The sequence below is a fragment of the Cyanobium sp. ATX 6F1 genome (genome assembly GCF_024346315.1).
Classification (GTDB): Bacteria; Cyanobacteriota; Cyanobacteriia; order PCC-6307; family Cyanobiaceae; genus ATX-6F1.
In genome coordinates, this window is sequence record NZ_JAGQCS010000001.1 from 435,525 (window position 1) to 478,939 (window position 43,415).

Annotated in this window: 54 protein-coding genes and 3 tRNA genes (1 of these 57 only partly in view); 28 read left to right on the forward strand and 29 right to left on the reverse strand. The window is 67.5% G+C overall.

Annotated features, from left to right (window positions below):
* Positions 1–128 carry the 3' portion of a restriction endonuclease gene (locus KBZ13_RS02440; protein ID WP_255005636.1) on the forward strand. Its footprint begins 787 nt before the window's first position, so 128 of the gene's 915 nt are visible here — the last part of the coding sequence; the start codon falls outside the window, past its left edge; the stop codon is at positions 126–128.
* 95 nt (positions 129–223) lie between these two features.
* On the opposite strand, the gene KBZ13_RS02445 is transcribed toward KBZ13_RS02440, so the two are convergent.
* The 7 genes from KBZ13_RS02445 to KBZ13_RS02475 form a co-directional block, all read right to left on the reverse strand.
* Positions 224–808 (reverse strand): sigma factor, encoded by a 585-nt coding sequence (locus KBZ13_RS02445; RefSeq protein WP_255005638.1) that lies wholly within the window; start codon positions 806–808, stop codon positions 224–226.
* Between the two features lie 4 nt (positions 809–812).
* The gene (locus tag KBZ13_RS02450; protein WP_255005640.1) at positions 813–2,471 is read right to left on the reverse strand and encodes a terminase; all 1,659 of its coding nucleotides are present in this window, start codon (positions 2,469–2,471) and stop codon (positions 813–815) included.
* Positions 2,468–2,770 carry a hypothetical protein gene (locus KBZ13_RS02455; RefSeq protein WP_255005642.1) on the reverse strand — a complete coding sequence of 101 codons (303 nt, stop codon included), beginning with the start codon at positions 2,768–2,770 and terminating at the stop codon, positions 2,468–2,470. The genes KBZ13_RS02450 and KBZ13_RS02455 overlap by 4 nt, the downstream gene beginning before the upstream one ends.
* Before the next feature lie 224 nt (positions 2,771–2,994).
* The gene (locus tag KBZ13_RS02460; RefSeq protein ID WP_255005644.1) at positions 2,995–3,363 is read right to left on the reverse strand and encodes a hypothetical protein; all 369 of its coding nucleotides are present in this window, start codon (positions 3,361–3,363) and stop codon (positions 2,995–2,997) included.
* Positions 3,364–3,487: 124 nt separating this feature from the next.
* Positions 3,488–4,174, reverse strand: a complete 687-nt coding sequence (locus KBZ13_RS02465) for a hypothetical protein (RefSeq protein WP_255005646.1) — start codon at positions 4,172–4,174, stop codon at positions 3,488–3,490.
* A gap of 290 nt (positions 4,175–4,464) precedes the next feature.
* Positions 4,465–7,161 carry a primase-helicase zinc-binding domain-containing protein gene (locus KBZ13_RS02470; protein WP_255005647.1) on the reverse strand — a complete coding sequence of 899 codons (2,697 nt, stop codon included), beginning with the start codon at positions 7,159–7,161 and terminating at the stop codon, positions 4,465–4,467.
* A gap of 15 nt (positions 7,162–7,176) precedes the next feature.
* Positions 7,177–7,383 (reverse strand): hypothetical protein, encoded by a 207-nt coding sequence (locus tag KBZ13_RS02475; protein ID WP_255005649.1) that lies wholly within the window; start codon positions 7,381–7,383, stop codon positions 7,177–7,179.
* Positions 7,384–7,486: 103 nt separating this feature from the next.
* Here KBZ13_RS02475 and KBZ13_RS02480 point away from each other — a divergent pair, with 103 nt between their 5' ends.
* Positions 7,487–8,935, forward strand: a complete 1,449-nt coding sequence (locus tag KBZ13_RS02480) for a DEAD/DEAH box helicase (protein WP_255005651.1) — start codon at positions 7,487–7,489, stop codon at positions 8,933–8,935.
* Here KBZ13_RS02480 and KBZ13_RS02485 read toward each other — a convergent pair.
* Both KBZ13_RS02485 and KBZ13_RS02490 read right to left on the reverse strand, forming a co-directional pair.
* Entirely contained in the window at positions 8,926–9,372 is a 447-nt protein-coding gene (locus KBZ13_RS02485) for a type II toxin-antitoxin system VapC family toxin (protein ID WP_255005653.1), read from the reverse strand. The two genes, KBZ13_RS02480 and KBZ13_RS02485, sit on opposite strands and share 10 nt — an antisense overlap.
* A complete protein-coding gene (locus KBZ13_RS02490; RefSeq protein WP_255005655.1) occupies positions 9,372–9,620 on the reverse strand; it encodes a type II toxin-antitoxin system Phd/YefM family antitoxin in 249 nt (82 codons plus the stop codon). The genes KBZ13_RS02485 and KBZ13_RS02490 overlap by 1 nt, the downstream gene beginning before the upstream one ends.
* An 89-nt stretch (positions 9,621–9,709) precedes the next feature.
* Here KBZ13_RS02490 and KBZ13_RS02495 point away from each other — a divergent pair, with 89 nt between their 5' ends.
* The 8 genes from KBZ13_RS02495 (at position 9,710) to KBZ13_RS02530 (ending at position 14,021) form a co-directional block, all read left to right on the forward strand.
* The gene (locus KBZ13_RS02495) at positions 9,710–10,087 is read left to right on the forward strand and encodes a VRR-NUC domain-containing protein (protein WP_255005657.1); all 378 of its coding nucleotides are present in this window, start codon (positions 9,710–9,712) and stop codon (positions 10,085–10,087) included.
* Positions 10,088–10,328: 241 nt separating this feature from the next.
* Entirely contained in the window at positions 10,329–11,048 is a 720-nt protein-coding gene (locus KBZ13_RS02500) for a hypothetical protein (RefSeq protein WP_255005659.1), read from the forward strand.
* 90 nt (positions 11,049–11,138) lie between these two features.
* Entirely contained in the window at positions 11,139–11,885 is a 747-nt protein-coding gene (locus KBZ13_RS02505) for a hypothetical protein (RefSeq protein WP_255005661.1), read from the forward strand.
* Entirely contained in the window at positions 11,882–12,127 is a 246-nt protein-coding gene (locus tag KBZ13_RS02510) for a hypothetical protein (RefSeq protein ID WP_255005662.1), read from the forward strand. The genes KBZ13_RS02505 and KBZ13_RS02510 overlap by 4 nt, the downstream gene beginning before the upstream one ends.
* Positions 12,120–12,713 (forward strand): hypothetical protein, encoded by a 594-nt coding sequence (locus KBZ13_RS02515; protein ID WP_255005664.1) that lies wholly within the window; start codon positions 12,120–12,122, stop codon positions 12,711–12,713. The genes KBZ13_RS02510 and KBZ13_RS02515 overlap by 8 nt, the downstream gene beginning before the upstream one ends.
* Positions 12,713–13,009, forward strand: coding sequence for a hypothetical protein (locus tag KBZ13_RS02520; RefSeq protein WP_255005666.1), 297 nt, complete (start codon positions 12,713–12,715; stop codon positions 13,007–13,009). Before KBZ13_RS02515 ends, KBZ13_RS02520 begins: the two co-directional genes overlap by 1 nt.
* Before the next feature lie 35 nt (positions 13,010–13,044).
* Positions 13,045–13,785 (forward strand): KilA-N domain-containing protein, encoded by a 741-nt coding sequence (locus KBZ13_RS02525; protein ID WP_255005668.1) that lies wholly within the window; start codon positions 13,045–13,047, stop codon positions 13,783–13,785.
* Between the two features lie 71 nt (positions 13,786–13,856).
* Entirely contained in the window at positions 13,857–14,021 is a 165-nt protein-coding gene (locus KBZ13_RS02530) for a hypothetical protein (RefSeq protein ID WP_255005670.1), read from the forward strand.
* Between the two features lie 27 nt (positions 14,022–14,048).
* On the opposite strand, the gene KBZ13_RS02535 is transcribed toward KBZ13_RS02530, so the two are convergent.
* Both KBZ13_RS02535 and KBZ13_RS02540 read right to left on the reverse strand, forming a co-directional pair.
* Positions 14,049–14,453 carry a putative toxin-antitoxin system toxin component, PIN family gene (locus KBZ13_RS02535; protein WP_255005672.1) on the reverse strand — a complete coding sequence of 135 codons (405 nt, stop codon included), beginning with the start codon at positions 14,451–14,453 and terminating at the stop codon, positions 14,049–14,051.
* Positions 14,454–14,458: 5 nt separating this feature from the next.
* Positions 14,459–14,680 carry a ribbon-helix-helix protein, CopG family gene (locus tag KBZ13_RS02540; RefSeq protein WP_255005676.1) on the reverse strand — a complete coding sequence of 74 codons (222 nt, stop codon included), beginning with the start codon at positions 14,678–14,680 and terminating at the stop codon, positions 14,459–14,461.
* Positions 14,681–14,737: 57 nt separating this feature from the next.
* On the opposite strand from KBZ13_RS02540, the gene KBZ13_RS02545 reads away from it, so the two are divergent.
* The 3 genes from KBZ13_RS02545 (at position 14,738) to KBZ13_RS02555 (ending at position 16,133) form a co-directional block, all read left to right on the forward strand.
* Positions 14,738–14,878 carry a hypothetical protein gene (locus tag KBZ13_RS02545; RefSeq protein WP_255005677.1) on the forward strand — a complete coding sequence of 47 codons (141 nt, stop codon included), beginning with the start codon at positions 14,738–14,740 and terminating at the stop codon, positions 14,876–14,878.
* A gap of 93 nt (positions 14,879–14,971) precedes the next feature.
* Positions 14,972–15,685 (forward strand): flavin reductase family protein, encoded by a 714-nt coding sequence (locus tag KBZ13_RS02550; RefSeq protein WP_255005679.1) that lies wholly within the window; start codon positions 14,972–14,974, stop codon positions 15,683–15,685.
* A 208-nt stretch (positions 15,686–15,893) separates the two neighbouring features.
* Positions 15,894–16,133, forward strand: coding sequence for a hypothetical protein (locus KBZ13_RS02555; protein WP_255005681.1), 240 nt, complete (start codon positions 15,894–15,896; stop codon positions 16,131–16,133).
* Between the two features lie 60 nt (positions 16,134–16,193).
* On the opposite strand, the gene KBZ13_RS02560 is transcribed toward KBZ13_RS02555, so the two are convergent.
* From KBZ13_RS02560 to KBZ13_RS02580, 5 genes are all read right to left on the reverse strand, one after another.
* A complete protein-coding gene (locus KBZ13_RS02560; RefSeq protein WP_255005690.1) occupies positions 16,194–18,560 on the reverse strand; it encodes a TOTE conflict system archaeo-eukaryotic primase domain-containing protein in 2,367 nt (788 codons plus the stop codon).
* A gap of 12 nt (positions 18,561–18,572) precedes the next feature.
* The gene (locus tag KBZ13_RS02565; protein ID WP_255005692.1) at positions 18,573–18,854 is read right to left on the reverse strand and encodes a type II toxin-antitoxin system RelE family toxin; all 282 of its coding nucleotides are present in this window, start codon (positions 18,852–18,854) and stop codon (positions 18,573–18,575) included.
* A complete protein-coding gene (locus KBZ13_RS02570; protein ID WP_255005694.1) occupies positions 18,844–19,098 on the reverse strand; it encodes a type II toxin-antitoxin system Phd/YefM family antitoxin in 255 nt (84 codons plus the stop codon). Before KBZ13_RS02570 ends, KBZ13_RS02565 begins: the two co-directional genes overlap by 11 nt.
* 107 nt (positions 19,099–19,205) lie before the next feature.
* Positions 19,206–20,441, reverse strand: coding sequence for a hypothetical protein (locus KBZ13_RS02575; RefSeq protein WP_255005701.1), 1,236 nt, complete (start codon positions 20,439–20,441; stop codon positions 19,206–19,208).
* Between the two features lie 169 nt (positions 20,442–20,610).
* Positions 20,611–20,681, reverse strand: a tRNA-Gly gene (locus KBZ13_RS02580).
* Between the two features lie 104 nt (positions 20,682–20,785).
* Here KBZ13_RS02580 and KBZ13_RS02585 point away from each other — a divergent pair.
* Genes KBZ13_RS02585 through plsY form a run of 5 tightly spaced genes read left to right on the forward strand, consistent with a single transcriptional unit; the run spans position 20,786 to position 25,038 of the window.
* Positions 20,786–22,204, forward strand: a complete 1,419-nt coding sequence (locus KBZ13_RS02585) for an MFS transporter (protein ID WP_255005702.1) — start codon at positions 20,786–20,788, stop codon at positions 22,202–22,204.
* Positions 22,201–22,950 carry an MlaE family ABC transporter permease gene (locus KBZ13_RS02590; protein WP_255005703.1) on the forward strand — a complete coding sequence of 250 codons (750 nt, stop codon included), beginning with the start codon at positions 22,201–22,203 and terminating at the stop codon, positions 22,948–22,950. The genes KBZ13_RS02585 and KBZ13_RS02590 overlap by 4 nt, the downstream gene beginning before the upstream one ends.
* Positions 22,951–22,991: 41 nt before the next feature.
* The gene (locus KBZ13_RS02595) at positions 22,992–23,417 is read left to right on the forward strand and encodes a DUF3119 family protein (protein ID WP_255005705.1); all 426 of its coding nucleotides are present in this window, start codon (positions 22,992–22,994) and stop codon (positions 23,415–23,417) included.
* On the forward strand, positions 23,414–24,388 hold the full coding sequence (locus tag KBZ13_RS02600) for a DUF3086 domain-containing protein (protein ID WP_255005706.1): 975 nt from the start codon (positions 23,414–23,416) through the stop codon (positions 24,386–24,388). Before KBZ13_RS02595 ends, KBZ13_RS02600 begins: the two co-directional genes overlap by 4 nt.
* The gene (gene plsY / locus KBZ13_RS02605) at positions 24,385–25,038 is read left to right on the forward strand and encodes a glycerol-3-phosphate 1-O-acyltransferase PlsY (protein WP_255005712.1); all 654 of its coding nucleotides are present in this window, start codon (positions 24,385–24,387) and stop codon (positions 25,036–25,038) included. Before KBZ13_RS02600 ends, plsY begins: the two co-directional genes overlap by 4 nt.
* A gap of 25 nt (positions 25,039–25,063) precedes the next feature.
* Here plsY and proC read toward each other — a convergent pair whose 3' ends face one another.
* The 7 genes from proC to KBZ13_RS02640 all read right to left on the reverse strand — a co-directional run bounded on the left by proC (position 25,064) and on the right by KBZ13_RS02640 (position 30,311).
* Positions 25,064–25,894 carry a pyrroline-5-carboxylate reductase gene (proC, locus tag KBZ13_RS02610; protein ID WP_315859592.1) on the reverse strand — a complete coding sequence of 277 codons (831 nt, stop codon included), beginning with the start codon at positions 25,892–25,894 and terminating at the stop codon, positions 25,064–25,066.
* A complete protein-coding gene (locus tag KBZ13_RS02615) occupies positions 25,894–26,481 on the reverse strand; it encodes a cell division protein SepF (RefSeq protein ID WP_255005890.1) in 588 nt (195 codons plus the stop codon). Before KBZ13_RS02615 ends, proC begins: the two co-directional genes overlap by 1 nt.
* Positions 26,482–26,563: 82 nt before the next feature.
* Complete coding sequence (locus KBZ13_RS02620; protein ID WP_255005897.1) at positions 26,564–27,214, reverse strand: YggS family pyridoxal phosphate-dependent enzyme; 651 nt, start codon at positions 27,212–27,214, stop codon at positions 26,564–26,566.
* Between the two features lie 8 nt (positions 27,215–27,222).
* On the reverse strand, positions 27,223–27,489 hold the full coding sequence (locus KBZ13_RS02625) for a PipX family protein (RefSeq protein ID WP_255005721.1): 267 nt from the start codon (positions 27,487–27,489) through the stop codon (positions 27,223–27,225).
* Positions 27,490–27,513: 24 nt separating this feature from the next.
* Positions 27,514–28,446, reverse strand: a complete 933-nt coding sequence (locus KBZ13_RS02630) for a CbiQ family ECF transporter T component (RefSeq protein WP_255005723.1) — start codon at positions 28,444–28,446, stop codon at positions 27,514–27,516.
* Positions 28,446–29,816, reverse strand: coding sequence for a ribosome biogenesis GTPase Der (gene der, locus KBZ13_RS02635; protein WP_255005726.1), 1,371 nt, complete (start codon positions 29,814–29,816; stop codon positions 28,446–28,448). Before der ends, KBZ13_RS02630 begins: the two co-directional genes overlap by 1 nt.
* Before the next feature lie 36 nt (positions 29,817–29,852).
* Positions 29,853–30,311: a DUF1823 family protein gene (locus tag KBZ13_RS02640; RefSeq protein WP_255005727.1), complete on the reverse strand. Its 459-nt coding sequence runs from the start codon at positions 30,309–30,311 to the stop codon at positions 29,853–29,855.
* 26 nt (positions 30,312–30,337) lie between these two features.
* Here KBZ13_RS02640 and dusB point away from each other — a divergent pair, with 26 nt between their 5' ends.
* Positions 30,338–31,408 (forward strand): tRNA dihydrouridine synthase DusB, encoded by a 1,071-nt coding sequence (gene dusB / locus KBZ13_RS02645; RefSeq protein ID WP_255005735.1) that lies wholly within the window; start codon positions 30,338–30,340, stop codon positions 31,406–31,408.
* On the opposite strand, the gene KBZ13_RS02650 is transcribed toward dusB, so the two are convergent.
* Positions 31,405–32,130, reverse strand: coding sequence for a DUF4079 domain-containing protein (locus KBZ13_RS02650; protein ID WP_255005737.1), 726 nt, complete (start codon positions 32,128–32,130; stop codon positions 31,405–31,407). The two genes, dusB and KBZ13_RS02650, sit on opposite strands and share 4 nt — an antisense overlap.
* Positions 32,131–32,150: 20 nt before the next feature.
* Positions 32,151–32,861, reverse strand: a complete 711-nt coding sequence (cobI, locus tag KBZ13_RS02655; protein ID WP_255005899.1) for a precorrin-2 C(20)-methyltransferase — start codon at positions 32,859–32,861, stop codon at positions 32,151–32,153.
* Positions 32,862–32,974: 113 nt separating this feature from the next.
* Between cobI and KBZ13_RS02660 the strand changes: the two genes are divergently transcribed.
* On the forward strand, positions 32,975–33,529 hold the full coding sequence (locus tag KBZ13_RS02660) for a 1,2-dihydroxy-3-keto-5-methylthiopentene dioxygenase (protein ID WP_255005739.1): 555 nt from the start codon (positions 32,975–32,977) through the stop codon (positions 33,527–33,529).
* An 11-nt stretch (positions 33,530–33,540) separates the two neighbouring features.
* Here the strand turns inward: KBZ13_RS02660 and KBZ13_RS02665 are convergent, their stop codons facing one another.
* Together KBZ13_RS02665 and aroQ are read right to left on the reverse strand one after the other, a co-directional pair.
* Positions 33,541–34,152, reverse strand: coding sequence for a tRNA-(ms[2]io[6]A)-hydroxylase (locus KBZ13_RS02665; RefSeq protein ID WP_255005741.1), 612 nt, complete (start codon positions 34,150–34,152; stop codon positions 33,541–33,543).
* Positions 34,149–34,589, reverse strand: a complete 441-nt coding sequence (aroQ, locus tag KBZ13_RS02670) for a type II 3-dehydroquinate dehydratase (RefSeq protein ID WP_255005743.1) — start codon at positions 34,587–34,589, stop codon at positions 34,149–34,151. The genes KBZ13_RS02665 and aroQ overlap by 4 nt, the downstream gene beginning before the upstream one ends.
* Positions 34,590–34,626: 37 nt before the next feature.
* Here aroQ and KBZ13_RS02675 point away from each other — a divergent pair.
* The 4 genes from KBZ13_RS02675 to KBZ13_RS02690 all read left to right on the forward strand — a co-directional run bounded on the left by KBZ13_RS02675 (position 34,627) and on the right by KBZ13_RS02690 (position 37,785).
* Positions 34,627–34,708 (forward strand) — tRNA-Tyr (locus KBZ13_RS02675).
* Positions 34,709–34,719: 11 nt separating this feature from the next.
* Positions 34,720–34,791, forward strand: a tRNA-Thr gene (locus tag KBZ13_RS02680).
* A gap of 122 nt (positions 34,792–34,913) precedes the next feature.
* Positions 34,914–36,302 carry an aldehyde dehydrogenase family protein gene (locus tag KBZ13_RS02685; RefSeq protein WP_255005745.1) on the forward strand — a complete coding sequence of 463 codons (1,389 nt, stop codon included), beginning with the start codon at positions 34,914–34,916 and terminating at the stop codon, positions 36,300–36,302.
* Positions 36,303–36,393: 91 nt separating this feature from the next.
* Positions 36,394–37,785 (forward strand): LysM peptidoglycan-binding domain-containing protein, encoded by a 1,392-nt coding sequence (locus KBZ13_RS02690; protein ID WP_255005748.1) that lies wholly within the window; start codon positions 36,394–36,396, stop codon positions 37,783–37,785.
* Positions 37,786–37,791: 6 nt separating this feature from the next.
* On the opposite strand, the gene KBZ13_RS02695 is transcribed toward KBZ13_RS02690, so the two are convergent.
* Together KBZ13_RS02695 and KBZ13_RS02700 are read right to left on the reverse strand one after the other, a co-directional pair.
* Entirely contained in the window at positions 37,792–39,306 is a 1,515-nt protein-coding gene (locus KBZ13_RS02695; protein WP_409995593.1) for a RecQ family ATP-dependent DNA helicase, read from the reverse strand.
* Positions 39,307–39,400: 94 nt separating this feature from the next.
* On the reverse strand, positions 39,401–40,426 hold the full coding sequence (locus KBZ13_RS02700; protein ID WP_255005749.1) for a hypothetical protein: 1,026 nt from the start codon (positions 40,424–40,426) through the stop codon (positions 39,401–39,403).
* A gap of 158 nt (positions 40,427–40,584) precedes the next feature.
* Between KBZ13_RS02700 and KBZ13_RS02705 the strand changes: the two genes are divergently transcribed.
* From KBZ13_RS02705 to mtnC, 4 genes are all read left to right on the forward strand, one after another.
* Positions 40,585–40,794: a photosystem I reaction center subunit IV gene (locus tag KBZ13_RS02705; RefSeq protein WP_255005751.1), complete on the forward strand. Its 210-nt coding sequence runs from the start codon at positions 40,585–40,587 to the stop codon at positions 40,792–40,794.
* A 107-nt stretch (positions 40,795–40,901) separates the two neighbouring features.
* Positions 40,902–41,747 (forward strand): DNA-formamidopyrimidine glycosylase, encoded by an 846-nt coding sequence (locus KBZ13_RS02710; protein ID WP_255005752.1) that lies wholly within the window; start codon positions 40,902–40,904, stop codon positions 41,745–41,747.
* Between the two features lie 43 nt (positions 41,748–41,790).
* A complete protein-coding gene (mtnB, locus tag KBZ13_RS02715; protein ID WP_255005756.1) occupies positions 41,791–42,459 on the forward strand; it encodes a methylthioribulose 1-phosphate dehydratase in 669 nt (222 codons plus the stop codon).
* A gap of 20 nt (positions 42,460–42,479) precedes the next feature.
* Positions 42,480–43,196, forward strand: a complete 717-nt coding sequence (gene mtnC / locus KBZ13_RS02720) for an acireductone synthase (protein WP_255005765.1) — start codon at positions 42,480–42,482, stop codon at positions 43,194–43,196.
* The last annotated feature ends 219 nt before the right edge of the window (positions 43,197–43,415 follow it).

A 43,415-nucleotide genomic window follows, 5' to 3' on the forward strand; every position in this document is an offset into this window, starting at 1 on the left:
ATCGCAAGATCATCCTTATTGACGGAGAACGCCTCGCTAGACTGATGATTACAAACAACATAGGTGTCAACCCACGCGAAATCTTTGAATTGAAGAATGTGGACAACGACTATTTTGAAGAAACCTAAGGAGTCAAACCACCCGATACTCTGACTTCACCAGGTTGAAGATCTTTAAGACTGTCAGGAAAGGCCATGAATGGGCCACAACTGCTTTTCGATCCTCAGCTATCCGCCTGTAGCGCAATCACGGTGACCGAGCAGGCATCATGGATCTCCCGCCAGCGCTCGGCGGTGATCCCCAGCCGCTGCGGCACAGCATGGGGCGGCTGTCCTTCCCGCAGCAACTTCTGGCCACTGGCGTAGAGGTCACGCCAGGACGGCGGCACTTTGATCGCAAAGCCGTGGTCTCGTAAGTAGTGCGTGATCTCGCCGTTGGCGTAGGTGCGGGCGTAGGGCCGAAAGGAGCGCCCGCCCGTGCCATCGAAGCGGGCGGCTGCCTTGAGCAGACCGATCACAGCAAGCTGGCGCAGGTCATCAAAAGAATGAGTAGTGCGGCGGGCAAAATTACCGGCGATCTTGTCGGCCAGGTCCACGTGAGCCAGGGCGAGCCGATGCACAGCCGCATGAGGGTGCTCCGGCCGCTGCCGCCTGGTCTTGCGCGGCGTCTGGGGAGGCGGCTGGTAGGGGAAAGCAAAGACGAGTTGCTGATGAACACTGGGGAGCCGGCGGCGGCGCCGTAGGGGCCTGGGCGAGGAGACAACAACATCGGTGGCGGACGCGAGCAGCGGCAGGAGGAGCTGGGCCACGGCATCACCGGGAGAGAAGCATCGGCAGCGGATCGCGCTTGATGCCCAGGCCGCGCCAGTAGCGCGTCTCCAGCCACAGGGCCCCATGACCAAAGGCATCAACCAGATCCTTGGTGCCCTTGGGAAAGCGCGGCAGCTCCTCCATCAGCGGCGCAGCCCGGTGGTGGAAACGCACCTGGCCTGCTTCCAGCAGCGGGGCGACGGCATGAGCGCGCGATTCCTTGCTGCCCCGGGCGGGGATCGGCAACAGGCCTGGCACCTTGCGCTTGAGGGTCTGCTGCACCGCCGGACCGTTGGCGGCGTCCTCGATCAGCACCGCGTGGGGACGAAGACCCTGGGCGTCGAGGGCCGCGAGGGTGGAGAGCAGGAAGCGAAGCGTCTGCGGCAGATCGAAGTGGTGGCGGGCCGCCCAGATCACCTCCAGCTCCAGCTGCGCAGCCTGAGGCCGGGCCAGAGGACCCAGCTGTTGTGGCCCCGCCGAATCGGGAAGCAGCAGGCCCATCAGTACGAAGCCGCAGTGATCGTTGTGCTCCTCGCCCTTGAAGGAGAGGTCGCAGGAGAGCACCAAGGGCGAGAAGCGGCGCGGCTGTTCGCGAGGGAACGGCGGCTTGATCCAGGCCCGCTGGAAGATGGCGCCCTGCATCGGCGAGGGGCGCTGCTGAAAGAGCGCGTTCCACCAGAAGGAGCCGACCCGGGTGCGGATCTTGAGCAGCTCAGATAGCGGAAATCGTTCGGGGCAGAGCGCCTCGCCGGGTAAGCGCCAATCGGGCTCGACGGTGCAGGACGACGGGAAGCTCTGCCGATCGGCCCGGTGCTCAGCGATGGCCGGCAGGTTGAGCACATGCCACTCCTGCGGGGCATCTCCGCTTTCCTGGGCCATCAGCCACCCGATCACGTCCTCGTGATCCCAGCGGGTGAGCACGATCACCTGAGCCGAGAGATTGCGCTGCAGGGCGCCAGTGCCGGCGTCAATGAACTGCGGCTCAGCTCTGGTGAACCAGACGGCTTTCAGCCAGTCCTCGATGCGTGCTCGCACTCGGATCGAGCCAGCATCCGCAGGACCCTTGTAGGGGTCGTCGATGATGCCGAGGCTGTAGCCCTTGCCGGTGAACGGACCATCGACACCGGCGGCGATGCAGCCGCCACGCTGCGGGGTGAGCCAGTTGCCAACGGCCGCGGAATCCTTCGAGAGCGAGTTGCCGGTGACGCGGTAGAAGTGCCGGGCCTCGCGGGAGTGGGCATAGGCCAGCTCGCCCGAGTAGCTGGCGATGGCGGCGAACAGATGCGGGTGGCGGTAGATGAAATAGGCGGGGAAGAGCTTGGAGACCAGCAGTGATTTGCCCAGGCGCGGCGGGCAGGTGACGATCAGGCGCGAGAGCTCGCCATCAGCGATCGACTGCAGCAGGGCGATAAGCACCACTGCCCAGCGATGGAAGCCGTAGCGGGGATAGGCCTGGGCGATGAACTCCCGGAAGCTCAGTGGCTCGGTGCTGGCAGAGGCGAGGGAGGGATCAGAAACACCGAGCACGCCGCCATCACGCCAGCAGTCCAGGTGGTGCGGAGAGTGGAGCAGGCCGCCATCGAGCAGCGGCCCGACTGTGACGAGAGCAGGAGCTCGGGCCTGGGCGTGGGCCTGGTCGGTCTGCAGCAAGCCTCTGGTCATGAGCTGGCCTCGCTGGGCGGCTTGACCGGGGCACGCAACATCCCGGCGATCTCTGCGATCACCCGATGGGCACCCACGGCGGCGGAAAACTGCTCGGCGTCCGCTGCCCGACGGGCGCAATCCATCAGGGCGTAGATCTGCTCGGCCTGGTGACGCTTGCGATCCGAGATCAGCTCCTCAACCATGCGTTCGCGCGCGAGGTTGAGATACCTGTTGATCGTCTGGCTGTTGTTCACCCCCCAGCTTTCACGACCTTTTTCGTAGATCAACACCAGCGGTATCCGCTGGGCAATCCACAACTGCGCCTCGGCGATGCGACGTTCGACCTCAAGCCTTGAGGGCCTGGGCGGCTGATGGGAGGCGAGGCCTCTGGGCCGGCGGGGAGGATTGGCGTGCCCGATCGGCCTGGCGGGGTCAGTCGGTTCATACAGCGGTTGGCCGTTTTCATCCTCTGCGCTGGCAGCTGAGCGCAATTCCTCGATCGGATCTGGCGTCGGTGGGGCGGACCGGGGCGGCATGGGGCTCAGATCGGCAGTGCCGCTGCTTTCGGGGGGCGGATGGTCCAGAACGGCTTGCCGCGCTTCTCCGTTGCGCTGCCCTGCTGGATTGCCGCATCGCGAGCAGCCTTGAGCTGCTGCTCGATCTGCTGCACGGCCAGCGGGAACTCGTAGTTCAGGCGGCCGGCGTTGTGGCAGAAGGCCCAGTCGTTGTGGGAGAAGGAGGGATCCAGCTCGCCGGCGTCCATCGCCGCGCTGAGCGACTCCAACAGGGGTTCGAGCTCCTGCTCCAGCTGCTTCTGCTGGGCCTTGAGCGCGGTGAGGGCATCCAGCACGGCGTCGATCGCCTCTGGGCCCGGTGCAGAGGCAGAAGCAGCGGCAGGGGCGGTGGTCATGGCAGCCAGCACAGCAACAAGCAAGCCAGGGGAGTGGAGCCTGGCGATCAGTTCAGTGTATTAGCTCTGTTCTTAGAGCCGCAAGCACAGCGGCTGCTAATTCCTATGGTGTTTTCGTTGCTGCTCAGAACGGCCGGCACGCCAGGCAGTAGCGGCTCCAGGCGGCGGCCCAGGCCGCCAGGCACTGCTCACGGCTGTAGAAGGTGCTCGGAGTTGCCTCTCCGGGCCTGCTCCAGAGCGTCTGGCCCAGCTCGTAGTGGTTTCCCTGAGCGGCCTCCAGCACCATGTAGCCCCCCAGCTGGGCGGCGGTGGAATAGGGGCGGCCATGGGCCGAGAGGGTCTTGAGGTCGTAGAGCACCCGGACCTCGCGGCCCCGACGGTCACTGAGAGCCGGTGACGCATAGGCCCCATCGAAGCCACCGGCCAGATTGCGGGTGAGGCAGCAGCTGAGCCGTTCACTGGCGATCACCTGCACCTCGTCCCAGAGCGGCAGCTGCAGCAGCGGCAGGATCCAGTCCCGGTACCGGTGGTGCCCAGGCAGCTGCTCGACTGCCAGTAAGGCCTGTTCTGCGTTGCGGCCGCCCGAGAAGCGGGCCTGGCTGTAGCGCTCCAGGGCGGCGTGCACGGTGTTGCCGCGTGGTTCCCAGACCGGCCGCTTGGCTTCGATCGCTCTGCGGGCCGTGGCGCTGAGGCCATGGGCCAGGACGCCGGTGATCGACACCGGAAACAGGTGCTCGCCCAGCCAGTAGCGGTGGGCGGCCTCATCCCGCCACAGGCCGGGGATGGGATCAAGCCAGGTGCTCTTCAGCATCGCTGTTTCGGTTGCAACGGCGGGTGACGGTGGACGTCACAACCGAGATCCCTGGCTGGAAGAGGGGTTAGAGCCCCTTGTAACGAGGTAACCATCTGTAAAGGCATAGAAGCTTTAGCAAGCAGCAGAAGAGGGATCACTAGAGAGGGGGATAGCTCTTGATCTCTGTAAGGGGGGCTCTGCCCCGCCGGAACCGTCACACCGTTACGCATGCCGCAAACCCAGATGCCGCAATCGTTCTCGGCGTGACCGGCGGTGTTCCAGGAGCTCATGTCGTGACGCATGGTCTGTCACAGGGAGGTGAGGGGGATCGCAACGGCGCGCGTGACCATCCCTGCGCCGCGGAAGCGCACGGGGCCGAAGCGCATGGCTCCAGGCAGCCGTGAGAGCACCACCGGCCAGCTGTTCACCCAGGCGGTATCGGCCAGAAATTGCTCGATCGCCTTGGCGGTGTTGCTCACCAGCAGGCGCTCTGGTTCGGCCCGCAGGCCATGGCGGGCCAGGGTCTGATCGGCCAGGTCCGGTGGGATCTCGATGCAGCTGTCGCGGCTGGTGGCCAGATCCACCAGCTCGCCGATCGTGCGAGTCAGCGGCTTGTCATTGGTCTCCACCCGTATCGGCCGCTGCAGGATCGTCTGAATGCAGCGCCGCTCGTCGGGGATCTCGGTGCTCTGGCTATAGCTGTCCCACTCGTGGGCCGCGATGCAGAGCTCGGCCTCGGCTTCTGTGGGGGCCACATCGCTGAGCAGCGACCAGGCACCTGCCAGCAGCGTGCCGTACTGATCGCCCAGCCGCTGAGAGTCGAAGTGTCGCGCCGCCGCGCGGGTGAAAACCCCGGCGGCCTGACGGATCATCGGGATCAGGCTTGCCGTGCGTGCGATCAGGCGCCGGCTCAGCTCCGGGGTGATGTGGCGCTCCAGATCACGGTCCAGGGCCGTCCAGTGAGCTTCCCGTTCCTGCTTGGGGATGTCGCTCGGGCTGCGCAGGGTGAGCTGGGCAAAGCGGCTCTTGTCGGCACCCTGTTTGAGGGCGGTGGCGATCGAGCTGAGCAGGAACATCGAGCGCACCCGGTAGCGGCTCACCTCGCCGCTCGGTGAACCCTTGAGCATGGCGGCGCTGCTCTCGCTGCTGGCCACCCGCGCCAGCGAGAGGATGGCCTGCATGCGCTGCTGGTCGCCCTTCTCGTTGCTCTCCGCCTCATCGAAGACCACTGGCACGGCATCGCAGCAGATCGTCTGGCGCAGGCCTGCTTCCGTTGTCGCGCCGCTCACCACCAGGGCGAAGTCCCCGAGCAGCGGCACCACGAAGCGATCGAGGATCGCGCTCTTGCCCGTCCCCGCACCGGCGGTGAGCCAGAGGTGGGGGCGCCAGGGAAGGGCACCGCAGATCGGGCCCAGCACCACCCAGCCAACCAGCAGGGTGCCGGAGGCGGGCACCTCCCAGCGGAAGCGGTTGGCGATGCTCACGACCACGGCGGCTTCCTCCACCGTCAGGGGCCCCACGCCACCGGGCCCATGGAGGCGCTTGAGGCGTTGGTAGATGTGCCGCGAGCGGAAGGGTTCGGTGATCGGCCGCTCCCCGTCCGGTGTGATCAAGCGATCGCCCAGGTGCAGCACGGTGCGGCCGTTATCCCACCAGGCGCCACGGCCGCGGATGCGCTCGGGGGCGAACATGCCGGTTGCGGCGGAACGCTCGTGCAGGTCGCTGGCCGCCGCCGCCCAGTTCACGCCTGTGCGGCTCGGGTAAAGGGTCTCCCAGTGGCGCAGCGGCGCCAGGGCCACCAATTGGGTGGCCGTGTGAGAGGAGCGGCCCAGCCGCAGGATCTGACCGGTGCTGCTGGGCTGGTAGTAGTTCGACTCGCTGTCGTAGCCGAGGCACTGAAACGGAGCGCCGCCGCCTGCGATGGGCGTGGTCTCGTTGCCGCCGGCGGTCTTCTCACCGGCCGCTTCTCCAGGACTCTCATCCGCCTCACCGGCCGGCGGGGGCGTCACCCACTCCTGCAGTCGCTCGGCAGCCTGGGCTGGCGTCCAGTCCGCATCGGCCAGATCCCAGCTCTCGGGAACCGTGGCCGGGGGCTCCACCAATTGCACCGGACAGCCCTGCTCAGCCATCAGTGAGGCGAGGCGTTGCATCGCCCTGCGGCCCGGTGCATCGGCGTCGGGCCAGAGCGTCAGCGATCGCCCTGCCAGCGGACTCCAGTCGGCCTTGGCGATGGCGTTGGTGCCGTTGGCCCAGCTGATCACCACGTGCTGCGGAAAGAGCAGCGCTGCTGCATCAGCTGTGGCTTCCCCTTCCACAACCAGCACCGGTGCCTCCGGGCGGGCGACCAGGTGATGGAGGCCGTAGAGGGACCGTGGCGCAGGCCACTCGCAGGAGAAGGCGTCGCGGCGGCTGGGCCGATGCCAGCCGCCATCCAGCCAGACGCGATGCAGAAAGGCCTTGCGGCCACTGCGGCCTGGGCAGAGTCGCTGGATCCAGAACAGCTGAGCGCCGGCCGGGTCGCGGTAGCACCACTGGGCGATGGCGCCCTCCTCCAGAGCAGGCGGCAAAGCCTCCGGCGGCGGCAGTTCGGGCTGCCGCCAGGGCCGGCCACCATGGCCCGGCAGTGCGGCAAGAGATGCAGCTACTGGTCTGCCGCATGATCCGTTGGAGGTCGCACACGGCAGAGGCCGGTGCCGTTGATCCGGTTCAGGCTCGAGGCCGAGATAGCGCTCCACTTCCTGGCAGGCCTGCCGAAAGCTCCAGCGGCGCACCCGCATCAGCAGGTCCATCCCGGAGCCGCCGCCGCCCATGTGATCCTTGCCGCCGCACTGGTTGCAGAACCAGGAGCCACCGCTATCGCGATCATCAAAGCGGTAGCGATCCCTGCCGCCGCAGCTGGGGCAGGGCTGATGGTGGTTGCTGAGCTGCTCCGGGCTCAGTCCGGCCAGGGCGCTGAGCAGCTCACTCCAGCGGCCCGTGGCCGCCGTGATCACGTCGGTTGCCATGGATGTCGCCGCGGATCAACGCCGAGCAGCAGGCGTTGCCAGAGCAGGCACGGGGAAAGGCTCCGGTTGGCTCAGGCTGCCCTGCTCCGCGGCGATGGCGGCGTCCAGCACCTGCCGCAGCGCTGCCGAGCGGCTCAGGGCACCGTGACGGCGGCGCAGATCAAGCCAAGCCAGCTGCTGCTCGGTGATCGAGAAGCTCAGCGGTGAAGCAAACGAGGCCATGCGGACTAGGAACTCTGAGCACAGCCTAAGCACACAGGGCAAGGCTTGGTAAGTTGAACATTGTCAGCCCGCGCCAATCAGCGCCAAGCATCCAGTCCTCTCCATGGCCCTGATCGTTCTGCGCGACTACCAGCTCCAGCTCCTGGACGATCTCCGCACAGCTCTCAAGAGCCATCGGCGGGTCTGTGCCGTGATGCCCACCGGTGCCGGCAAGGGCCAGACGATCGGCGCGATCGTGCGGGGCGCTGCCGACAAAGGCCGTCGGGTGCTGGTGCTGGCCCACCGGGCCGAGCTGATCGAGCAGCTCAGCGCCACCGTGCGGGCCTGGGGTCTGGAGCCCGACCTGATCGTCCCCGGTCACCAGCTCCAGGGTCAGCAAGTGGCCGTGGGCTCGGTGCAGACCGTGGCCAGGCGGCTGGAGGGGCATGGTCCCAAGCAGCTTCCGGCGCCGGATCTGATCATTCAGGACGAGGCCCACCACCTGGTGGCGGGAAACGTCTGGGGCCGGATCATCAACGCCTGGCCAGGCGCCCACTTGATCGGCAAGACCGCCACCCCCGAGCGACTCGACGGCAAGGGGCTTGGCGTCGAGGCGGGCGGCTTCTTTGAGGCCCTGGTGCTGGGGCCGCCTGCGGCCTGGCTGGTGGAGCAGGGCTGGCTGGCCCGGCCCAGGGTCTTCTCCTGGCCAGGTGCCAGAAAGAACAAGGGGCAAGGCGCCAAGTTGCGTCAGCGGATGGGTGAGTTCGATCTGGAGCAGGCAGCTCGCGCCTTCGGCGATCGGGCTGCCGTCGGCGATGCGGTGTCGCACTACCGCCGCCGGCTGCACCCGGCCACGGCGATCTGTTTCTGCTGCACGATCCAGCACGCCGAGCAACTGGCCGGCGCTTTCCGCACTGCGGGAATTCGCGCCGCCGCGGTCAGTGGCAGCACCCCAGCAGAGGAACGCAGGCGCCTGATTGCCGGACTGGGCACCGGCGAGGTGGAGGTGCTCACCAGCTGCATGATCATTTCCGAGGGCACCGACATCCCCTCGGTGGGCGGGGCGATCCTGATGCGCCCCACCGCCAGCCTGAGCTTGTACTTGCAGATGGTCGGCCGGGCCCTGCGGCCCGCACCAGGCAAGGGCGAGGCGGTGATCCTTGATCACGTCGGCAATGCCCATCGCCACGGGCTGCCCACCGACGAGCGCGAATGGAACCTGGCCGGCCGGAAGCGCCGGGAGGGAGTCTCGATTCCAATCAAGGACTGCCCGCTCTGTTTCTGCAGCTGCCCCAGCGCGGCCCAGCAGTGCCCTGACTGCGGCCACCTGTTCCTCAGTGAGGAGCGCGATGAGCAGCGCCGCGGTCTGCAGCAGATCGAGGGCGATCTGGTCGAAATCGTCGCCGGTGCCCACCGGCCCAAGCCCCGCCAACAGCAGCGGCCACGCCACAGATCGCCCTCGGCCGGCTGCCGCAGCCTCGAGCAGTTGCAGCAGCGGGAGCAGGAGCGGGGCTACAAACCCGGCTGGGCCAGGCATGTCTGGGCTGCCCGGCAGCGGGGTCTTCAGGCCTGAATGGAGGTTTCGTCAGCCCCAATCAACTGGGCATCGAGCCCCAGCTGTTGTGCCGCCAGCACAAACGGGGCATCCAGGCTGCAGAGGGTGGCGCCCCGTCCGGAGGCGATCGCCAGGTGCAGCGCATCGGCCGCCCGCAGGGCCGTGGTCCAGCCGAGCAGACAGGCATTGGCATTACGGAAGTCCTGCGGTTCCACCTCCAGCATCAGAAGACCTGGGGCCAGGCTGCGTTCAAAGCCCAGCAGCACCGCCTCGGCCTGCGAGCGGCTCAGGGCCTTGGTGCGCACCTTGAGCCCGAGAGCGGAATGGAGCTCGGTGGCACTCCAAGGGCTGATCGCCAGTGGTGCTGTGGCCTGCTCGAAAAATGCCGCTGCGGTATCGGAATGGGCCTCCGGTGTCAGAGCCGCCAACAGCACGCAGGTATCGACGTAAAGCATCAGGAGCCGACTTCATCCCGCAGCGCGCGCATGGTCTCCACGCCGCTGGTGGCCTGATGGGGCAGGGAGTTCCGCAGAGCCTGCAGCTGGGGCAGGAGATCGCGCACGGCATGCCTGGGGACCAGCTCAGCGATGGCCTTGCCGCGTCGGGTGATCACCACCGGCTGGCCGCTCTCCACCACGTCGAGCAGGCTCGAAAGCTGGGCCTTGGCTTCCGCCACCGTGACCTGCCTCATGCCGTTGTCCATCTAGATGACCAACTCTAAACGGGATCCTGGGGCGAGACCCATCCATGAGGCAGGGGCCAGCAGTCCCAGGCAGCACGGCAATAGGGGGCATGGCCCCCTCACCCAACGAATACGAGATCCAGCAGCGCATCCGCCTGTCCTGCGGCCGAGGGCCGGTGCGGCTCTGGCGCAACAACACCGGTGCCCTGGTCGATCAGCAGGGCCGGCTGGTGCGCTTTGGGCTCTGTAAGGGCAGCAGCGACCTGATCGGCCTGCGAATGCTGGAGGTCACACCCGAGATGGTGGGCCAGCGGATCGCCCAGTTCGTCGCCCTCGAGATCAAGACGACCCACGGTGTCGTCAGCGCTGAGCAGCGGGCCTTTCTGCAACTCGTGGAGCAGCTCGGGGGTGTGTCGGCCGTCTGCTGCTCCATCGAGGAAGCCGAGCAGTCGCTCGCCGTGACCAGATCGATCCGGCTGAGCCACTGATGGATCCGGCAGAACTGCAGCGGCGGCTCAGGCGGCTGGCCCAGCTCCACCCCGGCGAGCATCCCTACACATTGGCTTTGAGATTGCAGGCGGAGACAAGCAAAGCGATCACTGGGGAAAGGCCAAGCACATCCTCAACAGGCTTGGTACTGACCAGTCTTGACATGCCAAGACATGACAGGCTCTGGCTGCGGGTGCCAAGTTTGTCTTAGCTTCTCGCTAAGAACTCTGAATTCAGAACGTGGCCGTCACCTACGCGGAGCTGCTTGAGCACCAGGAGGAGAACCGCGCTGCATTCGGACGCATGCTGCTGAACTGGCGCAGACGCAACGGCTGGACCCAGTACACCGCCTGCAGTTGGGCGGAAGAGGTTGGCTTCGAGACAATCTCCTACGGCAACCTCTCGGTGATCGAGCAGGGCAAGGCGGGCGAGCTGCGGCAGAAAGCCTTCTGGCAACTGGGAGAACTCAACCGCCGCATCGCCGATGAGGAGTGGGGCGCACTCAAGGATCAGGCGATCAAGGAGAAGCTGAAGGGCGCGGTTGCCATCGGGGACAACAACTGCCCGGTCTGGACACCACTGGAATTCTGGGCCTGCTACTGCGGCCTGCGCGAGGTGCCGGATGCGTTCCGCACCACGCCGGCCCCGTCCATCGGCCAGCGCAAGGCCACCGAGCTGTCGACCAAGTGGCGCAACCAGCTGCGGCGGGTCGTCGACGAGTGCGAGCTCGAGCCCAGCGAGGCCATCACCGCCCTGGCGGCAGAAGCCAGCGAGGAACACCGCAAGCGCTTCTACGCCGTCCTCACCGGTTTTGGCGACTACAAGCCCGAAGAGCTGGCCCCCCTCTGGATCGAGGGCGACCTGTATCAGCCCAAGCGCTGGCTTGATCAGTGGGAGACCGCCAACTGCCAGCCGCGCAAACCCGGCAGGGGGAAGGGCAAGAAGCCCGTCGTGGCCTAATGGCTAGGAATTAACAGCCGCTGCTAATGCGGCTTTCAGTAAAGAGTTCTAAGATCACGATCAGCGGGCAACCGCCCGATCTGATTCCTCATGGTCACACCAGCCAGGCTCTTGGAGGCCCAGTCTCATCACCCCCCGGAGCAACAGCTCACCCACGCCATGGCCTGCTTTCAGGCCGAGGTTTCCGCCATCCCCTGCCCCGACCTGGGCGCCGTCGTGGAGGCTGCACGCCCTGCCTTCCGCCAGGGCATCGGCTGGTCCGCCCAACTGGACGAGCAGCAGGGCCGCTCCAGGCTGCAGGTCACGGTGAGGCACGCCGCTGGCGCTGAGCTCAACAGTGAGGCTTGGGTCGAGGAAACCGGCGATCTGCCTGGAATGACCGGCTTGATGCTGGCCATGCTGCTGGGCATTCCTGTGTCCCCAGAGGCTCAGGCTGCAAAGCCCTGTGACAGTGAAGAACTGAGTGGGGCTGACAAGTCTGGCGGCCCACTGATGGCTGTGGCTCGGCCGGAGCCCGTTGAGGAGGCCCAAGCATCAGTCCAGCTGGCCGAGGCCCCGCCCAGCAGCAGCGGTAGCCCCGATGAAGGTGGCGACCCAGCACTGCTCCCGCTGACGCCCGAGGAGATCAGCGGCTACCACCGCCAGGTGCTGGATCTGCCGCCGGCCGTTCGCCGCGAGCTCACCAATGCGTTCCGTGAGCACTTCCAGGTGCCCCGCAGTGCCCGCTCGATAGGCGATCGCATCACCCAGCGCCAGCACGGCGACTTCATCGAGCGCTTCCTCGAGGAATGCCAGGGCCAGGAGCCGGAGGTCGTTCCCACGCCGTGCGCCCCATGAGCCTGAGCCATCGCCCCAGGCCCCCCCGTCGCTACGGCGAGCAGCCCCGCTCACTGGCCGGCCGCCACTTCATCCAGACCCAGGTGCGCACCGACGTCTACCTGCGGATCCGCGAGCTGATGGAGGCCCGCAACCTCTCCGCCAGCGGAGCGGTGCACCACCTGCTGCGTGAGCGCTTTGGCCTGCCGCCGCTTCCTCCCTTCGATCAACCGACCGTTTCACAGGATTCACACCATGGCTAAGGACCTGTTCCGCACGCCCCTCGCCGCAGTGCGCTGGGCCCACCTGATCACCCCCAGGCATCAGCTCGACAAGAGCAAACCGCTGGCCTGGACCTGCGATCTGCTGCTACCCAATAGCGACGAGAGGGCGCAATCCTTCCTGCTGGCGATGGAGGATCAGTTCATCGCCCTGCATGGCAGCCGCAAACGCCGAGCGGAGAAGGGCTTCCCCTGGAAGGCCGACAAGGACAAGCCCAGCGAGCTCACCGTGGTGCGCTTCAAGGTGCCGCAGTTTCAGCGGCGCGATGGCTCCCTCTCCGAGGGGCCCCGCATCGTCGATTCCAAAAAGCAGCCCTGGGATGGGGCCGCCATCGGCAACGGCTCCAAGGTGATCGTCGCCTTCGACATCTACGACTGGGACGGCGAGAACGGCTGCGGCATGACCTTCCAGCCCAGGGCCGTCCAGGTCGTCGACTTCGTGCCCTACGAGCAGGTGGATCCCACCGACGGCTTCGACGAGCTGGATGGCTACTCCGCGGTCAACACATCCACCGACTCCGGCTCCAGCAGCTGGGCCGCCGATGACGACGAGGAGGCACCGTTCTGATGACCCACCTCCACAGCATCCGCGGCGGCGTAGGTGGTGCCCGGCCCCAGGGGGGCAAACCCCAGCTACCAGCTTTCTGCCGCACGCGCCGGCCCACCACCACCGTTTCTGTGAGCAGCCTGCGGGGGCTCTACCGGTTGGTGCTGCTGGTCCTGGTTTTCCAGCTGAGCACCCTGCTGCTGGTGATCGCCGGTCCTGTTCCGCCACGGCTGACCCCGGCCACCAACGCCTTCCGCCCAGAAGCCGGCACCGCTGCAGCCGGGACTTTTTCCGTCACACCGCATCCATACCGATGAAGAGCATCGTTTCCTCTCCGGCGTCCTTCGAGTTGGTGACCCGCTCGTGGGAAGGGACACCGATCAGCCGCCGAACGACGGATGGCTACGTCAATGCCACGGCGATGTGCAAAGCCAACGGCAAGCGGTGGAAGGACTACCGCGAATCGGATCGGTGCCAGCACTATCTGGACGCCCTGGAAAGCGTGGCCGGAATTTCCGTCCACGCTCTTGTGGAGTCCCGCTCAGGCGGTGCGGGCGGCGGCGGAACCTGGGTCCATCCCCAGGTCGCGGTCGACCTGGCTCGCTGGATCAGCGCACCCTTCGCGGTGTGGATGGACGGCTGGTTCTTGGAGAGCGTCCAGCAGGCTCAACCGGCACCGGTGGTGACACCCCATCCCAGACTCAGGGAAGCCGAGGTGATCGCCTTGGTGGAGATCAGTATCGGGCTTTTCGAGCGGCTCGGCGGTCTGGATCAGCGCGACGAGCTCCTGTTCAAGGACATCGTGCGCAGCAACGTGCTCACCGCGAGCTCGGGGATGTTGCCCGCCATCGCTGCAGACGACGAGCTGACCCTGGGTGATGCCTGGCTGGAGGTGTTCCAGCAGGTGCTGCCGCGCACGAAGTTCTGCTCAGCAGGAAAGCTCGTGGCTCAGGCCTATCGCCAGGAGTTCGGCCAAGAGCCGCCCTGCCGCCAACAATTCGTCGATGGCGCTCCCCGGCAGGTGAAGAGCTACCGCCGCTCCTGGCTGCTCGACACCCTCAAGCGCTTCCGGGCTCAGTTCGCAGGAAGCTGATGGAAACCCCGACAACGCCAACCCGTCAACGGGTTTGGGTGACGACAGCAGAGGCATGCGCAGCCATGGGCATGAGCCGTGAGACCCTTCGCCAGCTGCGGCTGAGGGGGGTGCTGGTTCCCGGCAAGCACTACCGCCGCTGGGGCTGCACCAAGGGCCGAGGGCCATTGCAATGGCACTTGGACAACGTCGAGGCCACCATCACAGGCTGGAGCAGGAAGAACCTGTGGGGATAGCAATTCGGGATGACGAGCATGGCCATGTCATGAGCCAGGCCCGCGTAACTGTTCCCAACAGGCCCGTGGATTGAGAATGGGTAAGGGTGGCCGGCTGCAGGCCAGCACGCCTTGATCGCCGGTCACGAACAGGTCTGCCTCGATCAAAACGGCACTGGCCACAACCCATTCGTCGTCTGCGTCAACGAGCCCAAGCTCCAGATGCTCCGGGGGTCTTGCCCCAACAGGCTGGTCGCGAAGGAGCTTCTCAATGGCTTCTATCTGGGCCGGCGGCAGTCGGCCTTTGCGGCCCAGAACATCCCTGAGCTCATCCAGCACCACCTCGCTGCTCACCAGGGTGTGTTCGGTGAGCACCAACCGCAGCAGATCGGAGCACAGGCCACGGGCCAGAAAAGCACTCACCAGCACGTTGGTGTCGAAGAAAACCCGCACGCCGATCAGGAGATGGCAGCGAACACGTCGTCATCAGTGAGCCAGCCGGCCGCCTCGCCAAAAGGCAGGGCCTGGCGCCGCAAGCGCTCAAAGCGCATCAGCTGAAGCTGCCGGCGCAGGGCGTCCCGCACGATGTCGCCGCGGGAGCGGCCGGTTTCAGCGCAGGCAGCTTCCAGCTCCTGCTCCAGCTTTTCTTCCAGGCGGATCGTCAGGGAGCAGCTCTTCATGCACCACATTGTATTGCGTCTGAATGGCCGATCCAACAGCAGCCAATCCAGCTTTGCTTGCTTGCCCTGGATCGCATTCAGAAAGCACCACCTCCACCGCGCCGTGCCAGCACCAAGGGCCGAGGCCCGCTGCAGTGGCATCTCGAGAACGTGGAGGCCACGATCACCGGCTGGAGCCGGCGCAATTTGCAGCTGTAGGGCACGCACCAGAGCGCCCAGTGGCCTGCTGAACTGCTGAATGCCTCGCGGCCATTTCAGATCGAGCGGCTGGCATAAGGCAACCGGCTGTTGATGAGCACCAACAGGCCCTCGCCACAGCCGAATCTCAAGGGCAGCGTGGTTGCTGCAGCATTGTGTTTCCCCGAGATCGGCCCGTCGATGCTCGAAGCCGAGCCGATTCGCTCCATTGACCCAGACAGCCTGGATGGCGGGGCGCTCTACAGGCTTTGCACCAGCCTGGTGGTGCCTCGGCCGATTGCCTGGGTGAGCACCATCAGCAGCGAGGGGCAACCCAACCTGGCGCCGTTCAGTTTCTTCAATGCCGTGAGTGATCAGCCGGCTGTGTTGATGCTGTCGATCGGTGCCAGACGCGACCGGGAAAAGGACACCCTGCGGAATATTCGCCAGACCCGCTGCTTGGCGGTTCATGTGGTGGATGAGCGGCTCGCCGGGGCCATGAACATCACAGCCACCGATTACCCAGCCGGCACCAATGAATTCGAGGCCGCTGCTCTGGCGGCTGTGCCAAGCAGCCGGATAGCGGCCCCACGCCTGCGGGATGCCGCCGCCTGCCTGGAGTGTGAGCTGCTCAAGCTGATCCCCGTGCCCGGCACCACGTTCACCATGGTGCTGGGCCAAGTGGTGATGCTGCACGTGCAGGAGCGTTGCCTAGGCCCCTCCGGTACCGCTTCTGCGGAAGCCCTCCGCCCGGTGGGCAAGTTGGCCTTAAACGACTACACGCGCCTGGGGGAGATGTTCGAGCTGGTGCGCCCAACGCTGGGTTGATGGCAGCACGAAAGCTTGGCCAGCAGCTGAGCGACGTGGTTGCTGTCATCTCAATAAAACGGCTCGCATGACAAGGGGCCGGTGCGGCTGCCATCACCACGGGGGCGAGCAACCGCAGACGCATAGCCGCTGAGCGGGAAGCCACGAGAGCACCCATGGGCTCAAGCAGGCACAGGACGGTTCGGAAAGCCTGTTCCTCCTTCTGCCCATGGCAGTCGGTCTCCCCAGTTCCGGTGAGCCGGTGGTCCCCTCGGCAGAGGCCGCCGAGGCCGCAGGGGCCAGCCTGCGCGATCTCGCCCGGTTCCGGGATACCCATGGGCTGCGGCGAGTCAGCCTCTCCCTTGAACTGGAAAATGGCAAGCGCGCATCCGTGCCGATCCCGGCCTTGGTTCTGGAATTGCTGCAGGGAATCCTGGTGCAGATGGCCCAGGGCAATGCGGTCTCCTAGGTGCCGGTTCACGAGCTCACCAGCCAGCAGACCCCTGATGGCCCAAGTGCTCGGCATGGGCTATTGAGCGGAGACCAGCTCGTATCCCATGGCCCGATACCCGCGCAGCCGTCGCTCCCACATGCGTTGCGTCACAGGGTGACCGAGATCGAGCCAATCAATGATCCGCACGCTGCTCTTACCTGCTTGCTGCCGATTCAGCCGGCCCGCGTACTGCTGCAGGGTGCCCTTCCAGGACACGGGCATCGCCAGAAGCAGGGTGTCGAGCGGCGGGTGATCGAAGCCTTCACCCACCAGTCGCCCGGTGGCCAGCACGATGCGGGCCGACTCCGGCGGTAGCTCCTCCAGCGCAGCGAGGGTGGCGCTGCGTTGCCGTGCGCTCAGGCGGCCATGCAGCAGGAACAGCTCCGGCACCTGGGTTTCGAGAGCGGCAGCAATCGCCGTGATGTGGTGGGTGCGCTCGCTCAGCAGCAGCAGCTTGCGGCCCTCACGCCAGGCGGCCAGGGCCTCGGCAACGATCCGGTCGGTGCGCTGCTGATCTTCCGCCAGCCGGCGCATCAGATCCTGAATCGGCAGATCGGTGGGCAGCCCCCGGAGCTCATGGCTGCGGCTCACCAGTTCCAAAATATGGGGCGCCCCGGCGGGCCGCTCAGCGGTATGGCGGATGGGGCCGCACTGCATGAACAGGATCGGCTGCAGGCCGTCGCGGCGAATCAAAGTGGCCGATAGCCCCAGCACGTAACGGGCCTTGACCTGACGGAGAATGGCCTCAAATGAGGCGGCGGCGATGTGGTGGCATTCATCGACGATCACCTGCCCGTAGTTCTGCACCAGCGGATTCACCTCCCCCTTGCGCACCAGCGATTGCATCACGGCAATATCGAGTCGCCCAGTGGGTTTCGCCTTACCGCCACCAATGCAGCCGATCGTCTCCGGTGGTGCCTCCAGGAAGGTCTGGAGCCGTTCCTGCCACTGACGCAGCAGCTCCGAGCGATGCACCAGCACCAGAGTGTTCACCCCTCGGCGAGCCAGGATCGCAGCTGCCACAACGGTTTTTCCGAAGGCCGTCGGCGCCTGCAGCACGCCGATGTCGTGGCGCAGCATCGCTTCCACCGCCGCCTCCTGGTCGTCACGCAGCTGGCCCGCAAAGGCAAGTTCAAGGGGTAAGCCGCTTTGGCGCCCATCCACCAGATCGCAATGGATCCCCTGTTCGCGAAGCAAAGTCTGCACCGGCTCCAGGCAGCCACGCGGCAGGGCGATGTGTTGGGGGAAGTTCTCAGCGCAGCCGATCACCCGCGGTTTATCCCATACCGAAAAGCGCATCGCCTGGGCTTTGTAAAAGTCGGGATTGGCAAAGGCGGCAAGGCGGATCAGGCGATTGAGCAGCGGCTGCGGCAGCCCTGGTCGCTCCACATAGAGGCGATCGGCCAGGGTGAGCGTGATCGACACCGGCAGCGGCCCGCTGATTTTCGGGGTAGTTGCAGCGGCCTTCCATGGAGTCGCCAGATCCTCCTCATCAATGAAGTGCAGATCGAGGGGATGGGCGCCACCGGTAGAGGTTTGGAGCAGGGTCTGCAGCCCAGCCACGGACTGGCGCTGAATGGAGGCCAGATAGGCCCACTGATCGGGATAGGGGCGCAGGTCCTCGTCAACGAAGACGCTGCCGCCCCGCTGCCTGGGTTCCTTCTGCAGCGGCAGGGCGATCAGATTTCCGAAGCCACCCTTGGGCATGAAGTCCTGGTTGGGGAAGAGCCGGTCGTAGGAGCTCAGCTGCAGCTGGCGCGATGCGTTGCAGGTATGGCTGATCAGAGCCGCCCCCAGCAGGCGGGCGTCCCGCGCCGGCACCGCCTCCTCGAAGAACACCCACACATGGGCGCCCTCCCCAGAACGGGAGATCTCCAGGGCCGCCGGCACCGCCAGCTCCCGGCAGGAGCGCAGCAAGGCGCGGGCGTCGTCACGCCAGTCGTGCTCATCGAAATCAACCGCCAGCAGATGGCAGGTGTCGTCCGCCAGCAGCGGGTAGAGGCCGAGGGTGTGTTCACCGGCCAGATGGCCATAGATCGCCACGTCCGTGAGGGGCAGCAGCTGTCGGTGGCTGCAATCGCGGCAGGCAACCCGCGGCTTTTCGCAAACCCCCGGCTGCCACTCATTGGCGCAGGCCGGCGCATAGCCAGAGCGGCCGCTGCTGCTGCTCTGCCAGCGCAGGGCATAGACATCTTCACGGCCGCGGAAGAGACGCCGGAACAGCGCCACTTTCTCCTGGGCCGAGCGCGGCGCGGCATCGGGGAGCTCGGCCGATGCAAACTGCTGTGTGGATGGCGCCTTCTCAGTGGACTGCCAGTCGATGCAATGGGTTTCCAGGAGGGCAATCAACCGGGCGTTCTCGAGGCGCAGCTGATCGAGCTCAGAGGAACTGGAGTCAGCCATGGCGGGAGGTCCTCAGCGCTGGTCTGCCTTCCTGTAGGCAGCATTGCGCTCCCGCTTGCCCACCGCCACGACAAGCACCAGCAACTCTTGATCGCGCACCTCGTAGACCAAACGAAATCCAGCCGCCCGGAGCTTGATCTTGTAGCGATCGGTTGAGCCCCGCAGCTTGCTGGCCGGCATCCTGGGCTCGATCAGCCGTTCTGCCAGCTTCTTCTTGAACTGTTCCCGGATGCCCGCTGTCAGCTTGTGCCACTCCCGCAGAGCCTCGGGATGAAAGGCCAGCTCAAAGGGCATCGAGGCTGACCCGCACCGGCTCCTGCCCATCTGCCAGTCGGGCATCGGCGATGCGACCCAGCTCCAGGTCGTCCACCAGATCCAACAGTTCCTCATAGGCCTTGGCCGGCACGCAGTAGAAAGCCGGCTCGTTGCGATTGAGCACAGCCACAGGCATGCCTTCCCCGGACGCCGCCGCGGCCATGGGGTTCTTCTTGAGTTCCGAGATGCTCACGGCGGTCTCGGTCAGCACGCGATGCGCCATGAACAGCTCAAACCGATTTATGCACCCATCATAGGTCGCAGAAAAGGTCTTTAAAAAGGTCTCATGGACTGACTCGAGAAGTTGGCTTTGAAAGCCTGATGGGTTTTTCAGAAAGCCAGAAGCCGCCGCTGCGCCTTGGCAAAGGCGTCATCCACCACGTCATCGCCGCACCAGCGGCTGTAGGCCGCGAGGTGGGTCTGCACGCTGTGGCCCATCGCCGCGGCCACCACCTTGGGCGGCAGGTCACAGATCACATGGGCCCGGTGGGCGTAGCCGTGCCGGCAGGAGTAGGGCACGAGTTTTTCGCCCCTGGCCTCGTAGTCCCGCCGCAGCTGCTTCCAGAGGGTGCGGTTCATCAGGTAGTGGCCGAAGTAGCCCCCACCGAGGCCCGGCTGCATCGGCGGAAGCTCCTGAGATGGAAAGCGCTCCTCGAGCCGCCAGCCATCAGCCCAGTCATCACAGGGCAGCAGGCGCAGCACCCGGGGCTTGGTCTTGCCGCGAGAGGCGACCTTCTCGTACAGGCACCAGAGGCGACCCTGGCGCACCTGAAGGTGCTGCAGCTCCTCGGGGCGGAGGCCGTAGGCGGCCATCAATTGGAAAGCGAACCGCCAGCGCAGGTCGGGGATCGCCAGGACTAGGGCAAGGATGTGCTCCACCTCAAGAGGAGTGGTGATCGCCCGGGGCGCGCGTGAACGGCCAACGAAAGGAGCCAGATCCTGCGGGGGCTCCCAGTCCTCCCCCAATCGATGATCACCAACCCCCCACCGCAACAGTGCAGCTGTGCACTGCATTTGGATTTGGCGGGTGCGGCCTCCAGGAGTATCAGGCCAGAGTTGGACCAGGGAGTCGAGCAACTGCTTGGCGCTCTCAGGCGGAAGAGGCGCGGCCATGGCAGCAAGCACATGCCGCATGTGATGCCGATGCACCCGGTGCCAGGTGGAGGCCTTGATCTCGCCGCTGATGAGCTTGTACTTCCGGTAGTCCTCCACCAGGGATTGCCAGACCAGAGGGCCTGTCGCCTCGATCAGGCCCCTTCGCTTCAGCCGACCTGGTCGATGGGGAGCCTGAAGCCCTGCAGCAGGCTCAGCCGCTGGAAACTCGATTGATGCTGCCATCCGGGCCACACAGGTCTCCGGGTCGATCCCCTCCCGAAAGGCGTCGTAGACCTCAACGACCGCATCGCGGATCTGATCGACATGGTTGCCCTGCCAGGGGACGGGCAACAGCAGCTGCCGGCGGCGTCCACCCCCAGCTCCAGCAGCGATGTTGAGGCGCGTTAGGCCCCGGTGATTCAGCACCGTCCACCCCCGGCGGCACCCCCGCTGAGACAGGGAATGGGACACGCCTGCCCTCAGGACAATCTCCCAAGCAAGGGCTGCGGGCATGTGAGACGTTATGTGAGATGTTTGGCCTCAAAGCTTGGCACGACCAGCCAAAGCCAGCCAACCACTGGCAGCACGAAAGCCAGTGACAGAAAGGGATTTGAAGGAAAAATCCTTATCGAGAAAAGTAAGCGGGCGGCGGGAATCGAACCCGCATCATCAGCTTGGAAGGCTGAGGTTTTACCACTAAACTACGCCCGCAGTGATACATCCCTACCAGCCCATGGACGGGGTTGGGGATGCCTGCCACAGCCGCTCTGCCACGGCTGGCTGGAGCATTATGGCCTGCGTGCGCTCTCCAGCCCTTGGCCCCCATCCCCAGCCTCTTGAGCGAAGGCGGCACGAGGGTCCTCACTGATGCGGCCGATCTGCGCGGGGGAGCCCGGCAACGCTTGCTCTGGGCCTACGGCCTGGGCGATGCCGGCACCGGCATGGCCGCTTCGCTGATCGGTTTCTACCTGTTCATCTTCTACACCTCAGCCGCCGGGCTGCCGCCCTGGATGGCAGGGCTGGTGCTGATGATCGCCCGGCTCTGGGATGGCCTCAACGACCCCATCGTGGGCTGGCTGAGCGACAAGACCAACTCCCGCTCAGGCCCCCGCCTGCCCTGGATTCTCTGGAGCGCCCTGCCCCTCGGCATCGCCATGGCGGGGATGTGGTGGCTGCCGCCAGGCGGTCCCTGGATGAAGTTCACCTTCTTCATCTTGATCTCGATGGTGGCCAACAGCCTCTACACCTGCGTCAACCTGCCCTACGCCGCCCTGGCGGCCGAACTCACAACCGATGTCTCCCTGCGCACTCGGCTCAACACAGCACGGTTCACCGGTTCGATCATTGCGTCCTTGGTCGGCATCGTGCTCGGTGCCCTGCTGCTGCGCGATCACTCCAACGCCAGCAGCTACCTCCAGGTGGGCCTGCTCTCTGGGGTGATCATCACCGGCTCCACTCTCCTCTGTGGCTGGGGCCTCGCCCCGGCAGCCCGCCACTGCCAACGACCCACCAGCCACCCCGGCACCACGAGGCGCCTGCTCAAGCGGGTGGCCACCAACGGTCGGTTCATCCGGGTGCTGGGCCTTTATCTGCTGCTCTGGTGTGCCCTGCAACTGATGCAGACGGCCGCCCTGATCTATCTGCCCGTGGTGATGCGCCTGCCGGAGGGCTGGAGCAACTGGATTCTGCTGCCCTTCATGGTCAGCACCCTGGGGGGCCTGTGGATCTGGAACACCGTGGCCTACCGCAGCGGCCGGATCCAGGCGCTGAAGCTGGGCTGCGGCCTGTGGATCGGTGCCTGCCTGGCCGCCATGGTGCTGCCCCCCCTGAACGGAGCGATCACCCCCACCGGCTCTCCCGACAATCTGCTGCGACTGGTCCTGCTGGTGCTCACGATCATGGTCGCGGGCCTGGGGGCCTCCACGGCCTACCTGATCCCCTGGGCCCTGCTTCCCGACGCGATCGACGCCGATCCAGAGAAACCGGCTGGTCAGTACAGCGCCTGGATGGTGCTGGCCCAGAAGATCTGCATCTCCCTGGCGCTGTTCTTCTTCGGCAACTTGATGAGCCTCAGCGGCTACCAGGCCACCCAGACGATCCTTCAGCCCCAGAGCGCCCTGGTGGCGATCCGCCTGTGCATGGGCTTGATCCCGGCGGTGATGGTGGTGCTGGGGCTGCTGGTGATGCGGCGCTGGCCGGATCGGGCTGCCCACCTGCTCCACGGGCACCCATGAGAGCGCCCCGCTGGCTAGGGCGCCTGGGGGCCAGCGCCCTGATCGGCGGCCAGGCGGTCGCCGCCATCGCCCGGGGGCGCATCAGCGTCAACGATCTGTTCGAGCAGATGATGGAGGCCGGCCCCGGCAGCTTCCTGATCGTGCTGATCACCGGCCTGGCTGCCGGCACCGTGTTCAACATCCAGGTGGCCGCCGAGCTCACCAAACAGGGGGCCGGATCCACCGTGGGGGGCATCCTCGCCCTGGGTCTCGCCCGGGAGATCGCCCCGCTGCTCAGCTCCACCCTGATGACGGGCAAGGTGGCCACGGCCTATGCCGCCCAGCTGGGAACCATGAAGGTGACCGAGCAGATCGACGCGATCACCATGCTGCGCACCGACCCGGTCGAATACCTGGTGGTGCCCAGGGTGATGGCCATGGTGATCATGGCGCCGGTGCAGTGCCTGCTCTTCTTCGCGGTGGCGGTCTGGTCGGGTCAGATGAGCAGCACCGCGCTCTACGGCATCCCGCCGGCCGTGTTCTGGAACTCGGTGCGCACCTGGATGGAGCCCTCCGATCTGCCCTCGATGCTGATCAAGGCGGTGGTCTTCGGGTTGCTGATCGCCGTGATCTCCTGCGGCTGGGGTCTCAGCACCAAGGGGGGGCCCAAGGAGGTGGGCACCAGCACCACCGGGGCGGTGGTGATGATTCTGATCACCGTGGCGCTGATGGACGTGGTGCTCACCCAGTTGCTCTTCGGCCAATGACGAGTCGGCCGATGACAACTCGAACCACGACAATGGATCCCATGACTGTCCCTTCCGCCCAGGCGCCCTCCACCCCGCTGGGCGCTCCGGACCCCAGCGCCGGGGTGATTCTTGCTCCCCACTTCGGTGTCGCGTTGGGGGTGATGCTGCTGGGAGTGGCGCTGCTGCCCCTGACGCTTCTGTGGAGCCCGGCCCTGTGGGTGGCCTCAGCCACAGGCCTGTTCGGCCTGTTCCTGCTGCTGCAGACCGCCCTGCTGCGGCTGCAGTTCACCGGCGATGCGCTGGTGGTCTGGCGCCAGAGCACCGAGTTGCGCCGTTTCCCCTACGACGCCTGGCTGGGCTGGACCCTGTTTTGGACACCGCTGCCGGTGCTGTTCTATTTCCGTGAACAGAAGAGCATCCATTTCCTGCCGGTGCTGTTTGATGCCAGCGAACTGCGCCGCCAGCTCGCCCTGCACGTGCGATGACAGGCCCCGTCGATTCCCCGTTCCCGGGCTCCGACCTGCCCGGCCCGGTCGATCCTGAGACCCCCCAGCCGCCGGGCCCTGAAGCCTCGCCAGAAGCCGCCGCCCCGAGCGAGCTGCTGGATCTGGCCCTGGCGGATCTGCGCCACAGGCGGGCCGCACTGGAGGCGGAGATCAAGGAGCTCGAAAGCCGGCGCGCTGTCCTGCAGCAGGAGCTCGGCGCCAGCTTCGCCGGCCAGTCCGATGCGATCGCCCGGCGGCTCAAGGGGTTTCAGGACTACCTGGTGGGTGCGCTCCAGGAGCTGGTGATCCAGGCGGAATCGATGGAGCTGGTGAACCAGCCGCTGCTGGTGCAGCCCTCCCCCCTCGATCAGCAGGCCCAGGCGGCGGCGGTGGCCTCCCAGCAGGCCGCCACCACCGTGGCCGCCGCAGGCCTGTTCAGCCAGGACGAGGCGCTGATCCGCGAGCGGCTCCAGCGCTTCCTGGGGCAGCCCGACTTCTATGCCGATCCCTGGAAGCTGCGCCGCACCCTCGAGCCCGCCGGGGCCGCCCTGCTGGAGGACTGGTTCCTGAGCCAGGGGGGTCGTGGCGCCCAGCCCAGCAGCGGCAGCCGCAACCGAAACGCCCTAGTGGCCGCCGCCGCCATCGCCGTGCTCGGAGAGCTCTACGGCGAACGCCTCCAGACCCTGGTGCTGGCGGGTGAGCCGGAGCGGCTGGGGGAATGGCGCCGCGGGTTGCAGGATTGCCTGGGCCTGGCGCGGGAGGATTTCGGCCCCAACAGCGGCATCGTGCTGTTCGAGCGCCCCGATGCCCTGATCGAGCGGGCCGACCGGCTGGAGGAGCGCGGTGAGCTGCCCCTGATCGTGGTCGATGCGGCCGAGCAGGTGGTGGACATTCCCATCCTGCAGTTCCCGCTCTGGCTGGCCTTCGCCCCCGGCCCGGCCGAACTCGCCCTCGAAGACGACCTGCTGTGAACGCGCCGATCACCCTGCTGCTGACGCTGCTGGCGGGCTACCTGCTGGGCTCGATTCCCAGTGGCTGGCTGGCGGGCCGCTGGCTCAAGGGCATCGACCTGCGGGAGCACGGTTCCGGCTCCACGGGCGCCACCAACGTGCTGCGGGAAGTCGGCAAGGGCCCGGCCCTGGTGGTGTTCCTGGTCGATGTGCTCAAGGGGGCGGCCGCCGTGCTGCTGGCCAAAACCTTGCTGCCGCCGCTGGCCCTGGGAGCCGCCACCGACTGGTGGGTGGTGGCGAGCGGTCTGGCGGCCCTGGCCGGCCACAGCTGGTCGATCTGGCTGGGCGGCAAGGGGGGCAAGGCGGTGGCCACCGGGCTGGGGATGCTGCTGGGCCTGGTGCCCCTGGTGGGCCTGGCCTGCTTCGGCATCTTCCTGACCGTGCTCAGTGTCAGCCGGATCGTGTCGCTCTCGAGCGTGTTGGCGGCCCTGAGCCTGCCGCTGCTGATGCTGGGCTCGTTTGCCGCCGAGGGCAGTGGTCTGCGGCCCGCCTACCTGCTGCTGGCGCTGCTCACCACCGCCCTGGTGCTCTGGCGGCATCGCAGCAACATTCAGCGACTGCTGGCCGGCAGCGAACCAAAGCTGGGGGCTGCCAGGCAGGTCGATCCCTGAGCCCCCGGCCCGCCCTCCACTGGGCCTAGGCGAACGATCGGCTGCGCTCGGCTGCGGCCACCACCGCCTCGATCAGGGCCGAGCGCAGCCCCGCCTGCTCCAGCCGGCGCAGCCCAGCGATGGTGGTGCCCCCCGGACTGGCCACCATGTCCTTGAGCTGAGCGGGGTGTAGCTCCTGCTCGCTGAGCAGGGCCGCGGTGCCCGCCAGGGTGCGGCTGGCCAGGTGGTGGGCGAGCGCCCGGGGCAGCCCGACCGCCACCGCCCCATCGGCCAGGGCTTCGGCCACCAGGGCCACGAAGGCCGGACCCGAAGAGGTCAGGGCCAGAAAGGCATCCAGCTGGGCCTCCGGCAACTCGAACACCTCCCCCACCCGGCCAAACAGCTGCAACGCCCACTGGCGCTGGGCGGGGCTGACGCGCTCATCCCAGGCCAGGGCCGTGAGGCCGGCGCGCACCAGGCAGGGGGTGTTGGGAACAGCGCGCACCACCGCCCAGCCCGGGAAACGGGCCTGGAGCCGCGCCAGGCTGACGCCGGCCAGCACCGACACCAACAGCGGAGCAGCGCCACCGGCAGCGCTAGCCGCAGGGGCAGGGGGGGACAGGGCCTCCAGCTGCTGGGGCTTGACCGCCAGCAGCAGCACAGGTGCGCTCCAGGCGCGGCTGGGGTCGGTGGTCACCTCAAGGCCATGGAGCGCCGACAACCGCTGGGCCGAGGCCTCCGTGGCCACCGCCGCCCGAACGGAGCCAGGGGCGATCAGACCATCCTCGAGCAGAGGCAGCAGCAGGGCCTGGGCCATGCGGCCCAGGCCGATCACCCCGAGGGTCTCAGGGGAAAAGGCAGGGGCCGCTGAGGCGATCAACCACCCAGGCCGGCACTGAGATCGGAGCTGCGGCCCCAGGCGGGGCTGGGGGCGGCCTCCTGCTCCTGGGACAGCTCCCGGGAAACAATTGTGGGGGAAGAAGCCTCGTCGCTGCTGGTGGTGGTCACGGTCACACAGCTGGGGGCGAACAGGAAAATGCTCTCGCCCACGCGCTCCTGGTGGCCGTCGATGGCGAAGGTGCCACCGGCGACGAAATCCACGGCCCGCTGCGCCTGATCCGGCTCCATCATCGTGAGGTTGATGATCACGGTCTTGCGTTCGCGCAGGGCCTGGATCGCCCGGGGCATTTCATCGAAGCTGCGGGGCTCCATCAAGGTGACCTCCGCCGCCGAGGAAGACAGGCCCGGCATGCCGATCACGTTGCTGCCGATGAAGGGATCATCGGCTCCAAAACCGCTGCTCAGCGCCAGGGCGCCGGATCCAGGGAGGCCGGAACCGTGGTGGCGAGCTGCCGCACTTCCTTCGGTGCCTTCCTCGGCGTCGTAATCGAGTTCGTCGTCGTAGTCACCATCGAGGTAGTCGTCTCCGGAAACGACAGCACGCAGGCGTGAAAACAACGACACCTTGAATTCCTCTGTGGTCACAGAACCTAAATAGCGTCCCACGGGATGGGTTGCAAGGTGTGACTGAGTCCTGAAACTCCGTTCACATCTGCCTGGAGCCAAACAACGCCCCCCCCAATCGCACCCAGGTGCTGCCCGCCTCCACCGCCTCGGGCCAGTCGCCGCTCATGCCCATCGAGAGCTCGCCAAGCCCCAGCTCCGCCGCCAGCGCAGCGCAGTCTCGAAACAGCGCCAGCCGTCCGTCGCTCGCCAGCCCCAAGGGCGCCAGGGTCATCAGACCCACCGGCCGCAGCGGCGCCAGGGCGGCCAGCTCGGGCCACTGCTGGCGCAGGGTTTCAGGATCAAAACCGCCCTTGCTGGGATCGGGCCGCAACTTCACCTGCAGGAACACGGCCGGGCTCAGGCCCTCTTCGGCGGCGATGCGCCCCAGGCGCTGGGCCAGCTCCAGGCTGTCGACGGAATGGATCGTGCCGAAATGGCGCAGCACCCCCCGGGCCTTGTTGGCCTGCAGGCGGCCGATGAAATGCCAATCGAGCGGTTCGAGATCCCCCAGGGCCCCCTGCTTGGCCTGCGCCTCCTGCAGCCGGCTCTCGCCGAAGCTGCGCAGGCCCAGGGCCACCGCCGCGCGGATCACTTCCGGGGGCTGCCCCTTGCTGACCGCCAGCAGCTTCACCGAGGCGGGCAGGGCCGAGCGCAGCTGATCCAGCCTGGCGGCAAGGCCGTCCACGACGATGTCCCCGCTCAGATGAAGGTCTGGTCGAACAGCTGGCGCCAGTGGGCGTGGGACTCGCTGCCATCCCTCCGGGAGCGGGCCAGGTTCTGCTCGGCCAGGTGGCGGGCGTCCATCAGGGGGAGCACCTCGAACTGGGCCCCCCGCGCCTGCAACGTCACCAGAAAGAACATCCGCTGGGCGTAGAGGGTGGCGTAGAGATCCCGGCCTTCACCGGCCTGGGCCACGCGGTAGAGCAACCCAAACGTGGGGTGATTGAGGTAATGCTCTGCGCTCACGTCGTCTGTAGGGAATGGCACCGATCAGAGCGCACCGTACTTCCACCGCAAACCGAACAGCAGGATCAGGGCCAGGCCACCGCCAAGATCAAGCAAGGCCGAGCCCCTGGGCGCCTGACGCAAGTCCCGGGGTGCCATCCACAGGCCGCCCCGGGCCAACAGGGCTTCGGCCCCCTGCTCCGCCCGCAGCAGCACGTTGGCCAACAGCCGCTCCCCCAGGGCCAGCACCAGCCCCAGGGAGGCCTTCCAGCCCAGGCGCCGCAGGTTCACGGCCCGGGTGGAGACCGAGCGCAGCAGGTTCTGGAACTCCTCCTGCACCAGGGGCAGGAAGCGCAGCGCCAGCAGCAGGGTGAAGCCCAGGCGCTCCACAGGCAGCCCCAGGCGCCCCAGGGGACCGATCGACCAACTCAGGGCCCAGACCAGCTCCTCCGGCGGGGTGCTGAGCAGCAACAGGTTGGCGCTGTGAATCACGGTGAACAGGAGCGTCGCCCCGTTCAGCCCCAGCTCCGCCGAGCGGCGACTGACCACCAGGGGGCCCAGGGGCAGGGGTCCGAGCCGCAGGGGGCCCCAACGCAGCAACTCCCAGGCCTCACCGCTGCGCTGCGCTGGCGGGCCGCCCGCCGGCACGGGCTCCAGCAGCAGCTCCGTCGGGGGACGGTTGAGCTGGCGGGTCACGGTTTCGCCGACGGGGATCAGGGCGGAGAGCAGGCCCACCAGCAGGGCCAGGGCCAGCAGCACGGGCAGGCTGCGCCGCCAAAGGCGCCAGGGCAAGCCACTGACGGCGGTGACCAGCAGCAGCAGCCCCACCAGGGCCAGGCGCCACCAGGGGCCGGCCAGGATCGGGGTGACCAGGAAGGCCAGGGTCCAGGCCAGCTTCAGACGGGGATCAAGGCGGCGCAGCCAGCTGCTGGTGCCATCGACGTACTGGCCGATGGGGAGCTGCCGGAGCCAGTCCATCAACGACCGCCCGGTTTCCCCTGGGACTTGGCCAGATCCCGTTCGGCGTCGCGTTGCTGCTTGCCGCGCCAGAACAGCTTCAGGGGAGAGCCCTCGAAGCCCAGACCCTCGCGGATCTGGCGCTCCACGTAGCGGCGGTAGGTCTCACCGAAGAGTTTTGGATCGTTCACGAACAGCGTGAAACTCGGGGGGCGGATCGCCACCTGGGTGCCGTAATAGATGCGCCCCTGGCGTCCGCCACGGCTGGTGGGAGGTGAGCGCCAGCTCACCGCCTCCTGCAACACCTCGTTCACCACCGAGGTGGTGACCCGGCGGCGGTGCTGCTCCACCGCCAGAAACGCCAGGGCAAAGATGCTCTCCACCCGCTGGCCGGTGAGGGCGGAGGTGAACAGCATCGGCGCCCAGTCGAGGAAGTAGAGCTTGGCGCGCAGCTCTTTCTCCATCGCCGACATGGTGTGGCTGTCCTTCTCGATCGCATCCCACTTGTTGACCACCAGCACGCAGGCGCGGCCGTCCTCCTCGATGCGACCGGCCAGGCGCTGATCCTGCTCGGTGACGCCATCGAGGGCGTCGATCACCAGCACGCAGACATCGGAGCGCTCGATCGCCTTGAAGCTTCGGTTGATGCCGAAGTATTCCGGCCCGTAACTGACGCTGCGGCGGCGGCGAATGCCCGCCGTATCCAGGAGCTTCCAGGTCTTGCCCTCGCGCTCGAGGGTGGTGTCGATCGTGTCGCGGGTGGTGCCGCGGATCGGGCTCACGATCGCCCGCTGCTCGCCACAGATGGCATTGAGGAGGCTGGATTTGCCCACGTTCGGGCGACCGATGATCGCCAGCTGCACGGGTTCTTCGGTTTCCACCTCCTCGGTGGCCGGCAGGAAGGCGATCACCTGATCGAGCAGATCACCGGTTCCTGCGCCGTGGATGGCGGAGATCGGATGGGGTTCGCCGAGGCCAAGGGCCCAGAAGTCGGCGGCCATCGCCAGGCCCGCGTCCGGTGACTCGCACTTGTTCACCGCCAGCAGCACAGGGCACGGACGGCCCCGCAGCCATTCAGCGATGGTCTGATCGGCGGCGGTCAGGCCCTGCTGGCCATCGACGATCACCACCGCCACCGTGGCCTCCGCCAGGGCGAGGTTGGCCTGCTGGCGGATCTCCGGCAGGAATTCACTGTCGTCATCGAACACCAGGCCGCCGGTGTCCACCACCCGAAAGGTGCGATCCCCCCAGAAGCCTTGCTGGTAGGTGCGGTCCCGCGTCACCCCCGGCTGATCGTGCACGATCGCCTCACGGCTGCGGCAGAGCCGGTTCACCAGCGTGGATTTGCCTACGTTTGGGCGCCCGATAATGGCGACGACAGGGAGCGCCAAGAGGCCTGATCCAATCAACAGTTGCGTCTCTTGACCCTACAGAGGGGCGATGCCATCCTCCGCCGCTGGATCGGCGGGCGGCTCCCGCAGGGTCGGCAGGGGGCCGGTCTCAGGCAGTGGCTCCCCACGCACAGCCAGGTGGGCCAGCAACCAGTTCACCGCCGTGGCCCGGCGGGTGCGGCGGGGGTAGAGCTCGCCGATGCGGTAACCGCTAAAGCCGAGTTGCTCCTTGAGCAGTTGCTTGTGGGGCGCCTGAATCGAACGGGTCAGGCGCACGCTCGGGGGACGCTCGGCGATCAGCTCGGGGGCCAGGGGGTAGGCCTCGGCCCAGTCGGGCGGCGTCGCCGCTCCGGAGCGCCACGCGCCCCCCTCAGCTCCCGCCGGCTCGTAGCCCAACCGGCTCCAGACCAGCTCACAGACGAAGCGGTCCGTGAGCCGGTCAGCGAGCGCCGCCTCCAGCAGGGCTCGGCTCAGGGGGTAGGAGCTGGGGGCCATGGGCGGCGGCAGGGGGCAGCGGGAGAATGGCCTTCCATTGTTTCGCCCCGCGTCCCTTGAGCCCCCTGGCGCTCCACGACCTCGAGCCGACCGATCGGGCCCTGGCGCGCGGCGGCCTGCTGCTGCCGGGCCGGGGCACGCCGCGCAGCCTGGCCTGCCGGGTGCTGCAATCGCCCCTGGCCGGGGTGAGCGACCGCATCTTCCGCGCCCTGGTGCGCCGCTGGGCCCCGGACGCCCTGCTGTTCACCGAGATGGTGAACGCCACCAGCCTGGAGCTGGGCTTCGGCTCCCAAAAGGTCGAGGAGATCAGCGAAGAGGAGGGGCCGATCGGCGTGCAGCTGTTCGATCACCGCCCCGGCGCCATGGCCGAGGCGGCCCGCCGAGCCGAGGCCGCCGGTGCCTTTCTGATCGACATCAACATGGGCTGCCCGGTGCGCAAGATCGCCCGCAAGGGGGGCGGCAGCGGCCTGATCCGTGATCCGGAGCTGGCCTGCCGCATCGTTGAGCAAGTCAGCGCCGCGGTGAGTGTTCCGGTGACGGTGAAAACCCGCCTGGGCTGGTGCGGCGATTCGGCCGATCCGGTGGGCTTCGCCCGCGCCCTGGAGAACGCCGGAGCCCAGGCGCTCACACTCCACGGCCGCACCCGCGAGCAGGGGTTTGCGGGTGCCGCCGACTGGGGGGCGATCGCCCGGGTGAAGGCCGCCCTGGCCATCCCGGTGATCGCCAACGGCGACATCAAAGGCCCCGAGGACGCCCTGCGCTGCCTGCTGGAAACCGGCGCCGATGGGGTGATGGTGGGCCGAGGCACCATGGGCGCCCCCTGGCTGGTGGGCCAGATCGATGCCGCCCTGGGCGGGCGCCCCGTGCCCCACACACCGGGGGCCACCGAACGCATCCGCCTGGCCCAGGAGCAGCTGCGGGCCCTGGTGGCGGCCAAGGGCGACCACGGTCTGCTGATCGCCCGCAAGCACATGGGCTGGACCTGCCAGGGCTTCGCCGGCGCGGCCCAGCTGCGCCACGCCCTGATGCGAGCCGCCGATCCAGCCCAGGCCGACGCGCTGCTGGAGCGGGCCGCCGGCGATCTGGCGGGCGTCTAGGCGGGCGGCTTTGCGGAGGCCGGGGGCGGGGCTGGGCAGGTGCGGGCTTCGAAGTTGCAGCCGTAGATCACCGGCTTCTGCCAGCTCAGCGGGATCTCCAGCAGATCGCGGGTGCCGGTGATCCCCAGCACCGCCAGCAGCACGGCCGAAAGCACCCCGGCCGTCACATGCAGGCGCCGCATTCGCAGCGAGCGCAGGATGTCCTGCTTCGCCGCCGTGGCGAACAGAAGCAAACCCACCAGCGAGACCCCGGCCCAGTAGTGGGAACTCCAGAAGGCACCGCTGAGGGGGTTGTCGGACAGGCGCCAGATCTCGCCCTGGCTTCCCAGCCCCAGGATGCCTGCCCAGGTGAGCAGGGCGAAACTGGCCCGCAGCCATGGCTTCTTCACCCGCCAGAGGGCGAGCAGGCTCCCCAGGGTGCCGGCGCTCACCAGCAGCAACAGGGCCAGGCGCGGAGCGCCGCCGTCAAAGGGTGTGGAGGGGTTGAGGAATTTGCTCAAAAAGGAGTACAGCAGCGCCACCAGAACCGCCACCACCACCCCGGTGGCGACCCAGCGGCCGTGCTCAGCGTGCTCCACCCCTACCGAGGGCGGCAGGGGGTTGATCTTCAACCGCCGCTCCCTCGCCAGGATCCCCAGCCGGATCGTCGCCCCCACCACGGGGTAGACGAACAGGATGATCAGCACCGGGTGCAGAAGGCTGAACCAATCGATCGCCGTCATCGTTCGCCCGTTTGCAGGATCTAGGGAAGCACCGTCGGCCAGCCCTGGCGCACCAGCACCAGCGAAAAGTAGGGCTGCGCCTCCGCCGGCCACTGATTGCCCGGACACACCTGTTGATCGGGCCAGCCCAGCCGGCAGGCGAACAGGCTGGCCGCCAGCAGCCCCCGCTCCTCCAGCAGGGACCGCACCCAGGGCCAGCGCTGGCCCAGCTTGAGCAGCGCCAGCACCGCCCCCGCGCTCGCCGCCTCATCCAGCAACCGAGCCAGCTCAGCTGGCGTTTCCGGGGTCGGCCGGATCAGCAGCGGCTCCTGCTGCAGCGCCAGGGGCCAGGTCCCCGCCGCCCCGGCCGCCGCCACGGCCGTGATCCCGGGAATCAGCTTCAGCGGCAGCCCCGGATGGCTCTGGCGCAGGGCCAGCAGCACATAGGAGGCACTGGCATAGAGCGACACATCCCCCTCACAGAGCAGCACCACGGCATGGCCCGCCGCCACCTCCGAGGCCAGGGCATGGGCGGCGGCGCGCCAGGCGACCCGGCGGGGTTCGGCCTCCTCCACCATCGGGAACACCAGGGGCAGACGCCGCTGGCCAGGGGCGATCCAGGGGGCGGCGATGCGGGCCGCCATGCCCTCGGCCGCCGGGCGGGCCACCGGATAGGCCACCACAGCGGCCCCGCGGATCGCCCGCACCGCCGCCACCGTGAGCAGCTCCGGATCGCCGGGCCCCACCCCCACCAGGGTCAGCCCCGGCTGCGGCGGGGTCTCTGCCCCCCACTCCTCCAACACACGCGGCCCCCAGGGGCTCTCTTTCTAGGCTCGGGCCCACCGCACCCCTGCCTTCTCTGCCCATGGGCCGCCTCACCCTCTACGCCGAAACCAGCAGCGCCGAAAGGCCAGGCGCTCCCCTGCTGGAGAGCAGCGATCCCCAGCAGATCGCCGAGCTGCTGGCGGCACGGGGCATCGGCTACGATCGCTGGCCCGTTCAAGCGGAGCTGCCAGAGGCGGCCGATGCCGCTGCCGTGCTGAGCGCCTACGCCGAGGAGATCGCCCGGGTGCAGGCCAGTGGCACCTACCCCACCGTGGATGCGATCCGCCTGAGCCCGGATCACCCCGACCGGGTGGCCCTGCGCCAGAAGTTCCTCTCCGAGCACACCCACGCCGAAGACGAGGTCCGCTTCTTCGTTGAGGGCCGCGGCCTGTTCTGCCTGCACCTCGGCGCCGAGGTGGCCCAGGTGCTCTGCGAGCAGGGGGATTTCCTGCGGGTGCCCGCCGGCACCCGCCACTGGTTCGACATGGGCAGCGCCCCCCGCTTCAGCGCCATCCGCTTGTTCGACAACCCCGAGGGCTGGGTGGCTGTCTTCACCGGCGATCCAATCGCCGAGAGCTATCCGCTTCTGGACTGAGGGCTGCGGGATCAGCTGTGCATGCGGGGCTCAAGGTGCAGGCTCGCCAGCAGCCCCGCTTCGAACGCCGCCAGTTCCTCCAGCCGCTTGATCAACTCGGGCCGCGGCCAGCGCCGCTCACAGAGCACCCAATACAGACCGAAGTGACGCGCCTCGCTGGCCAGCAACTCGCCATAGAGCGCCGCCAGCTCAGGTTCGGGGCTGTGGGCCGCCAGCAGGGCCATGCGCTCGTGGCTGCGGGCCTCGATCAGACCGGCCACCAGCAAACTGTCGAGCATCCGCTCCGGCTCCTGGCGCCGCACCTGGGCCGAAAGGGAGGCGCCATAGGGAGGGGCGGCCAGGGGACGCATGGCCACGCCGCGGCGCTGCAGCAGGGCCAGCACCCGTTCGAAGTGCTCCAGCTCCTCCCGCGCCAGCGGGCTCAGGGCCTCCGCCAGCTCCGTGTCGGAGGGGTAGCGGAACATCAGCTGCAGGGCCACACCGGCGGCCTTGCGCTCGCAATGGGCATGATCGATCAGTACCAGGTCGGGATGGGCCAGGGCCTGCTCCAGCCAGGCGGCTGAACTGGCCTGGGTCAGCCAGCGGATGCGAACCGTTTCCAGCGGGGCGGTGCTGGGGCTCACGGCTGGGCGCGCAGGTGGGCCACCAACCCCTCAAGCCCCAGCCGGTAGCTGAGGGGTCCAAAACCCGCGATCACACCGATGGCCCGATCCGCCAGGGTGGAATGGTGGCGAAAGGGCTCCCGGGCGTGGGTGTTGCTCAGGTGCACCTCCACGAAGGGAATCGCCACCCCCAACAGGGCATCCCGCAGGGCGATCGAGGTGTGGGTGTAGGCGCCGGCGTTGATCACGATGCCGTCACTCGCCCCCCGGGCCCGGTGGATCCGATCCACCAGCTCACCCTCGTGGTTGCTCTGGAAGCTCTCCAATTCCGCGCCCAGGTCCCGGGCCCGCTGACGCAGGTCGTCGTCGAGCTGGGAAAGGCTCTGGTGGCCGTACAGATGGGGCTCCCGCGTACCGAGGAGATTGAGGTTGGGGCCGTGCAGCAGCAGCAGTTGCATCAGGAAGGTCGGCTGGTAAGTTCTTGCGGTGTGGTTCGGGTCGGTGCCCGAGTGGTTAATGGGGGCGGACTGTAAATCCGCTGGCTCTGCCTACGTTGGTTCAAATCCAACCCGGCCCACCTTTCCACATGCCCTTGTAGCTCAGTGGTAGAGCACTCCCTTGGTAAGGGAGAGGTCACGAGTTCAAATCTCGTCAAGGGCTTTTGATCGGATCCCCGCTTCCCGAGGACAACGGCAGCCCACCTGATCTAGCTGGCAGGGGTGATGTCTTGCCCCGGCGGGGCGGCAGCCTTGTCAGGCTGGGGCGATCCAGTGCCCGCGACCATGACCATCTCTCTGCCCCAGCGCCTGCCCCTGGCCAACCTGCGGGGCCTCGTGCAGGGCGGCCACACCCGCCCCCGGGCCTGGCGCCTGAGCCAGCTGGAGCGGTTGGAGCAGCTGATCGATCAGCACGAGGGCGCGATCCTTGCGGCCCTGGCGGCCGATCTGGGCAAGCCGCCGCTGGAGGCCTACTTCGAAGTGGTCGCGGTACGCAGCGAACTCAAGCTCGCCCAGCGCCAGCTAGGTCGCTGGATGGCCCCCCGCAGGGCGCCGTTGCCCCTGTCGCAGCGGCCGGGGCGGGCCGAGGTGGTCCTGGAGCCGTTGGGCTGCGTGCTGATCATCGGCCCCTGGAACTACCCCTTCTCACTCACGCTGCAGCCGCTGGTGAGCGCCCTGGCGGCCGGCAACACCGCGGTGCTCAAACCCTCGGAGCAGGCAGCTCACACCTCCGCCCTGATCGCCGAGCTGGTGGGGCTCCATTTCGATCCATCCGTGGTGCGGGTGGTGGAGGGGGACGGCAGCGTGGCCGCCGCCCTGCTGCAGGAGCCCTTCGATCACATTTTCTTCACCGGGGGCGAACGGGTGGGCCGGCTTGTGATGGCCGCAGCCGCGGAGCACCTTGTGCCGGTCACGCTCGAATTGGGGGGAAGGAGCCCGGCGATCGTGCTGGCCGATGCCGATCTGCCCACCACGGCGCGGCGGTTGGTGTGGGGCAAGGGGCTGAATGCGGGGCAAACCTGCATCGCGCCCAACCACCTGCTCGTGGAGGAGAGCGTGAGGTCCGCCCTGGTGGAGAAGCTGAAGGAAGAAATCCAGCGCAGCTATGGCGACGACCCGCTCGCTTCCCCCGACCTGGCCCGGATCGTGAACCGGGCCCAGTATTCGCGCCTCTCAGGCCTGCTGGAAGCGGCCAGAGGCCGTGGCCAGGTGCTGGCGGGGGGCCAGTGTGATCCCTCCGGTCTGCGGATCGCCCCCACCGTGCTGGCGGTGGATGACCCGGCCGATCCACTGCTGCAGGACGAACTGTTTGGTCCACTGCTGCCGGTGCTGAGCGTGGGCGGTCTGCAGGAGGCGATCGAGCACATCCGGCGTCAGCCCAAGCCCCTGGCGCTCTACCTGTTCAGCCAGAGCGCGGCAGCCCAGCAGGCGGTGCTGCAGGGCACCAGCTCCGGTGGGGTCTGTTTCAACGATGTGGTGATGCAGGTGGGCGTGCCCGATCTGCCCTTCGGCGGGGTGGGGAACAGCGGCATGGGCAGTTACCACGGCCTGGCCGGCTTCGAGACCTTCTCCCACCGGCGCAGCGTGCTGCGGCGGCCCTTCTGGCTGGATCTGCGCTTTCGTTATGCCCCCTACGGCGAGCGCCTGGGCCTGGTGAAGCGGCTGCTGGGCTGAGCGCGGCCCATCGCTGGCCTGGGCCCCGTGCCCACGGCCCCCTGGCGCCACGGGCGGAGGTCCTTATGGTTCCTCCAGCTGATCGATCTCCATGCGCCGAGCGCTTGCTGCCCTGGCCCTTGCCCTGTTCCTGCCCTGGCCTGCCCTGGCTGGGAGCTACACGGTCAAGCCCGGTGAGACCCTCTCCGAGCTCGCCGAGCGCTACGGCGTCACGGTGGAGCGCCTGCTCAAGCTCAACGGCCTCAAGGACGCCAACAGCCTGCAGGCGGGCAGCAAGCTGGTGGTCCCCGGCGGTGGCGGAACCAGCCTGGCCCGGCCGGGCCGTGGCGGGGGCGGTGGTTACACCGTCAAGCCGGGGGACACCCTCTCGGAGCTCGCTGAGCGCTTCGGCATTTCGGTGGAACGGCTGAAGCAGCTCAATGGCCTCCAATCAGCCAACGACCTCCAGGCCGGCAGCCAACTGGTGGTGCCAGGAGCGGCCGGCGCTGGCCGATCCAACCGAGCCAAGGCCGCCCCTGGCGGGAGCGGCACCTACACCGTTCAACCCGGTGACACCCTTTCGGCCTTGGCCGATCGTTACGGCGTCTCCGTGGACCGTCTGATCCAGCTCAACAACCTCAAATCAGCCAACGACCTCCAGGCCGGCAGCCAACTGGTGGTGCCTGGGGCGGCCAAAACGGCCGCGGCCAAGGCCAGAAGCAAGCCCGTGGCGGTGGCCAAGGGGGCGAAGGAGCACGAAGTGCAGCCCGGTGAAACCCTGTCTCACATCGCAGAGGCCTATGGCGTGTCGATCGATCGCCTGATTGCCTTGAACAACATCAAGGAGCCGAACTCCATCCCCGCCGGCAGCCGCTTGAAGCTGCCCGGCGGCAGTGCCGCAGCCAGCAAGGCGGCCACCAGGCCGGCCCCTGTGGCGGCGAAGCCCAGCCCGGCGGAGAAGCAACCCACCCCCAAGCCGACTCCAGCGGTGGCCACGACCAAGCCCGCCACCACCGTTAAACCAGCACCGGCCCCAGCCCCCCGGCCCAGGCCCACCCCCGAGGCGGCGGTCGAGACAGCCAGTGCGGAAGCTCCCAAGCCGTCGCCCACGGCCCGGCCCAAGCCCAGCGTCGAACCGGCGACCGCCGCCCCAGTGGCCGCCTCCAGCCGACCCACCGCCAGCCGACCGGTCGTCGCCAGCCGGCCCAATCCCACGGCGGCCAGCGCAGCCGCCAAACCCGGCGCCGTGGCCAAGGCCAGCACTCCCGACTGGCGCACCTACGGCCCCCTGCAGGTGGACTGGGCCAACTGGCAGCCCATGGGCGGCAGCTACGTGGCCCCCAGCCTCAACAGCAACGGGCAACCTCTCTACCTGGCGATCAACTGCACCGCCCGCAAGCTGAACGCCACCGGACAGTCCGGCGCCTGGAAAACCTGGGATGCCCCCCAGACCGAATTCGAGTCGCAGCTGGTGAAGGACCTCTGCAGGGCCAAGGGGCTCTGACCCCCCTCAGGCCGCCCAGCGAAGGGGCCAGGGCTGGAGCAGATAGCGCCGGCCAGCCGGCCGCAGCCAGAGGCGCTGGGCACCGTCGTCACTCTCGCTGATCAGGTCCTCCTGGATCAGGCGCCGGGCCAGCCAGCGCCAACGCTCCTCAGGGGAGTCCCCCTCACCGGCCAGGGTCTCCCCCAGGCCCCGTTGGCCCACGCCGTCCCGCTGCTCCAGCTGCCCCAGCAACCGGCCCACCTGCTCGCTCCAGTCCTGGCGTTGGCGTTGGGGCCGGGCGCTGCAGGCATCGCAGCGGCCGCAGGGGGGCACCAACTCCCCCACCGCCAGCAACAGGGCCTGCTCACGGCACTCCTCCCCCTCAGCCACCGCCTCCATGCGCCGCAGCTGCCGTTGGGCCAGCTCGAGCCGCACCTGCTCCTGCTGGCGGGCCTCGGGGCTGAGCTGGTGGCCCGCCGCCCGCATGGCCCAGCCCAGGCTGGCGCGATCCTCCGGATCGAACAGCACCAGGCAGCGGGCCGGGAGCCCATCACGCCCGGCCCGGCCCGATTCCTGCAGATACCCCTCCGGACTCGCCGGGAGGTCCAGGTGCAGCACCAGCCCCACATCGGAGCGGTCCACCCCCATGCCGAAGGCCACCGTGGCCACCAGCACGGGCGCCGGGTGCTCCTGGAAGTGGGTCAGGGCCAGGCGCCGGCTTTCCGGATCCATGCCCGCGTGGTATGGGCTCGCCTCGATGCCGGCGGCGGTGAGCAGGGAGGCCCAGCGCCCCACCGAGCGGCGCGTGCGCGCATAGATCAACACCGCCCCCCGGGCGGCGATCACCGCCTCGATCACCAGCTCAAGGGGATCGGTGGGGCGCCGCGCCATGCCATAGGCCAGGTTGGGGCGGCGGGCGGAGCGCACCTGGATCAGGGGGCGTCGCAGCTCGAGCAAGCGGATGATGTCGGCGCGCACGCGCGGGGCCGCCGTGGCGCTGAGGGCCACCAGAGGCACCCCCGGGCAGAGGCGGCGCAGCTGCCCCAGCCGGCGGTAATCGGGCCGAAAATCATGGCCCCAGGCGCTGATGCAGTGGGCTTCATCCACCGCCAGGGCCACCAGCTGCCCCTGCTCCAGCACCTCCTCCAGCAGCTGACGGGTGGCCTCCCCCTGGAGCCGCTCCGGGGCCAGATACAGCAAGCGCAGCCTGCGCTCCCGCAGGCGTGTGATCAGCTGACGACGGGCCGGCAGATCGAGGCCGCCATGCAGACAGGCCGCCGCGATGCCCATCCGCTGCAGGTGGCGCACCTGGTCGTCCATCAGGGCCACCAGGGGGGAGATCACCAGCACCAACCCTTCCCGCACCAGGGCCGGGAGCTGATAACAGAGCGACTTGCCGGCTCCTGTGGGCAGCACCGCCAGGCAGTCGCGCCCCTGCAGGAGGGCCTCCACCACCGGCCGCTGGCCAGGCCGGAAGTCCTCCCAGCCGAAATGGGCCTGGAGCGCCGTCAGCAGGGGATCGCTCGAGGGAGGATCGGTCAAAGACGGATCCGCACGCATTGCGCCCGATGGCACCTCCACCCCACCCCTGGCGATGCCCGAACCTAACCGGCACCAGATCTGGGGGAGAGGGGGTTCAGGTGAGGGGCGGCGCCTCCAGCTGGTCGGGCGACTCCTCCACCAGCTGCAGCCGCACCCGCTTGCCGCCGGCCAGCTCCCCGAGGGACACCCGCAGGGTGGCGCCGCTGAGACTCCCCAAGGCCTGGAGCAGCTCCCGCAGGTGGGGCGTGCTGCTGCCACTCTCCAACCACAGACGCTCCTGCAGGCCGCCCAGCCGCCGCCAGCTGGTGTGGAGCTTGAGCACGGCGCTCTCCAACTGCTGGGCCTGGCCCACCGCATCCGCCAGCAACCCCAAGGCATCGAGGCGCTGGGCCTCCTGCATCGCCTTCTCCAGGTCCAGTTCCCCCTGCTGGAAGGCCCGCACCGCCAGCCCCGCCTCGGCCGCCTTGCTCAGCCAGCGGGCGGTGTTGGTCACATCCTTGACCCGCGACAACTCCGGCTCATCCCGCAGCACCCGCCTCAGGTCGTCCTGTTGGGCCTCCGGCAATTTGGACAGTTCCCGCACCAGGGGCGCGACGACCCGCGGGGGCAGCAGGTTCTCCTGGGTGCGCTGGCGGATCTCCTCCGGCAGCAGCGGACTGGTGGCCGCGGTGAACTCATCGGTGAGCCGGCGCACCTGCTTGCGGGTGATCTGCTGCCCTTCATTGGCTGCCTCGCTGATCATCAGCTGCACCTCGGGGTCCGCCTGGGCCGTCTCCACGAAGGCTCGCTTGGAAAAATTGTTGACGCAGGCCTCCTCCAGGGGGCCATCCCCCACCAGGCTGTCGGCGGAATCGGCCAGCTGGATGAGCCCATAGGCACGGGTCTTGCTGATCTCCTGCTCCCTGAGCCACTGCAGAAAGCCTGTGCCCCGGCCCTCACCGCCCCGCTTCTCCCGGTCACGCACGGCCCGCAGGATCCGGCCGCGCCAGATCTCGGTCTGCAGGTCGAAGCGATCGCACACGGCCCAGGCCTCCTCCAGCCGGGCCAGGAACTCCATGGTGCTGATGTCGTCCCGCTCCGGATCAGGCAGATCCAGGGTCAGGGAGGGGGCTTCCAGCACAGACGAAGTTCAGCGGAGGCGATCGTGCCACGGGGGCCCGGGCCGATGGCACACAAACGGGCGATCCATGGGCAGCGACATTTCGTGACGGCCCCGCAACCTTGACCAAAAAGGAGGGGTATGGTCCCTTCGACAGCAACATCCTCCTCAACGCAGCGATGGCGATCTCCCGCGGCGACAAGGTGCGCATCCAGCGTCCTGAGTCCTACTGGTTCAACGAAGTCGGCACCGTCGCTTCGATCGACACCTCCGGCATCCGCTACCCCGTGGTGGTGCGCTTTGAGAAGGTGAACTACAGCGGCTACAGCGGCTCAGAGGGCGGCATCAACACCAACAACTTCGCCGAAAGCGAGCTGGTGAAGGCCTGAGCCCAAAGGCTCGAACGGCCCGCCTGCAACGCTCCATTCGATGTCTTGATCCCTGATCCGCCCACCGGATCAGGGATTTCTTCATGCTGTGCGAAAGGGGAGTTTCCTTGCCCGAATTGCCCGAAGTCGAAACCGTGCGCCGGGGGCTTGAGCGCCAGCTGAAAGGCTTCCGCATCGATCGCTTGGAGGTGCTCAGGGAGCGGGCGATCGCCGCCCCCAAAGACCCGGGCGCCTTTCGCGCCGCCCTGGAGGGGTGCCGGGTGGGGGCCTGGAGCCGCCGGGGCAAGTACCTGCTGGCGGAGTTGCACCGAGGCGAGGCCAATGCGGGCACCTGGGGGGTGCACCTTCGCATGACCGGCCAGTTCCTCTGGATCGAGACGCCGCGGGAGCCATGCCGGCATACCCGCGTGCGCCTCTGGAACGACCGGGGCGAGGAGCTGCGCTTCGTGGACCTGCGCAGCTTCGGCGAAATGTGGTGGGTGCCCCCCGGCTCAGCGACGGACACCGTGATCACCGGCCTGAGGCGGCTGGGGCCTGAACCCTTCGGGCCGGACTTCAATGGCTCCTATCTGCAGAAGCGGCTGGCGGGCAGCAAACGCTCGATCAAGGCGGCCCTGCTGGATCAGAGCCTGGTGGCCGGTGTGGGAAACATCTACGCCGATGAGTCCCTGTTCGCCGCCGGCATCGCACCGGCCACGGCGGCCGGACGGGTGGGCCCCCGCCGTTTGGAGCGGCTGCAACGGGCCCTGGTGGAGATCCTCGAGACCAGCATCGGGGCCGGCGGCACCACCTTCAGCGACTTCCGCGACCTCTCCGGAACCAACGGCAGCTATGGGGGGCAGGCCTGGGTCTACCGGCGCACGGGCGAGCCCTGCCGCCGTTGCGGCACCCCCATTGCGCGGGAGCGGCTGGCGGGACGCAGCAGCCACTGGTGTCCCAGCTGCCAGCACTGAGCCGAGGCCCGTGGGCTAGAAGGGAGTTCAGTGCCCATCTGCCGTGACGGCCGACCTCGCCGAAGACCTGAGCTCCACCATCGCGGCCCTCCACCGGCGGGGCTGGTGCGATGGCACCGGCGGCAACTTCAGCTGTGTGCTGCAGCGTGAACCGCTGCAGCTGTTGATGGCCCCCAGTGGTGTCGACAAGGGAACCGTCGCCCCTGAGGCGTTGATCGTGGTGGATGGCGACGGACAGGTGCTACGCGGCCATGGACGCGCCAGCGCCGAGACCCTCCTCCATCTGGAGATCGTGCGGCGCTCGGGCGCTGGGGCCGTGCTGCACACCCATTCCCAGGCCGCCACACTGTTGTCGCGCCGGGCCCTGGCAACTGATCGCCACAGCCCTGGAGCCTCCGGCGCCGATGGGTCTGTGGTGCTCGAGCAATTGGAGATGCTCAAGGGGCTCAAAGGAATACACAGCCATGACACGCGAGTGCGGCTGCCCGTGCTCGCCAACGACCAGGACCTGAGGCGGCTGAGTGTTCGGGCCGCTCCCCTGCTGGCCGATGCGCCCCAGGGGCTGTTGATCGCTGGCCATGGGCTGTACGCCTGGGGAGATGCGCTGTTCAGCGCCCGACGCCACTTGGAAATCCTGGAATTCCTGCTGGAGCAACACTGGAGGCAACTGTTACTGGATGGGCTCAATCGCCTGCCCAATCCCAGCCATTGACGACGACCCAGGATCTCTCCATGGCCCCCATCACCCATCTGTTGCTTGATATCGAGGGAACCACCTGTCCGGTGAGCTTTGTGGCAGAAACACTCTTCCCCTATGCCCGAAACCATCTGGCGGAGTATCTGGAGCGCCACCGTCACGAAGAGCCCGTCCGAGGCCTCCTCGATGAGGCGGAACAGGCCAGAGCCATCGACCCGGAAGCAAGGGCGATCGGAGTTGATCTGGACTCCCATGCCCAGCTGGTGGCCTATCTGGGATGGCTCATCGATCAAGACCGCAAGCTCCCACCACTGAAGCAATTGCAAGGGCTGATCTGGGAGTGCGGCTATGAAAACGGCGAACTGCTGGCGCCTCTCTACAGCGATGTGCCCCCGGCCCTGAGGGCATGGGCCATGGCTGGAGTCAACCTGGCGGTCTACTCATCGGGGTCCGTGACCGCCCAACAATTGCTCTATGGACACACAACAGAGGGGGACCTGAGGGATCTGTTCGGCCACTGGTTCGACACGCGCACGGGCCCTAAACAGGCAATGGATAGCTACAAACTTATCGCCGCTGAAATGGAAGTTGATCCCAATCAAACCCTGTTCATCAGTGATTCCATTGCTGAACTGGAAGCGGCCCAATCAGCCGGCATGAAGGCACTTTTCAGTGACCGCCCAGGGAACCCAGCACGGGACAATGAAGGCTTCGCCAGGATCACTCACTTTGATCAAATTGTCATTAATTAAGTGAACCGAACGGGACGCCTGGGAATACTCCAGCCATAACATAAACAGCGCCACCCGATCAGATCTCTCAATGGGTGCTCGCGTACGAGGCACAGAATCTCCAGACACAAGAAAGCCACCCCTTCGGGTGGCCTTCTCTCCATCTCACTCGCGCCACTCACTCCTCTCGGATGATCGGCAGCTTGAGCTGATGGTATTGGATGAAAGTTTTACCTGGCA

Excerpts from the sequence above, each read along its gene's own strand:
- KBZ13_RS02450 (WP_255005640.1), bottom strand. The coding sequence starts at position 2,471 with ATGACCAGAGGCTTGCTGCAGACCGACCAGGCCCACGCCCAGGCCCGA.
- KBZ13_RS02460 (WP_255005644.1), bottom strand. The coding sequence starts at position 3,363 with ATGACCACCGCCCCTGCCGCTGCTTCTGCCTCTGCACCGGGCCCAGAG.
- KBZ13_RS02465 (WP_255005646.1), bottom strand. The coding sequence starts at position 4,174 with ATGCTGAAGAGCACCTGGCTTGATCCCATCCCCGGCCTGTGGCGGGAT.
- KBZ13_RS02470 (WP_255005647.1), bottom strand. The coding sequence starts at position 7,161 with ATGGCAACCGACGTGATCACGGCGGCCACGGGCCGCTGGAGTGAGCTG.
- KBZ13_RS02475 (WP_255005649.1), bottom strand. The coding sequence starts at position 7,383 with ATGGCCTCGTTTGCTTCACCGCTGAGCTTCTCGATCACCGAGCAGCAG.
- KBZ13_RS02480 (WP_255005651.1), top strand. The coding sequence starts at position 7,487 with ATGGCCCTGATCGTTCTGCGCGACTACCAGCTCCAGCTCCTGGACGAT.
- KBZ13_RS02485 (WP_255005653.1), bottom strand. The coding sequence starts at position 9,372 with ATGCTTTACGTCGATACCTGCGTGCTGTTGGCGGCTCTGACACCGGAG.
- KBZ13_RS02490 (WP_255005655.1), bottom strand. The coding sequence starts at position 9,620 with ATGGACAACGGCATGAGGCAGGTCACGGTGGCGGAAGCCAAGGCCCAG.
- KBZ13_RS02495 (WP_255005657.1), top strand. The coding sequence starts at position 9,710 with ATGGCCCCCTCACCCAACGAATACGAGATCCAGCAGCGCATCCGCCTG.
- KBZ13_RS02505 (WP_255005661.1), top strand. The coding sequence starts at position 11,139 with ATGGTCACACCAGCCAGGCTCTTGGAGGCCCAGTCTCATCACCCCCCG.
- KBZ13_RS02510 (WP_255005662.1), top strand. The coding sequence starts at position 11,882 with ATGAGCCTGAGCCATCGCCCCAGGCCCCCCCGTCGCTACGGCGAGCAG.
- KBZ13_RS02515 (WP_255005664.1), top strand. The coding sequence starts at position 12,120 with ATGGCTAAGGACCTGTTCCGCACGCCCCTCGCCGCAGTGCGCTGGGCC.
- KBZ13_RS02520 (WP_255005666.1), top strand. The coding sequence starts at position 12,713 with ATGACCCACCTCCACAGCATCCGCGGCGGCGTAGGTGGTGCCCGGCCC.
- KBZ13_RS02530 (WP_255005670.1), top strand. The coding sequence starts at position 13,857 with ATGAGCCGTGAGACCCTTCGCCAGCTGCGGCTGAGGGGGGTGCTGGTT.
- KBZ13_RS02540 (WP_255005676.1), bottom strand. The coding sequence starts at position 14,680 with ATGAAGAGCTGCTCCCTGACGATCCGCCTGGAAGAAAAGCTGGAGCAG.
- KBZ13_RS02550 (WP_255005679.1), top strand. The coding sequence starts at position 14,972 with ATGAGCACCAACAGGCCCTCGCCACAGCCGAATCTCAAGGGCAGCGTG.
- KBZ13_RS02555 (WP_255005681.1), top strand. The coding sequence starts at position 15,894 with ATGGCAGTCGGTCTCCCCAGTTCCGGTGAGCCGGTGGTCCCCTCGGCA.
- KBZ13_RS02560 (WP_255005690.1), bottom strand. The coding sequence starts at position 18,560 with ATGGCTGACTCCAGTTCCTCTGAGCTCGATCAGCTGCGCCTCGAGAAC.
- KBZ13_RS02565 (WP_255005692.1), bottom strand. The coding sequence starts at position 18,854 with ATGCCCTTTGAGCTGGCCTTTCATCCCGAGGCTCTGCGGGAGTGGCAC.
- KBZ13_RS02570 (WP_255005694.1), bottom strand. The coding sequence starts at position 19,098 with ATGGCGCATCGCGTGCTGACCGAGACCGCCGTGAGCATCTCGGAACTC.
- KBZ13_RS02590 (WP_255005703.1), top strand. The coding sequence starts at position 22,201 with ATGAGAGCGCCCCGCTGGCTAGGGCGCCTGGGGGCCAGCGCCCTGATC.
- KBZ13_RS02595 (WP_255005705.1), top strand. The coding sequence starts at position 22,992 with ATGACTGTCCCTTCCGCCCAGGCGCCCTCCACCCCGCTGGGCGCTCCG.
- KBZ13_RS02600 (WP_255005706.1), top strand. The coding sequence starts at position 23,414 with ATGACAGGCCCCGTCGATTCCCCGTTCCCGGGCTCCGACCTGCCCGGC.
- KBZ13_RS02630 (WP_255005723.1), bottom strand. The coding sequence starts at position 28,446 with ATGGACTGGCTCCGGCAGCTCCCCATCGGCCAGTACGTCGATGGCACC.
- KBZ13_RS02640 (WP_255005727.1), bottom strand. The coding sequence starts at position 30,311 with ATGGCCCCCAGCTCCTACCCCCTGAGCCGAGCCCTGCTGGAGGCGGCG.
- dusB (WP_255005735.1), top strand. The coding sequence starts at position 30,338 with ATGGCCTTCCATTGTTTCGCCCCGCGTCCCTTGAGCCCCCTGGCGCTC.
- KBZ13_RS02650 (WP_255005737.1), bottom strand. The coding sequence starts at position 32,130 with ATGACGGCGATCGATTGGTTCAGCCTTCTGCACCCGGTGCTGATCATC.
- KBZ13_RS02660 (WP_255005739.1), top strand. The coding sequence starts at position 32,975 with ATGGGCCGCCTCACCCTCTACGCCGAAACCAGCAGCGCCGAAAGGCCA.
- aroQ (WP_255005743.1), bottom strand. The coding sequence starts at position 34,589 with ATGCAACTGCTGCTGCTGCACGGCCCCAACCTCAATCTCCTCGGTACG.
- KBZ13_RS02685 (WP_255005745.1), top strand. The coding sequence starts at position 34,914 with ATGACCATCTCTCTGCCCCAGCGCCTGCCCCTGGCCAACCTGCGGGGC.
- KBZ13_RS02690 (WP_255005748.1), top strand. The coding sequence starts at position 36,394 with ATGCGCCGAGCGCTTGCTGCCCTGGCCCTTGCCCTGTTCCTGCCCTGG.
- KBZ13_RS02705 (WP_255005751.1), top strand. The coding sequence starts at position 40,585 with ATGGCGATCTCCCGCGGCGACAAGGTGCGCATCCAGCGTCCTGAGTCC.
- mtnC (WP_255005765.1), top strand. The coding sequence starts at position 42,480 with ATGGCCCCCATCACCCATCTGTTGCTTGATATCGAGGGAACCACCTGT.